The 57,671-nt window shown below is 45.6% G+C and carries 54 protein-coding genes and 1 tRNA gene (1 of these 55 running past the window's edge); 31 read left to right on the forward strand and 24 right to left on the reverse strand.

Features of this window, described 5'->3' with window-relative positions:
* From F0364_RS07630 to F0364_RS07645, 4 genes are all read left to right on the forward strand, one after another.
* The coding region (locus F0364_RS07630) for an ISAs1 family transposase (RefSeq protein WP_207632545.1) at nucleotides 1–345 on the forward strand (345 nt) is incomplete at its 5' end.
* Between the two features lie 100 nt (nucleotides 346–445).
* Nucleotides 446–1,096 (forward strand): VOC family protein, encoded by a 651-nt coding sequence (locus F0364_RS07635; RefSeq protein WP_153797180.1) that lies wholly within the window; start codon nucleotides 446–448, stop codon nucleotides 1,094–1,096.
* A gap of 531 nt (nucleotides 1,097–1,627) precedes the next feature.
* Nucleotides 1,628–3,004, forward strand: a complete 1,377-nt coding sequence (radA, locus tag F0364_RS07640) for a DNA repair protein RadA (protein ID WP_153797181.1) — start codon at nucleotides 1,628–1,630, stop codon at nucleotides 3,002–3,004.
* A gap of 61 nt (nucleotides 3,005–3,065) precedes the next feature.
* The gene (locus F0364_RS07645; protein ID WP_153797182.1) at nucleotides 3,066–3,551 is read left to right on the forward strand and encodes a hypothetical protein; all 486 of its coding nucleotides are present in this window, start codon (nucleotides 3,066–3,068) and stop codon (nucleotides 3,549–3,551) included.
* Between the two features lie 24 nt (nucleotides 3,552–3,575).
* Here the strand turns inward: F0364_RS07645 and F0364_RS07650 are convergent, their stop codons facing one another.
* The 3 genes from F0364_RS07650 to ggt all read right to left on the reverse strand — a co-directional run bounded on the left by F0364_RS07650 (nucleotide 3,576) and on the right by ggt (nucleotide 7,046).
* Nucleotides 3,576–4,559, reverse strand: a complete 984-nt coding sequence (locus F0364_RS07650) for an aminotransferase class I/II-fold pyridoxal phosphate-dependent enzyme (protein ID WP_153797183.1) — start codon at nucleotides 4,557–4,559, stop codon at nucleotides 3,576–3,578.
* Between the two features lie 3 nt (nucleotides 4,560–4,562).
* On the reverse strand, nucleotides 4,563–5,093 hold the full coding sequence (locus F0364_RS07655) for a DUF1572 family protein (RefSeq protein WP_153797184.1): 531 nt from the start codon (nucleotides 5,091–5,093) through the stop codon (nucleotides 4,563–4,565).
* Between the two features lie 240 nt (nucleotides 5,094–5,333).
* Entirely contained in the window at nucleotides 5,334–7,046 is a 1,713-nt protein-coding gene (gene ggt, locus F0364_RS07660) for a gamma-glutamyltransferase (RefSeq protein WP_153797185.1), read from the reverse strand.
* A 331-nt stretch (nucleotides 7,047–7,377) separates the two neighbouring features.
* Between ggt and F0364_RS07665 the strand changes: the two genes are divergently transcribed.
* The 6 genes from F0364_RS07665 (at nucleotide 7,378) to F0364_RS07690 (ending at nucleotide 11,695) form a co-directional block, all read left to right on the forward strand.
* Complete coding sequence (locus F0364_RS07665; protein ID WP_235921030.1) at nucleotides 7,378–7,944, forward strand: Crp/Fnr family transcriptional regulator; 567 nt, start codon at nucleotides 7,378–7,380, stop codon at nucleotides 7,942–7,944.
* A 37-nt stretch (nucleotides 7,945–7,981) separates the two neighbouring features.
* Nucleotides 7,982–8,776, forward strand: a complete 795-nt coding sequence (locus F0364_RS07670; protein ID WP_153797187.1) for an HAD family hydrolase — start codon at nucleotides 7,982–7,984, stop codon at nucleotides 8,774–8,776.
* 483 nt (nucleotides 8,777–9,259) lie between these two features.
* Complete coding sequence (locus tag F0364_RS07675; protein ID WP_153797188.1) at nucleotides 9,260–9,643, forward strand: hypothetical protein; 384 nt, start codon at nucleotides 9,260–9,262, stop codon at nucleotides 9,641–9,643.
* A gap of 2 nt (nucleotides 9,644–9,645) precedes the next feature.
* Nucleotides 9,646–10,317: a hypothetical protein gene (locus F0364_RS07680; RefSeq protein WP_153797189.1), complete on the forward strand. Its 672-nt coding sequence runs from the start codon at nucleotides 9,646–9,648 to the stop codon at nucleotides 10,315–10,317.
* On the forward strand, nucleotides 10,278–11,033 hold the full coding sequence (locus F0364_RS07685; RefSeq protein ID WP_153797190.1) for a sensor histidine kinase: 756 nt from the start codon (nucleotides 10,278–10,280) through the stop codon (nucleotides 11,031–11,033). Before F0364_RS07680 ends, F0364_RS07685 begins: the two co-directional genes overlap by 40 nt.
* A complete protein-coding gene (locus F0364_RS07690) occupies nucleotides 11,030–11,695 on the forward strand; it encodes a response regulator transcription factor (RefSeq protein WP_153797191.1) in 666 nt (221 codons plus the stop codon). Before F0364_RS07685 ends, F0364_RS07690 begins: the two co-directional genes overlap by 4 nt.
* Here F0364_RS07690 and F0364_RS07695 read toward each other — a convergent pair.
* Nucleotides 11,667–11,954 (reverse strand): hypothetical protein, encoded by a 288-nt coding sequence (locus F0364_RS07695; RefSeq protein WP_153797192.1) that lies wholly within the window; start codon nucleotides 11,952–11,954, stop codon nucleotides 11,667–11,669. The genes F0364_RS07690 and F0364_RS07695 overlap by 29 nt on opposite strands.
* 463 nt (nucleotides 11,955–12,417) lie before the next feature.
* Between F0364_RS07695 and F0364_RS07700 the strand changes: the two genes are divergently transcribed.
* The 5 genes from F0364_RS07700 (at nucleotide 12,418) to F0364_RS07720 (ending at nucleotide 17,356) form a co-directional block, all read left to right on the forward strand.
* Nucleotides 12,418–13,101: a succinate dehydrogenase cytochrome b subunit gene (locus F0364_RS07700; RefSeq protein WP_153797193.1), complete on the forward strand. Its 684-nt coding sequence runs from the start codon at nucleotides 12,418–12,420 to the stop codon at nucleotides 13,099–13,101.
* Between the two features lie 134 nt (nucleotides 13,102–13,235).
* A complete protein-coding gene (locus tag F0364_RS07705) occupies nucleotides 13,236–15,206 on the forward strand; it encodes a fumarate reductase/succinate dehydrogenase flavoprotein subunit (RefSeq protein ID WP_153797194.1) in 1,971 nt (656 codons plus the stop codon).
* Between the two features lie 109 nt (nucleotides 15,207–15,315).
* On the forward strand, nucleotides 15,316–16,065 hold the full coding sequence (locus tag F0364_RS07710) for a succinate dehydrogenase/fumarate reductase iron-sulfur subunit (RefSeq protein ID WP_207632561.1): 750 nt from the start codon (nucleotides 15,316–15,318) through the stop codon (nucleotides 16,063–16,065).
* 82 nt (nucleotides 16,066–16,147) lie between these two features.
* A complete protein-coding gene (locus F0364_RS07715) occupies nucleotides 16,148–16,636 on the forward strand; it encodes a VOC family protein (protein WP_153797196.1) in 489 nt (162 codons plus the stop codon).
* Nucleotides 16,637–17,356 (forward strand): tRNA1(Val) (adenine(37)-N6)-methyltransferase, encoded by a 720-nt coding sequence (locus F0364_RS07720; RefSeq protein ID WP_153797197.1) that lies wholly within the window; start codon nucleotides 16,637–16,639, stop codon nucleotides 17,354–17,356.
* 213 nt (nucleotides 17,357–17,569) lie between these two features.
* Here the strand turns inward: F0364_RS07720 and F0364_RS07725 are convergent, their stop codons facing one another.
* Nucleotides 17,570–18,769 (reverse strand): NAD(P)-dependent oxidoreductase, encoded by a 1,200-nt coding sequence (locus F0364_RS07725; protein WP_153797198.1) that lies wholly within the window; start codon nucleotides 18,767–18,769, stop codon nucleotides 17,570–17,572.
* A gap of 370 nt (nucleotides 18,770–19,139) precedes the next feature.
* Between F0364_RS07725 and F0364_RS07730 the strand changes: the two genes are divergently transcribed.
* Nucleotides 19,140–19,826 (forward strand): YggS family pyridoxal phosphate-dependent enzyme, encoded by a 687-nt coding sequence (locus tag F0364_RS07730; RefSeq protein ID WP_153797199.1) that lies wholly within the window; start codon nucleotides 19,140–19,142, stop codon nucleotides 19,824–19,826.
* A 43-nt stretch (nucleotides 19,827–19,869) separates the two neighbouring features.
* Here the strand turns inward: F0364_RS07730 and F0364_RS07735 are convergent, their stop codons facing one another.
* Nucleotides 19,870–20,514, reverse strand: coding sequence for a dioxygenase family protein (locus tag F0364_RS07735; RefSeq protein ID WP_207632562.1), 645 nt, complete (start codon nucleotides 20,512–20,514; stop codon nucleotides 19,870–19,872).
* Between the two features lie 196 nt (nucleotides 20,515–20,710).
* On the opposite strand from F0364_RS07735, the gene F0364_RS07740 reads away from it, so the two are divergent.
* Together F0364_RS07740 and F0364_RS07745 are read left to right on the forward strand one after the other, a co-directional pair.
* The gene (locus F0364_RS07740) at nucleotides 20,711–21,736 is read left to right on the forward strand and encodes a sensor histidine kinase (RefSeq protein ID WP_153797200.1); all 1,026 of its coding nucleotides are present in this window, start codon (nucleotides 20,711–20,713) and stop codon (nucleotides 21,734–21,736) included.
* 229 nt (nucleotides 21,737–21,965) lie between these two features.
* On the forward strand, nucleotides 21,966–22,691 hold the full coding sequence (locus F0364_RS07745; protein ID WP_153797201.1) for a LytR/AlgR family response regulator transcription factor: 726 nt from the start codon (nucleotides 21,966–21,968) through the stop codon (nucleotides 22,689–22,691).
* Nucleotides 22,692–22,723: 32 nt separating this feature from the next.
* On the opposite strand, the gene F0364_RS07750 is transcribed toward F0364_RS07745, so the two are convergent.
* Complete coding sequence (locus tag F0364_RS07750; protein WP_153797202.1) at nucleotides 22,724–24,631, reverse strand: S9 family peptidase; 1,908 nt, start codon at nucleotides 24,629–24,631, stop codon at nucleotides 22,724–22,726.
* A gap of 515 nt (nucleotides 24,632–25,146) precedes the next feature.
* On the opposite strand from F0364_RS07750, the gene F0364_RS07755 reads away from it, so the two are divergent.
* Entirely contained in the window at nucleotides 25,147–25,353 is a 207-nt protein-coding gene (locus tag F0364_RS07755; protein ID WP_153797203.1) for a hypothetical protein, read from the forward strand.
* Between the two features lie 99 nt (nucleotides 25,354–25,452).
* Nucleotides 25,453–26,181: a hypothetical protein gene (locus F0364_RS07760; RefSeq protein WP_153797204.1), complete on the forward strand. Its 729-nt coding sequence runs from the start codon at nucleotides 25,453–25,455 to the stop codon at nucleotides 26,179–26,181.
* 125 nt (nucleotides 26,182–26,306) lie between these two features.
* Here the strand turns inward: F0364_RS07760 and F0364_RS07765 are convergent, their stop codons facing one another.
* Nucleotides 26,307–26,510 (reverse strand): hypothetical protein, encoded by a 204-nt coding sequence (locus tag F0364_RS07765; protein ID WP_153797205.1) that lies wholly within the window; start codon nucleotides 26,508–26,510, stop codon nucleotides 26,307–26,309.
* 172 nt (nucleotides 26,511–26,682) lie between these two features.
* Here F0364_RS07765 and F0364_RS07770 point away from each other — a divergent pair, with 172 nt between their 5' ends.
* Together F0364_RS07770 and F0364_RS07775 are read left to right on the forward strand one after the other, a co-directional pair.
* The gene (locus F0364_RS07770; RefSeq protein WP_153797206.1) at nucleotides 26,683–27,432 is read left to right on the forward strand and encodes a hypothetical protein; all 750 of its coding nucleotides are present in this window, start codon (nucleotides 26,683–26,685) and stop codon (nucleotides 27,430–27,432) included.
* Nucleotides 27,433–27,585: 153 nt separating this feature from the next.
* Complete coding sequence (locus F0364_RS07775) at nucleotides 27,586–29,496, forward strand: S8 family serine peptidase (protein WP_207632563.1); 1,911 nt, start codon at nucleotides 27,586–27,588, stop codon at nucleotides 29,494–29,496.
* A gap of 197 nt (nucleotides 29,497–29,693) precedes the next feature.
* Here the strand turns inward: F0364_RS07775 and F0364_RS29145 are convergent, their stop codons facing one another.
* Nucleotides 29,694–33,110: a leucine--tRNA ligase gene (locus F0364_RS29145; RefSeq protein ID WP_235921031.1), complete on the reverse strand. Its 3,417-nt coding sequence runs from the start codon at nucleotides 33,108–33,110 to the stop codon at nucleotides 29,694–29,696.
* 503 nt (nucleotides 33,111–33,613) lie between these two features.
* Here F0364_RS29145 and F0364_RS07795 point away from each other — a divergent pair.
* The 7 genes from F0364_RS07795 to F0364_RS07825 all read left to right on the forward strand — a co-directional run bounded on the left by F0364_RS07795 (nucleotide 33,614) and on the right by F0364_RS07825 (nucleotide 38,873).
* Nucleotides 33,614–34,489 (forward strand): cell division protein FtsX, encoded by an 876-nt coding sequence (locus F0364_RS07795; protein ID WP_153797208.1) that lies wholly within the window; start codon nucleotides 33,614–33,616, stop codon nucleotides 34,487–34,489.
* A 129-nt stretch (nucleotides 34,490–34,618) separates the two neighbouring features.
* The gene (locus F0364_RS07800) at nucleotides 34,619–34,861 is read left to right on the forward strand and encodes a DUF3098 domain-containing protein (protein WP_153797209.1); all 243 of its coding nucleotides are present in this window, start codon (nucleotides 34,619–34,621) and stop codon (nucleotides 34,859–34,861) included.
* 85 nt (nucleotides 34,862–34,946) lie between these two features.
* Nucleotides 34,947–35,177, forward strand: coding sequence for a DUF8507 family protein (locus F0364_RS07805; protein ID WP_153797210.1), 231 nt, complete (start codon nucleotides 34,947–34,949; stop codon nucleotides 35,175–35,177).
* Between the two features lie 3 nt (nucleotides 35,178–35,180).
* Nucleotides 35,181–35,591 (forward strand): putative toxin-antitoxin system toxin component, PIN family, encoded by a 411-nt coding sequence (locus F0364_RS07810; RefSeq protein ID WP_153797211.1) that lies wholly within the window; start codon nucleotides 35,181–35,183, stop codon nucleotides 35,589–35,591.
* 8 nt (nucleotides 35,592–35,599) lie between these two features.
* Nucleotides 35,600–36,394: an undecaprenyl-diphosphate phosphatase gene (locus tag F0364_RS07815; protein ID WP_153797212.1), complete on the forward strand. Its 795-nt coding sequence runs from the start codon at nucleotides 35,600–35,602 to the stop codon at nucleotides 36,392–36,394.
* Nucleotides 36,395–36,687: 293 nt separating this feature from the next.
* A complete protein-coding gene (locus F0364_RS07820; protein ID WP_153797213.1) occupies nucleotides 36,688–38,007 on the forward strand; it encodes an MFS transporter in 1,320 nt (439 codons plus the stop codon).
* Nucleotides 38,004–38,873, forward strand: a complete 870-nt coding sequence (locus F0364_RS07825; protein WP_153797214.1) for an MBL fold metallo-hydrolase — start codon at nucleotides 38,004–38,006, stop codon at nucleotides 38,871–38,873. The genes F0364_RS07820 and F0364_RS07825 overlap by 4 nt, the downstream gene beginning before the upstream one ends.
* 9 nt (nucleotides 38,874–38,882) lie before the next feature.
* On the opposite strand, the gene F0364_RS07830 is transcribed toward F0364_RS07825, so the two are convergent.
* The 3 genes from F0364_RS07830 to F0364_RS07840 all read right to left on the reverse strand — a co-directional run bounded on the left by F0364_RS07830 (nucleotide 38,883) and on the right by F0364_RS07840 (nucleotide 42,815).
* Nucleotides 38,883–39,620, reverse strand: coding sequence for a DUF2490 domain-containing protein (locus tag F0364_RS07830; RefSeq protein ID WP_207632564.1), 738 nt, complete (start codon nucleotides 39,618–39,620; stop codon nucleotides 38,883–38,885).
* Between the two features lie 328 nt (nucleotides 39,621–39,948).
* The gene (locus tag F0364_RS07835) at nucleotides 39,949–41,343 is read right to left on the reverse strand and encodes a dihydrolipoamide acetyltransferase family protein (RefSeq protein WP_153797216.1); all 1,395 of its coding nucleotides are present in this window, start codon (nucleotides 41,341–41,343) and stop codon (nucleotides 39,949–39,951) included.
* Between the two features lie 197 nt (nucleotides 41,344–41,540).
* Nucleotides 41,541–42,815: a CinA family nicotinamide mononucleotide deamidase-related protein gene (locus tag F0364_RS07840; RefSeq protein WP_153797217.1), complete on the reverse strand. Its 1,275-nt coding sequence runs from the start codon at nucleotides 42,813–42,815 to the stop codon at nucleotides 41,541–41,543.
* A 43-nt stretch (nucleotides 42,816–42,858) separates the two neighbouring features.
* Here F0364_RS07840 and dacB point away from each other — a divergent pair, with 43 nt between their 5' ends.
* Nucleotides 42,859–44,250 carry a D-alanyl-D-alanine carboxypeptidase/D-alanyl-D-alanine endopeptidase gene (gene dacB / locus F0364_RS07845; protein WP_153797218.1) on the forward strand — a complete coding sequence of 464 codons (1,392 nt, stop codon included), beginning with the start codon at nucleotides 42,859–42,861 and terminating at the stop codon, nucleotides 44,248–44,250.
* A gap of 114 nt (nucleotides 44,251–44,364) precedes the next feature.
* On the opposite strand, the gene F0364_RS07850 is transcribed toward dacB, so the two are convergent.
* From F0364_RS07850 to lipB, 6 genes are all read right to left on the reverse strand, one after another.
* Nucleotides 44,365–45,555, reverse strand: coding sequence for a DUF5009 domain-containing protein (locus F0364_RS07850; protein ID WP_153797219.1), 1,191 nt, complete (start codon nucleotides 45,553–45,555; stop codon nucleotides 44,365–44,367).
* A 207-nt stretch (nucleotides 45,556–45,762) separates the two neighbouring features.
* Nucleotides 45,763–46,146: a DUF7009 family protein gene (locus tag F0364_RS07855; RefSeq protein ID WP_153797220.1), complete on the reverse strand. Its 384-nt coding sequence runs from the start codon at nucleotides 46,144–46,146 to the stop codon at nucleotides 45,763–45,765.
* 20 nt (nucleotides 46,147–46,166) lie between these two features.
* The gene (gene fdhD, locus F0364_RS07860; RefSeq protein WP_153797221.1) at nucleotides 46,167–47,024 is read right to left on the reverse strand and encodes a formate dehydrogenase accessory sulfurtransferase FdhD; all 858 of its coding nucleotides are present in this window, start codon (nucleotides 47,022–47,024) and stop codon (nucleotides 46,167–46,169) included.
* 44 nt (nucleotides 47,025–47,068) lie between these two features.
* A complete protein-coding gene (locus F0364_RS07865) occupies nucleotides 47,069–48,190 on the reverse strand; it encodes a vWA domain-containing protein (protein ID WP_153797222.1) in 1,122 nt (373 codons plus the stop codon).
* A gap of 211 nt (nucleotides 48,191–48,401) precedes the next feature.
* Entirely contained in the window at nucleotides 48,402–49,313 is a 912-nt protein-coding gene (locus tag F0364_RS07870; RefSeq protein ID WP_153797223.1) for an AAA family ATPase, read from the reverse strand.
* 12 nt (nucleotides 49,314–49,325) lie between these two features.
* Nucleotides 49,326–50,057 (reverse strand): lipoyl(octanoyl) transferase LipB, encoded by a 732-nt coding sequence (gene lipB / locus F0364_RS07875; protein WP_153797224.1) that lies wholly within the window; start codon nucleotides 50,055–50,057, stop codon nucleotides 49,326–49,328.
* Between the two features lie 643 nt (nucleotides 50,058–50,700).
* On the opposite strand from lipB, the gene F0364_RS07880 reads away from it, so the two are divergent.
* On the forward strand, nucleotides 50,701–51,159 hold the full coding sequence (locus tag F0364_RS07880; protein WP_153797225.1) for a DUF6036 family nucleotidyltransferase: 459 nt from the start codon (nucleotides 50,701–50,703) through the stop codon (nucleotides 51,157–51,159).
* A 147-nt stretch (nucleotides 51,160–51,306) separates the two neighbouring features.
* Here F0364_RS07880 and F0364_RS07885 read toward each other — a convergent pair.
* The 6 genes from F0364_RS07885 to hisG all read right to left on the reverse strand — a co-directional run.
* Nucleotides 51,307–51,391: transfer RNA gene (locus tag F0364_RS07885), tRNA-Ser, on the reverse strand.
* A gap of 140 nt (nucleotides 51,392–51,531) precedes the next feature.
* Nucleotides 51,532–53,592 (reverse strand): putative porin, encoded by a 2,061-nt coding sequence (locus F0364_RS07890; protein ID WP_153797226.1) that lies wholly within the window; start codon nucleotides 53,590–53,592, stop codon nucleotides 51,532–51,534.
* A 416-nt stretch (nucleotides 53,593–54,008) separates the two neighbouring features.
* Nucleotides 54,009–54,830, reverse strand: coding sequence for a purine-nucleoside phosphorylase (locus tag F0364_RS07895; RefSeq protein ID WP_153797227.1), 822 nt, complete (start codon nucleotides 54,828–54,830; stop codon nucleotides 54,009–54,011).
* Nucleotides 54,831–54,953: 123 nt separating this feature from the next.
* The gene (gene hisC, locus F0364_RS07900; protein WP_235921032.1) at nucleotides 54,954–56,051 is read right to left on the reverse strand and encodes a histidinol-phosphate transaminase; all 1,098 of its coding nucleotides are present in this window, start codon (nucleotides 56,049–56,051) and stop codon (nucleotides 54,954–54,956) included.
* Nucleotides 56,052–56,149: 98 nt separating this feature from the next.
* On the reverse strand, nucleotides 56,150–57,421 hold the full coding sequence (hisD, locus tag F0364_RS07905) for a histidinol dehydrogenase (RefSeq protein ID WP_153797228.1): 1,272 nt from the start codon (nucleotides 57,419–57,421) through the stop codon (nucleotides 56,150–56,152).
* Nucleotides 57,422–57,629: 208 nt separating this feature from the next.
* Nucleotides 57,630–57,671 carry the end of an ATP phosphoribosyltransferase gene (hisG, locus tag F0364_RS07910; RefSeq protein WP_153797229.1) on the reverse strand. The gene runs 852 nt beyond the window's last position, so the window shows 42 of its 894 coding nt (coding positions 853–894); its start codon lies beyond the right edge, outside the window — the gene reads right to left on this strand; the stop codon is at nucleotides 57,630–57,632.

The raw sequence follows: 57,671 nt of genomic DNA on the forward strand, positions 1-57,671 counted from the left end.
ATCTGTATTGAATCTAACAGAACAATACTGTCAACCGGTGAAACACAACAGGAAATAAGGTATTATATCTCAAGCCTGCAGGCAACACCCGAAAATTTTTTAAGCATCATCCGCCAGCATTGGGGTATTGAAAACAAGCTGCATTGGGTGCTGGATGTAATTTTTAACGAAGACCTCAGTACAAAACAGGCCGGTAATGCCGCTGAGAACTTTAGCATTATCACTAAAATAGCCCTCAACCTTTTAAAGAATAATACCACTAAAAAATTAAGCATCAAAAAGAAACGGCTCCTCTGTACCCTGGACAACAACTTCCTCGCTAATACTGTTTTCAATAAATTTTAGACGCGTTTGCCCTGGGTACATCTCCCTTCATCCAGTCCTTTACACGCAAATTCATTAACTTGTTATTGTAAAATAATAGCCTTTATTAAACCAAACCGTCATGTCATCTATAACCACACCCACTATTTTTTGCGAGCAGCAGTTTCCCCTGCTGCCTGTAACCAGCATTGCCGATGCACTGGAATTTTACACGCATAAGCTGGGGTTTACAGTGGGTTTTACCTGGGGCGACCCGCCGACAATGGCAGGGGTAAACCTGGATAAAGTATCGCTGCACTTAAGCAGCAACGCAGGCGCCACCAGCAGTGCTTCTGTGTATTTTATAGTGGGGGATGCGGATGAACTGTACGAATTTCACCAAAGCAATGGCGTTGAAATTGCAGTGCCCCCTGGTGACAGGCCTTATGGTTTACGGGACTATAACATAAAAGACCCCTTTGGCAACATATTGGGTTTTGGTCATTATCAATACGGTACCGGCCCGGCCATAGAAATTGAAAGAGTGGATGTACCGGTAAGGCTTGAAAAGCGTTTGGCAGCCCTGCTAAAAGATCTTGCCGAACACAAAGGCATGACCATTGACAGTTGCCTGGAAGAAACCCTGCTGCATACATTTGAACCCTGGGGTGACAGCGTTGCCAGCCCCCACACCAAAAGAACGCTACAGTATATTGAGCAGCTAAAGAAAAAACACGGCATTGATTACGACACCCACGGAAGTTACCGTTTTGTGGAAAAAGAAAAAGAGTAACATAGTAAAGCTGCATCCGTTTGTGTCCTCTTTTAAAATGCCTGACCAAAATATATTGGGTAGCCGATGCCGGGCCATTATCGGATTAGATAACTATTTTGAATGCTCTGGTTGTTAACCAAAGCCTCGTAGAGGCGGCATGTTAGTAGTTGTGAAAAAATAACATTGCCGGGAGCGCCTTAGGTGCGATATGTTCATGGCATGTTTTGTATGAAGCTTATCGTTAACAGCTATAAGTTAGCGCACCGGATGTGGTTAATAAGCTTTACACAGGCTTTCTTTTCCGTTAAAGTATTCAATCTGTTGCCAGCAATGCTTCTGGCGCCAAAGGCGGCAGAAGCATTGCGACCCTCCCCCTGGTGCGTGTCTCCACGCACCAGTCCTATCCGGGTATGAAAAGATGCCATGAAAAAACAACCGTACAAGTGAGTGACACAACAGGCGATGCCATGAAATTCCATAGTCCGTCCACAAAAAAATACAAAAGCCGAAGGCTTTTTTTCCTTCTTGCATATTCTATAGCTTTACCGCATGAGTAAAGTAAAGACAGCCTTTTTTTGCAGCAACTGTGGTTACGAGAGTACAAAATGGCTGGGCAAATGCCCATCGTGCAGCCAGTGGAACAGTTTTGTGGAAGAAGTGATTGATAAAGGCAACGGCAAAGCAACAGCGGATGAATGGAAAAATTACACAGACGATAAAAGAAAAAGCCGCACCGTACACCTGAGCGAGGTACAAAGCAATGAAGAAAAAAGACTGGTTACTACCGATGCTGAACTGAACCGCGTACTGGGCGGCGGCATAGTGTCGGGAAGTATTGTACTGGTAGGCGGAGAGCCGGGCATTGGCAAGAGTACTTTGTTTTTGCAGAATGCGCTTCAACTTAAAAACACGGTTACACTGTATGTTAGCGGCGAAGAAAGTGAACAGCAGATTAAAATGCGTGCAGACAGGCTGAAAACCACCAATGATAATTTTTACCTGCTTACAGAAACCGCCACGAATATTATTTTCCAGGAAATTAAAAAGCTAAAGCCCCAATTGGTTATTATTGACTCTATACAAACACTGCAAAGCAATTTGATAGAATCATCGCCGGGCAGCGTTTCACAAATAAGGGAAAGCGCCTCGGAGCTACAGCGCTTTGCCAAAGAAACCAATACACCGGTTTTTTTGATAGGGCATATAACAAAAGATGGCAATATAGCGGGCCCGAAAATACTGGAACACATGGTAGATACCGTTTTGCAGTTTGAAGGAGACCGCCACTATGCTTACCGTATTTTGCGTACGCTTAAAAACCGCTTTGGCAGCACGTCTGAACTGGGCATTTATGAAATGACCGGAGAAGGTATGCGGCCTGTATCCAACCCATCGGAAATACTGATAACACAAAGGGAAGACCAGTTAAGCGGCAGCGCCATTGCGGCTACCATGGAAGGCCTGCGCCCTTTGCTGATAGAGGTGCAGGCGCTGGTTACACAAAGCGTGTACGGTACGCCACAGAGAACCGTAAACGGCTTTGATTTAAGAAGGCTGCAGTTATTACTGGCAGTGCTGGAAAAAAGGGGCGGCTTTCACTTTGGCGTAAAAGATGTGTTCCTGAATATTGCCGGCGGCCTTAAGGTAGAAGACCCATCCATTGATCTTGCCGTTATCTGCGCATTGCTTTCGTCGTACGATGATGTACCTCTTTCGCAACAAATATGCTTTGCGGGCGAAGTAGGCCTTAACGGAGAGATACGGGCCGTTAACCGTATTGAACAACGTATTGCCGAAGCGGAAAAGCTGGGCTTTGAAAAAATAATCGTGTCGCGGTATAATAAAAAATCGCTGGAAAACAACCGCTTTAAAATTGAAGTGGTAGCCCTTGGCAGGGTTGATGAAGTGTACAAATATTTATTCTGATACACTGCTAACAGGTTGCATTGACTTTGGCACGATAATGTATAACAAAAACGAAAACATTATGGTTACCCGTTACATGCTTATTCTTATTGCCACTACCATTGTAAGCACGGCCTGCGGCGACAGCGACAGCACAACAGATACCGTTGTTGGCAATGACACTGCAACCAAAGAAACCACACTTGCTTATAATGCGGATAGCCTTACCGGCTGCTACCGCATGGTAAAAGACAGGGACACTGCTGACCTGCAGCTTACAGCCGGGAATGGCAAAATAACCGGCTCGCTTACTTACAGCATTTTTGAAAAGGACAGTAACAAAGGAGACCTGCAGGGAGAACTTAAGGATAGCCTGATATGGGCTTTTTATACTTTCCAGTCGGAAGGTGTTACGTCTGTTAGAGAAATTGTTTTTAAAGTAACAGATGGCGGGCTACAGGAAGGTATTGCACCAGTGATGGTAAGGAACGACTCCGCCTTTTTTGCAAAAGATTCCGCTTTTCGTTTTATGGAAGACAGGCCGTATGAAAAGGTAACCTGTAATTAAACATGTTGTTTAATGCTAATACCATTATAGCAACAGTTTGCACAAACTACGGGCTAACCTCTCCATATCTTCTTTGGTATGCAGGGCATTTAATACAATACGTTTAATGGTTGGGCCGGATGCGTTGGGATATGCGAATGATGAGATGATAATACCATCCTCGAGCAATGCCTGCTCATTAACAGATGCCGGTAAAATAAAAACCGGCAGTTGGGGGTGGTAAGTAACGCCGGGCAGTTGCCCTGCCAGCGCAATAAAATAACGGATGTTTTCCCTTAGTTTATTTAGTTGAAGCCGGTAAAGCTGCTGGCCATTAATAAACGCATGCAGCAAAGCAGGTGCGGGTGCCGTGCTGGCCGTATATGCCGGCAAGGCCCTTAATTTATCAGCCACCGCAGCGGGGCAACTGATAGCGCCTGCATTGATATTACAGGCTTTAGACAGTGAATAATTTAACACATATTGCGCAGCATTGTTTTTCGGCAAAATGCAGGCAATACCTTCCCCCTTTTCGCCCAGCAAGCCGAAGCCGTGGGAATCGTCTATTACCAGGTAATCACAACGCTCTGTTATTTGCGCAAAATCTGTGATAGCAGCTTTTAACACATTTACAGAATCGGTTGCCGTAATGTTTAGGCCCCCAGGAGCATAGTTACCGTTATACTGAATAGCAGGGTGGGCAGAAGGATAGTTGTGCACTGGCTGTTTCCAAACATCCACGGCCATGTTACCAGCCTGGTAGCCAGACGCGACCAGCACAGTTTCTTCTGTTCCGGTAATTTCTGAAAGCAAGGCTTCGCACTCTTCATATAAAGACAGCCGCGTATTAGATATACGCGATGAAGGAAAGAGCAATCCATACCTGTTCATACCTTCCCTCACCAGTTGAGCAAACTCCGGCACATGGCCCATGCCCAGGTAAGAATAGCCTGAAAAAAACAGGTATTCTTTGCCATCTTCTGCCAGCGCAGTACGGCCGGGTTGTGCTGTAAGGTTTAATTTTTTCATCGCCTACCTGCCCGTTTGCTTTTTCATCTGCTCGTTGTATTTGTTGCTATCGCCCTTGGCAATACTAAGTGAGTTCCACGAAGCATCTTTGATCATTTTACCAATAAAAACAATTTGCCCTACATGGTAAGGGTAATGTGCCAGTTGCCGCAGCAAGGCATCATAAACTATCAGCGGCTCTGTTCTTATGAAAATTGTCCTGGTTAAGTCTGCCGGGCTAAGGTTGGCAATGGTGCCCAGCACACAATCCCAGCCTTTGTTCCACATTTCCGTAAGCTCCTGGCGGGAAATATTCCGTACATCAAATTCCGTATCCCGGTTGCGCCAGGGCTTTTCGCCGTCTTCAGTTAAAAAATTGGTGAAGCGGCTCATCATGTTGCCATACATGTGCTGTATAATAAGGGCTATGCTGTTGCTTTCGTGCGATGGCTGGTAAAAGAAATCTTTATCTTCCAGTTGTTCAAAGGTTTTGTCGCCAAGGTCTTTGTAAAACAGGAAGCGTTTGTGCACATCCTTTAAGAAACTTGCTTCCATGCATCCAGGTTTTATGATAATACAAATGCTGTTGCAAAATATAGTGTAAGCAAACAGGAGTATGATACCAGCGATATAACGTGTGGAATCGCCTGTTGCGTCGCAATCCGTTCATCGGTTGGTCCATTGGGCGGCTTTTCAGACCCGGGTAGATATTCCCCTAATGACTTATTTACTTATTGCCTTCTTGACTCCTTGCCTTCTTGACTTATTGACTCCTTGTCTTCTTGACTCTCTCTTCTAAAACCCGGCCACGCAATCATCTCCCCTTTTATCAGCAGCAGACTCCAGCTTACCATTGTTCATTTTTATCACCTCAGTACGGCCGATATTTCCCCGGCGGTCAAGCTGGTATCCCATTTTCTCCAGGGCACTGGCTGTAACATCAGGAAAATCCTTTTCCATATAAATCAAATCCGGCAGCCATTGGTGATGAAACTTAGGCTTGTTAACCGCATCTGCCGCACTCATATTAAAATCAACCATATTAACAATGGTTTGAAATACTGATGTAGGTATCGTCGTACCACCCGGCGTACCCATAACTGCGTAAGGCTTATTGTTTTTAAGCAGCAATGTGGGGGCCATGGAGCTAAGCATGCGCTTGCCTGGTGCAATAGCGTTGGCTTCGCCACCGACCGCGCCATACATATTGGGCACGCCGGGTTTTATGCTAAAATCGTCCATCTCATCATTCAGTAAAAAGCCAGCGCCGCCCACAACGGTCTTGCTGCCATAGTGATTATTAAGCGTGGTGGTTACCGCCACCATATTGCCTTGCGCATCCATGATGCTGATATGTGTTGTTTCTTCACTCTCCTTAATTATACCAGCTTTAATCGTTTCACTTTTGCCCGCTTTACCTGGCACAAAATCTTTCATTCGGGCGGTTATATAAGCATCGCTGGTCAGGGTTTTTACAGGCACATTCCAGAAGTCGGGGTCTCCCATATATTCAGCCCTGTCGGCATAAGCACGGCGTTCAGCTTCCGTCATTAGCTGTACCAGCTCTGTTGAATGAAAACCGTACCTGGCCACCGGGAATGGCTCTATCATCTTCAGCATCTGTACCAGCAACAGGCCGCCGCTGCTGGGCGGTGGAAAGCTTATCACCTGGTAACCCCGGTAAGTAAATGTAAGCGGCTCACGCTCCTTTGCCCTGTAGTTCTTTAAATCTTCATGCGTTATACAGCCTTTGCCACGTTGCATTTCAGCAACAATAAGGTCCGCGGTAGTACCCTCATAAAAACCTTTGGCGCCGTTATCACGTATGCGCTTTAATGTTTCGGCAAGATCTTTCTGAACCAGGGTATCGCCCCCCTTCCACGCCACTTGTTTTACAAACGCAAGGGGTTGCGTGTTATATTTTACAAAATCATTTTTATCGGCATTGAAATTGGCAGCTTCTTCTTCTGTAATTACATAGCCAAATTCAGCAAGGTCAATAGCTGGCTGTATCAACTCTGCAAAAGGCAGTTTGGCATAGGGCATGGCAGCGAATAAACCAGCCACGGTACCTGGTACACCCGAAGATAAATGGCCATTTTGGGACAACTCAGTCAACGCATTACCGGCAGAATCCAGGTACATGTCGCGGTGGGCTTTGGCAGGCGCCTGCTCCCGGTAATCAATGGACAGTAACTGCCCATTGGCTTTACGGGCTATCAAAAAACCACCGCCGCCAATATTGCCTGCGCCAGGGTAAACCACGGCCAATGCCAGTTGTGTGGCAATCATGGCATCAAAAGCGTTGCCCCCACGTTTCATAACGGCGGCGCCCACCTGGCTGGCTAACGGGTGTGCCGATACGACGGATGCTTTACTAAACAAGGCGGTTTTAGTAATGCTGTAATGGTAGGGGTCAACTTCCTTACCAGCGCCTACAATGGGCTGGCGGGCAGTACACGAAAAGGTTACGGCTACAAATGATACCAACAGGCAAATTTTCTTCATGCAGGCAAATTAAACATTGTTGAATTTTTGCGCAGGAATTTTTATGGGCGCCGTTTGCAGCAGGCATTAAATTTTCCTCCACTTCATCAGCTAAACAAATTATCAACCTGTTACGCTTCAACGGATAAACCAGCTACCTGCAACCAGCAACCGCCTTTCGGGTGAGGGATTGAAGCGGATACCCCGGTGAAGCCATCGCAGCAGAAGCCTTGTGCCGGAGTATGAGCGGAAAGCCCGACCCCTTGCGTAGCTTGGGGGCACCCCCTGAAAAATATTATCGCATTGATACTTACCTTCATGGGTAATGTTATACAGCGACAGCTTGGAGCTTTTGAGGAAATTTATCAGCAACGTTCACCCACTCAGCAGCGGTGAATGGGACGATTTTTCGGGCATTTGGCAGCCTTTTGAGGCCCGGCGAAAAACAGTGCTTACCGCTACCGGCGAAACGGAAAAATACCTGTACTTTGTTACAGAAGGCGTACAAAGGGCCTTTTATTTAAGCAACGATGATAAAGATGCTACGCTGGTGTTTATGTACCCGCCATCGTTTGCCGGTGTGGCCGATTCTTTTTTGCTGCAACAACCTTCCAGGTATTATTTTGAAACGCTTACCTACAGCAGGTTTATACGCACCACATACCTGCAGGTTAACGAAATGATGCAGCGGTACCCCAATTTTAGAAGCCTTATGCTTACCATGCTAAGCCATGTTTTATCGGGCGTGCTGGAGCGGCAGATAGAGTTGCAGTGTTTTTCAGCCGAACAAAAGTTCAGGGCACTGCTGAAACGCAGTCCACACGTATTGCGGTTGATACCTCACAAATACCTGGCATCGTACCTGGGTATAGACGCCACTACTTTTAGCAAACTGCTGGGCAGTATAAGGATAGATTAATACGGCGCTTTATTTTTCAGCCGTTAAATTTGCGCCTATGAATTTACAGGATGTACGGCTGGTGGCCGTTGATATGGACGGCACACTGCTTAACTCAAAAGGCGAATTAAGCCCCGACTTCTTCCCCATTTTTAACCAGCTTACACAAAAAGGAATACAGTTTGCCGCCGCCAGCGGCAGGCAGTACTATAACCTGCTTAACCGTTTTGAAAGCATTAAGGATAACATGATTTTTATTGCGGAAAATGGCGGCTACATGGCTTACCGCGGCAAGGAACTGCTGGTGCAGGCTATGGACAAGGAGGTAGTTGTTGGTTTGCTGCAAACCATGCGTGATATTCCGCAAACATCTGTAGTACTATGCGGGGCCAAAAGCGCCTACATACATGATACGGAACCGGAATTTGTGGAGCATGTACGGCTTTATTACGACCGTTGTGAAATAGTGGATAACCTGGAAAATGTAACAGGCGACCAGTTTTTAAAAATAGCTATTTACGACTTTGCAGGCTCAGAAAACAACAGCTATCGTTACTTTAGCCATTTGCAAAACCAACTGCAGGTAAAAATATCGGGTACGTATTGGCTGGATATATCTCATAAAGATGCCAGTAAGGGCACGGCTATTGAACAATTGCAACAGCACCTGGGCATTGGCTACAGCCAAACCATGGTTTTTGGCGATTACCTTAACGACCTGGAAATGATGCAGCAGGGTTACTTTAGCTACGCCATGGCCAATGCCCACGATGGTATAAAGGAAGTATCCCGTTTTACTACCAAAAGCAACGACGAAGACGGCGTTGCCCTGGTACTGCGGCAACTGCTTTAGGCTGGCGAACATAAGTAGCAACGGCCTGTTAACCTATTTTTCTAAAAGGCTATTGGATTGCACAAAGAAACCTCTTCAATACCAGGGGCATGAAAAGGCTTCAGGGTTGAAAGAGGGGCTATTTTCCGGCACAATAGAGTAAAAAATCCAACATATATATTAAAAAGGAAACCATTCTTTTTAACAGGGCACGGATAAATTTTCCGGCCAAGGCCGGTTTTAAAAGAATGCTCCCTGGAAAAGGAGCATTGATGTCAGCATATATCATAACCCCCAATGAATAGTACTCTAAATGTACTTGCGAATTGTTCGCTGCTAAGGTAAAACTGTTATTGCGCCGGCGCACTTCCTAAACTACGCAATTTGCATGCGTAGTTTAGGAAGCCCAAAAACGTATTTCTACGCAAAAATTTGCGGAAACTACGTTTGTAACTGGCTTTCTTTTTACAGATATTCACATTTTAATTCAAAATCAGAAAAACCATGAGTTACGAATTGCCTGCCCCGGGCTCTCACGGCATTACCCTTCAGGAAGCAATCGGTATGACAACCCTGTACAGGGCAAACCGGGAAGCCATTTTAAAAGACGAATACCAGGGAATGGATATACTGGTAAAATCGCACACGTTTAATATTCAGGACTTTCAGCCCATTTTCAGCAATCCGTCATGTGCGGGACTGAGAATTTACTATGGCATGAGCGAGGACCTGAAAGTACATGCAATTGTTGTGGGTACAGATAACGAGGGAAATGACATAATTCCACTGCAAGGTGGCGAAACAAGTATTAATACTGGCGGGGTAATACTGGAAGATTCAAAAAGATGTCCTCCGTACTGTCCGCCGCCATGTGATTTAAATCCGTAAATGTGTCAATCCGCATATTATTAGACTGGTTAGCTTACATCGTAGGTATCGCTGCCGTTATTGGAATAATCCGTTACAAAAAAATAATAAAATCGTACCGGCCCTTTGTGTATTTTTTATGCCTGGGTTTTGTAACAGAAATAATCAGCGATTTGCTTATAAGAGTTTTTCAAAAGGATAACAGCCTTCTTTTAAATGTGTATGTGTGGCCGGAAAGCTTGCTGATACTCTGGCAGTTTCGTAACTGGGCCGCTATTGCCCGTGGCAACAGTAAAGACAACAATTACAAAATACTCGCCATTGTACTAAGCGCTTTCTGGCTTATTGATAATCTGTTTGTTCACAACTTGCACAGCAAATTAAACCCGCTGTACAGGATAATTTACGGTTTTGTTACAGTGTATCTTAGTATTGACCAGATAAACAAGCTAATTCTCCAGGAAAGAACGAAGTTACTTACCGATGCCCGTTTTCTTATTTGCGCAGCCTTTGTTTTTTACTACGCTTATAAAGCCACCCTTGAAGTATTTTTTGCAATTAACTTGCCACTTAGCCTTGAATTTTACAAGCAAATCTTTGATATTGTCATCTATGTTAACCTTTTCGCTAATTTGCTTTTTGTATTAGCGACAACATGGATTCCAACGAGACAAAAATTTTCACTGCCATACTGATTGCCGCATCTATTATGGGCGTCATTATCCTGTTTTTTTTTGTAACCATCCTTAAACACCACCGCCAAAACCTGCTGCTGAACAAACAAAAGCTGCTGGCTGAAATAACCACCCTGGAAAAAGAACGCCGCCGCATGGCTGCTGACCTGCATGATGACCTGGGGCCCCTGCTATCCGCGGTTAAACTGCAGGTAAACAGCGTAGAAGCCGCCACAAGAGAAGACCAGGAAATTATCGAAAAATCCGGCAAGCACCTGGATGAAATGATTATGCGTATACGCGAAATAGCCGGCGACCTAATGCCGCAACTGCTTGAAAGAAAAAATTTTATGGCCGCCGTACACGCCTACATAGACCGCATTAACGCTACCGGTGCCTTAAGGATAGAATACAATGAAGACTTTCCCGAACTGCCGCCAGACCGCAACAGGGATATACATCTTTATCGTGTTACACAGGAAATACTCAACAATATATTGCGTCACGCCAAAGCCACACAGGTTAATTTCACCATATCGTTGCCCTCAAACAAGCTTATTATCAGCATTAAAGACAACGGCATTGGCTTCGATACCAATCGTAAAGACTTTGGCGGCCAGGGCCTCCGCAACATGCTTAGCCGCGTGGAATTATTAAATGGCGAATTGTACCTTGACAGTGTTACCGGCCAGGGCACTAACTTTGTAATCGAAATTCCCGTTGCAGCAAAATCATGACTAACAAACTTATAAGGGTTGGCATAGCCGACGACCATGAAATATTCAGGGATGGCCTGCGCATGATAATAAACAAAGCGCCGCTTACAGAAGTTGTTTTTGAAGCCAGGGATGGCAAACAGCTTGTTGAATTCTGCGATAAGTTTTTACCTGATGTAGTACTAACAGACATTGTTATGCCGGTTATGGATGGCATTGAAGCCGTACGGCAAATAACAGCAAAACACCCCACCATAGCCTGCATGGCCCTTTCTATGTTTAACGAAGACAGCCAGGTTATTGACATGATTGAGGCCGGGGCCTCTGGCTACCTGGTAAAAAATGCCGGTAAAGAGGAAATTATTGAGGGCATCAACAGCATACACCAAAACAAGCCTTACTACTGCAAGGCATCCTCGGCCACACTGGCCCGCATGATATCATCGCAAAACCGCAATGCAAGTACCTTTTCTCCCAGGCCCGTGGAGTTAACAGATAACGAAATAATGATTGTACGGTTAATTTGCCAGGAAAAAACAAATAAAGAAATGGCCGATATCATGTCTTTAAGCACCCGCACAATAGAGGGCTACCGTATTAAAATAATGGACAAGTGGCAGGTAAGAAGCACGGCGGGTATAGTGGTATATGCCATCAGGAGTGGGCTCTATAAATTCTCATAGGCGATAATATATCCCGTTTACCATTCCATAGCTGCTCCTCAATAAGCTTTCCAAGGTTGGCAGCCAGGTCTTCATCATTACCGCAGGAAAACACCCAGCGGGCATGCGCCATATCTATAACATAATAGATCAGTTGCCTTATGTCACCATTTTCAAAATGCAACTCGTAATTAAACGGATCCAGTGGCGCTATTTCCACTACAACATGCCCCTCCCCCGGTGCGTCGCCACTAAACGATAGAACACCCGAACTACTCATTTGCTGGTTTTGATAGGCACAAGATATTTAACATCTTTCACAAGTGCAAGCGTAGTTCTACGCATTCTTCTTTCCTAAAATACTTTAACAAAAAGCATTGTGCAACGCACAAAAAGCATTATAAGGGGGTGTCCCTCGTGCCTCGGGCCGGGCTTTCCGCTCATACTCCGGCACATAAGCTCTGCTGCCAAGGCCTCACCGGGGTATCCGCTGCAATCCCTCACCCACCAGTGCATCAGGCCGCCTCTTACGCAGGCAAACAGTACGGGTAACTGTCGTAAAATATAACTGCTTTATATACTGCGTTAACTTGCAGTTTCATAAAATTTATTCCGCGAAATATACTTCAGCAAATAGTTATTGCAGTATATTTCCATTGATATTTTGCAAAAGAATTTTTTTGAGGTTACTGGCGTTCGTGCCCTATTTTTGCAGCGATTTTCTCACACACAATCTTGTCAGTATGACCTGGAAGCAAGTATTTACCTCCTCTGTAGGCAGGAAGTTGACCATGGGCCTAACCGGAATTTTTCTCATTCTTTTTTTAGTGGTGCATGCTGGTTTAAATGCCTGTATATGGGCAAACGATGGCGGCGTTATGTTTAATAAAGCAGCCCATTTTATGGGCGCAACAATTGTAATAAGGATACTTGAAATAGGGTTGTTTGTTTTTATTTTTATACACATTATACAGGGCCTTATCCTGGAAGCTTCTAACCGCAGTAAACGCGGAACGCCTTATGCCGTTAACTATGGCAATCGCGGCAGCAAATGGTATAGCCGCAGCATGGGGTTGCTAGGTACGCTGGTATTGTTGTTCTTAATACTTCACTGGATACATTTTTGGATACCATCCCGCTTTACCGGTACCCCCGAAGTAACTTACGACAACAAAACCTACCATGACTTGTTTACTTTAATGAAGGAAATTTTTGCTGAACTGTGGGTAGTAATAGTATATGTGCTGGGCTGCATTTCCTTGGGCTACCACCTGGCGCATGGGTTTCAAAGCGCATTCAGAAGCCTGGGGGTACACAACAAGAAATATAACAACATGCTTACAAGCCTGGGTTATGGCTTTGCTGTAATTGTACCGCTTGCTTTTGCCATGATGCCGGTAAGCATGTACCTGGGCTGGGTTAGTTAGACTGGTGAATAAAGTTCTGAACGTACAAGTGAGTGACACAACCGGCGATGCCATGAAAAACAAAAGCCGGTAACACAATAATAGTAAACATCTTTCTTCAATGCCTGCCGAAGGCGGCGTTAAAATCAGTGGTTATGGATGCAAGAATTCCTGCCGGACCGTTAGACGATAAATGGACAGATTACAAAGGACATTGTAAGCTTGTTAACCCGGCCAATAAGCGCAAGCTGGAAGTTATTATTATTGGCACCGGTTTGGCCGGCGCTTCGGCGGCGGCATCGCTGGGCGAGCTTGGGTATAAAGTAAAAGCATTCTGCTTCCAGGATTCTCCCCGCCGGGCCCACTCCATAGCAGCCCAGGGCGGCATTAACGCTGCAAAGAACTACCAGAACGATGGCGATAGTGTCTTCCGCCTGTTTTACGACACCATTAAAGGTGGCGATTACCGTGCCCGTGAAGCCAATGTGCACAGGCTTGCCGAAGTAAGCGCCAACATTATTGACCAATGCGTGGCCCAAGGTGTTCCCTTTGCCCGTGAATATGGAGGCCTGTTAAGCAACCGCAGCTTTGGCGGCACACAGGTACAAAGAACATTTTATGCTGCCGGCCAAACCGGCCAGCAATTACTGATAGGCGCTTACCAGGCACTGGAACGCCAGGTGGCTTTGGGTAATGTAAAAATGTACAGCCGCCACGAAATGCTGGAAGTAGTAATTATTGATGGTAAAACCCGCGGTATAATTGCACGCAACCTGGTAACGGGCGAATTGGAAAGGCATTTTGGCCATGCCGTATTATTATGCAGCGGTGGTTATGGCAACGTATTTTATTTAAGCACCAATGCCATGGGCAGCAATGTTACCGCTGCATGGAAAGCACACAAAGCAGGCGCCTATTTTGGCAACCCCTGTTTTACACAAATACACCCTACCTGCATACCTGTTAGCGGAGACCACCAGAGCAAATTAACCCTGATGAGCGAATCGCTGAGAAATGATGGCCGTATATGGGTGCCTAAAAAACAAGGCGATAACCGCAGGCCCAACGAAATACCGGAAGAAGAAAGGGATTATTACCTGGAAAGAAGGTACCCGGCGTTTGGCAACCTGGTGCCCCGGGATGTGGCCAGCCGTGCAGCCAAAGAAAGATGTGATGCCGGTTACGGCGTAGGCAGCAGCAAGCAGGCGGTTTATCTTGACTATGCCGCTGCTATTGAGCGTTACGGAAAAATTGAGGCCGGCAAGCAGGGCAATGACAATGTGGGCAAGGATGAAATTATAAAGATGGGTAAAGAAGTGGTGAAGGAAAAATATGGTAACCTTTTCGATATGTATGAAAAGATTACCGGCGAAAACCCTTACGAAGTACCCATGCGCATATACCCTGCCGTACACTATACCATGGGCGGCCTTTGGGTAGATTACGAACTGATGACAACCGTTCCGGGGCTATACGCTTTGGGTGAAGCCAATTTCAGCGATCACGGCGCTAACAGGCTGGGCGCCAGTGCACTGATGCAGGGCCTTGCGGATGGCTACTTTGTAATACCTTATACCATTGGTAATTACCTGGCCGATGAAATACGTACGGCACCCATACCAACCTCTCACCCGGCTTTTGAAGCAGCAGAAAAAAGCGTAAGCGACAGGTTAAACACTTTGATGAACATAAAAGGCAAGCAAACAGTTGAAAGCCTGCACAAGCGCCTGGGCAAGATTATGTGGGACAAATGCGGCATGGCCCGCAACAAACAGGGCCTGGAAGAAGCCATCAAGGAAATACAGCAACTAAAAAAAGAATTCTGGAGCGATGTAAAAATACCCGGCGGTATTAATGAGCTAAACCCTGAACTGGATAAAGCCGGCCGTGTGGCCGATTTTATTGAGCTGGGCGAACTGATGTGCAAAGATGCCCTGGAAAGGGAAGAAAGCTGCGGCGGCCACTTCCGCGAAGAATCACAGTCTGAAGACGGGGAAGCATTACGCCATGACGACAGGTTTATGTATGTAGCCGCCTGGGAATATAAAGGAGACCATAACTGGCAGTTGCATAAAGAAGAACTTGTTTACGATGTGGTGAAACCAAGTACGAGGAGTTATAAGTAAACTCTATGCATTGACCGTTATGCAGCTTAACTGGTTGATGAATCTTAAATTAATTTATTAACGATAAAGCATCCACCTATCAGGAAGAAGGCTTATGGAACATTACAACATGAACCTCACACTCAAAGTGTGGAGGCAGAAAAATCAAAGCGACAGAGGACAGTTTGAAACTTACAAAGTAAGCAACATATCCAGCGAGATGAGCTTCCTGGAAATGTTTGATGTGCTGAACGAAGAATTGATACAGGAAGGAAAAGACCCTATTGCTTTTGACCACGATTGCCGTGAAGGTATTTGTGGCATGTGCTCTATGTATATTGACGGCAAACCGCACGGCCCGTGGCAGGAAAACACTACCTGCCAGTTGCACATGCGGGCTTTTAAAGATGGCGACACCATAACGGTGGAACCCTGGAGGGCTAATGCCTTCCCGGTGTTGAAAGACCTGGTAACAGACCGTACCGCATTTGACCGCATTATACAGGCGGGCGGTTTTATCTCTGTAAATACGGGCAACGCCGTTGACGCGAATGCTTTGCCGATTGAAAAGGCTAAGGCTGATGATGCTTTTGCCGCTGCTGCCTGCATTGGTTGTGGCGCCTGCGTGGCAGCCTGCAAAAACAGCTCCGCGCTGTTGTTCGTGGGCGCCAAGGTTGCACACCTGGGATTGCTGCCGCAAGGCGAACCCGAACGTAAGGAGCGTGTACTGAACATGGTTGCACAGATGGATAAAGAGGGTTTTGGGGCCTGTACATCCACGGGGGCCTGCGAGGCTACCTGTCCTAAAGGCATTTCTATCAGCAACATCAACAGGTTAAACAAAGAATACCTGGTAGCAAGCCTGGTATCGGAAAAGTAGTATCACTCTTAACGCATAAAACGTTGGCCGTCTTTTAAAAAGGCGGCTTTCTTTTTTACCTTAACAACTCAATATACATTTTATGGATTACACCGTTCCGGCCGGCACCCGTATTGGCCACGTGCATTTAAAGGTTTCGGATATTGAGAGGGCACTGGGCTTTTACAAAGATTTGCTGGGGTTTCAAATAATGGCCCGCTATGGTACGCAGGCCGTATTTATTTCGGCAGGTGACTATCACCATCATATTGGCCTGAATACCTGGTACAGCAAAGGCGCTGGCCCTGCACCTAAAAATGCGGCCGGGCTTTTTCATACGGCTATTCTTTACCCCACGAGAAAAGATTTGGCCGTTGTGCTAAAACGCCTGCTGGATGCCAGTTACCCTTTTACAGGGTTTGCCGATCATGGCGTTTCTGAAGCGCTTTACCTGGATGACCCTGATGGTAACGGTGTAGAACTCTACTGGGATAAACCTAAAGACAAATGGCCTATTGATGCCAATGGAAACCTTAACATGTACACAGAGCACCTTGATATACCTTCTTTACTGGCTGAACTGGAAAAATAAATGCCCAACAGTTATTTTAGTTTTAAACAATTTACCGTACAGCAGGATAAATGCGCTATGAAGGTTTGCACCGATGCCTGCCTTTTCGGTGCATTTATTGCAAGGGGGCAATGGTTGCAGGGCAACCGGGTTCTCGACATAGGCACAGGCACCGGCCTATTATCTCTTTTACTGGCGCAGAAGCATGATCATGCAGAAATTGATGCGGTTGAAATTGATGATACCGCTGCAGTACAGGCTTCTGAGAATTTTGCCGCTTCGCCATGGGCTGACAGGCTGAATATATACCGCCAGCCAATTCAACAGTTCACTGAAAGGGGCGCCGGTTATGACTTCATCATCTCCAACCCCCCTTTTTTTGAGGGCGACTTGAAAAGCAATACCGCTAACCGCAACCTTGCCCTTCACAGCGAAGGTTTAAAACTGGAAGAACTGGTTGGCTGCATTAACAGGCTGTTAAAGAATAATGGAAGTTTCGCCGTTCTGCTGCCTTATCACCGGCTGGATTTTTTTGAAAAACTTGCAGGCAATCAAGGTTTCTTTCTTGCGGAAAAATTACTCGTTCAACAAACCCCCAGCCATCCATTCTTTCGGGGTATTCTTGTGTTTGGGAAAACTGTGGTGCAAACATTGCAGCACCAAATAACCATCAAAACAACTGAAGGCAAATACAGCCCGGAGTTTACAGAATTGCTGAAAGATTATTACCTGCACCTGTAACAAAAATGTTTCTGGCACCTGCGGTGGCAGAAACATTGTCTGCAAGGGTCTGAAAAGATGCCATGAAACACCGAACGATGAACGGATTGCGACGCAACGATGATGCCATGAAAATACTGTCGCTGGTACCATAAATCGTGAGTCGTGAATGGTGAATCGCAAGTGGGATTGTCACCCTTACATCGTACACCCCACACCTAACATCCCCATTAACTAATGCTTGGCATAAGCTGCCAGGTAATCGAAATGCGGGGTTAGCTGGCCATGCTTTAAAATAGTGGCTTTTTCAATGGTATTATTACCCTGTTGCAGCAAGTCGCCCAGCACATGCTTAATTAACTGCTCACCAAAATAACGGCTGGCATCGCGGGGCAGCTCATTGGGCAGGTTGCCAACGGCCATCACATCAATGCTGCCTTCCATATAAGGCGCTGTTATACTGCCGGTTTGTTTGTTAACGCCATATACCGGGTTTTCAATGGTGCCATCGCCAAGGTTGCAGGGCACGCTGCCGCCTTTATCATCCGTAATATCGGCAATGGTTTTAATCCTGAAATCGGGGTGCCGCAATGTGTCCCATTCAAACAGCCGGGGCATATAAGTATCCCAGTAAATGCCATTCATCAGTATGTCCGTCTGCATGCAATACTTTTCAAAAAGGCAGGCGTATTCATCCGCATGTTCATGAAAGTGTTCGCGGTTATATTTACCCGTTTTTTTGTGGCGGTAAAGGTTGCTGCCCTTCAGGTGCACATACACCGGGTAGGCGAATTCTTTTATCAAAAAATCATCGGGCTCAACATCCTGCACATCCATCAGGTTCATAATGTCAAGTATGCCATGCGCCACACGGCCACTGCCTGTTACCGCAATCTTAACATTGGGCAGCTTAAGGCCAAAATAGGTATGGATAAGTTCGCGGTAATCCTTGTGCCTAAACACACGGCCTATATCAAAAGCGCCGGTTCGTTGCCCATAAGCCATCACCCCGTTATGTGCCCCTACCACACCGGCAAAAAACCCAAAACCTATAATCCGTTGGCCATCTTCATGCTCCAGGCATTCATAATCAATAAGCGTAATTTTCTTATCCATCATGGCATGCATTAGCGCCTGGTTGTAGGGTTGCTTTTTTTTGGTATGAGAAAAAAACAGGTAGGTTTTTCCGGGCATCAGCATATCAACAGGCACTTCCTTAATACCCAGCAATATATCGCAGTTGCTAAGGTCGTCACTTAATGATATGCCGGCCTGTTCATACTCTGTATCGCTGAAACACCTGCCGGCACTGCGTTGCACAACAATGGAGCAACCCGGCAAATTCCTGGCAAGCCACCTGCATTGCGATGGTATCAGCGCTACCCGGTTGTCTGCCGGTGTTTTACCTTCACGTATTAACCCTATCACTGGCATTGCTGTAAGTTTTGCCATCTAATGTAAGGATATCCATAAAGCAAGGCAAAGAATTTTATGGGGCGGACTGCGGTATTTCAATTGAACTTCGTTGTGTCACTCACTTGTACGCCAGGTTCTTCGTGGCAACTTTTAAGCGGGTATTAAACTATGCCTTACTGCGTATGAGCATTATACACTTAATGTTGTTTAGTTAAGAATGTCAGCCTTAGTTCCGAAACTTCGGAATCGAAGGCGTATGCGTGAAAAGCAGCATATATAAAACGGTTTCGACAAGCTCAACCTGACATTCGTTTCTTAACTAAACGCCATTGATTATACAATCTTCACCATTTGCAGTACAGCATATACTTTTGTGTAAAACAAATACATGGCGGTTAATACAGCAGCGTATAAAAACATAATGCAGGAACTTGCGGTAAAAAATGCAACCCTGGTAGCCGTTAGCAAAACCAAACCAGCAGAAGATATACAGGCCTTATACGATGCAGGACAACGGGATTTTGGCGAAAACTATGTGCAGGAACTGGTTGATAAACAGGCACAGCTACCCAAAGACATCCGCTGGCATTTTATAGGCCACCTGCAAAGCAACAAGGTAAAATATATTGTTCCTTTTGTGCACCTGATACATGGCGTTGACAGCCTAAAACTGCTGCTGGAAATAAACAAGCAATCCACGAAAATAAACCGCACAACCAATTGCCTGTTGCAGGTACATATAGCGCAGGAAGAAACAAAATTTGGCTTTGACAAAAACGAACTGGATGCGCTGACAGAGCAACTTGTCGCTAAAAGCATTGATACAAGCCACGTACATATACAAGGCTTAATGGGTATGGCTTCATTCACCGAAAACCGGCAGCAGGTAACTAAGGAGTTTAGCTACCTGCAATCACTTTTTGCAGATATGGCCAACAAGCTGCAAAATACCGGTCACCGGTTTAACACATTGTCTATGGGCATGAGTGCTGATTACGCAATTGCATTAGAACATGGCAGCAATATGGTAAGGGTAGGCAGCCTGCTATTTGGAGAGAGAAACTATCATAAGTAACCCGCATTGTACGTCAGGCACTTACAGGAAAATATTGCCCTGGTTATTTTGGATAGCCCGGTATGTTCCTACCCAAATAAATATCCCGCCTGGCCACCAGTATACCGGAGCTGTCTTTTGTAACAAGAATGCCATTACCTGCCCTTCCGGGTTGTTTCCCCCTTTCTTCCTGTGTTAGCAAGGGGTCGTCATCAAACAAATATTCATCAATATAGTATTCATTTAACCCAGGTTCTTTAATGGTGGCATGTATATGTGCCGGCGCCTTTCTGTTGGGATAAGCGGCGGGTTTAAGCGTAATAAATTTGTACTCGCCTTTTTCATTGGTACGCAGCCAGCCACGTATGTGGCCATGCCTTTTGCCCCAGCCTTTATCATTTCCTTTGGTTGAATAATAACCCTGCTGGTCTGTATGGTACAGGTACAATACAACACCCGGCGCGGGGGTTTTACCATCAGCTTTGTACACAACACCGTACACCTGCAGCCTGGGGCCTGCCTCTGCATAGCCAGGCAGGTAAAGAATGTGCGGCAGCTTATTAAAGGGGGTGTCGTTTTCATAAATAGCTTCACAGCCTTCGCAGGGGCCGCCTACCTGTTTGGTAATAGCTTCTTCATTTACAGGCTGGGCGCAGGCTGCGTGTACAATAAACAGTAACGGGCTAAGCAGGTATGGAGGCATTTTCATATCACTTACTTTAAAGCTGTAAATTGGTGATGGTGCCGCGGCAGCCAAAATAATTTACAGCTATGGCACCATCCGCTTGACGAAAAGCATTGCACTGATATGGCTTTGCCTTTTAAATACAAGCGGTACATCAAGCCAATCATACTTTTCATGTAACTGTATTTACCCGGCTGATTTTGTACATTTATTTTGGCTTATGAAGCTGATGAATACCATAACGCGTTACAAACTCCACCACCTTATCTTCTGGCTGGCGTTGCTGGGTCTGTGGTATTTTTTTCGCTACGAGGACTTTCATGACAAAAGCCTGGCTTTTACCATTACACTGCTTAAAGTGGCAGACCTGGCTTTTATGGTGTACCTCACCAACTACCTGCTGATACCTCAACTGCTTTATAAAAAGAGGTATGTGTTGTTTGCCATTAGCTTTATTGTGCTGGTATTCTGTTCCAGTTGGCTTAAGATGTACCTGGAAGGGCAACTGATGCACAACCCGCAATTGTTTAACCTGTTCACCAGGTTTAAGGTGAGGTTTTATGACAATGTGATACCGCATTTTCTGCTGGTAAGCACCGGCGCAGGCTTTAAGCTGCTGATAGATTATGCCAGGGCGCAAAAGAAAATGGGCGAAATGGCAAAGGCCAATGCAGAAGCGGAGCTTAATTTTTTAAAGTCGCAGATTAACCCGCACTTTGTTTTTAACTCACTTAACTCTGTATATTTTCTTATTGACAAAAAGAACAAAGACGCAAGGGATGCGCTGCACAAATTTTCCGGTATGCTGCGCTACCAACTGTATGAATGCAATGGCAATAAAACCTCCATTGAAAAGGAACTGGGATACCTGGAAGATTATATTGCCATGCAGCGGCTGAGAAATGAAAACTGCTCCGTAAATTTTTACTGGGCGCCGGGGTTAAAGGGCGTGACTATCGAACCTCTGCTGCTGATGCCGTTTGTAGAGAACGCGTTTAAACACCTCTCCCATTTTGACAATGGCCAGCCCAATGAAGTAAGTATTGACATGCGCCATACAAACGGAACGCTGCTGTTTACGGTAAACAACACCTGTGAGCCCGATAAAAAACAAACACAGGAGCCTGGCGGTATAGGCCTGAAAAATGTTCAGCGCAGGCTGGAGTTACTATACCCGGGTAAGCACAACCTTACTATTAAAAACGGCGGAAAGCACTTTAATGTAGTGTTACAGTTGCAGGTATAAGTGTCAACGCTTCTGCCACCAGTGGTGGCAGAAGCGTTATCTATATGGGGCTGAAAAGTTGCCCAATGAACCAGACGATGAACGGATTGCGACGCAACAGCCGATGCCATGAAATACTGCCGCTGGTACCATAATGGGGAATGGTCAATGGTGAATGGTGAATCAAGGGGCAGTGAGCATCGATTCTTTTGCCAAAGGCCGATTATATATCCGCATAAATTTTAGCTGCATGAAAATAAACAGCATTATTATAGACGATGAGCCGCTTGCCCGTAAGGGGCTGCGGGAATATATGGAGGATGTGGCTTTTCTGCAGTTTGCCGGTGAATACGATTCTCCGCTGAAGTTGATGGAAAACAACTTTAGCGACATTCAGCTTATGTTTCTTGATATTCAAATGCCCAAACTTACCGGGCTTGACTTTTTAAAGAACCTGCAACATCATCCGTTGGTTATAATAACAACGGCATACCCGCAATATGCGCTGGATGGCTTTGAGCTGGATGTACTGGATTACCTGGTAAAACCCATTTCGTTCAACCGTTTTTTAAAAGCGGCCATGAAAGCCAAAGATTTCCTGGAAACACATGGGAGTAATTCACCATTAGCTACGCTGCCACCTAAAGAGAATGACTACATTTTTATAAAAGCTGATAACCGGCTGGTAAAACTGTTTTACAGCGATATACTTTTTGTGGAGGCGTTGCAGAACTATGTTACCATTTACAGCAAAGACAAAAAATATGTAACCTACCTGACTTTTAAGGGCGTTGAAGAAAACCTGCCGGCGGAAAGCTTTATTAAAGTGCACAAATCTTACATAATACAACTTAACAAAATTGATGGCATAGAAGGCAATGAAATAATTATAGGGCAACACCACATACCCATTAGCCGCACCAGCAAAGACGAGGTACTGCAAAAAATACTGAGCGGACGGTTTTTGAAGAGATAGCCAACCACCTGTAACCAGCTACCTGTAACTTTTTACTTTAACGTTTCATCCAGCCATTTAAAAAACTCATGCTGCCACACCAGTGCGTCCTGCGCTTTTAATATCCAATGGTTTTCATCAGGAAAATACAGGAACCTGCTTTTGATGCCTTTAAGTTGCGCCGCCTGGAAGGCCTGCTGCGCCTGCTCAAAACATACGCGAAAATCTTTACCGCCCTGGATAATCAGTATGGGCGTGTTCCATTTATCAACAAAATTGCTGGGGCTCTGGCTAAAGGAGCGCTGCGCAACTGCATTGGTTTTATCCCAGTAAGGGCCGCCCTTTTCCCAGTTTTCAAAAAATAGTTCCTCGGTAGTGCCATACATGCTCCTGAAATCAAAAATGCCGTCGTGAGCGATAAAAGTCTTAAACCGGTTGTTGTGTTTGCCAGCCAACGCGAATGCCGAGTAACCGCCAAAGCTTGCACCCACGCAGCCCAGGCGGGCCTTATCTACAAAAGGCTCTTTGGCCAGTGCGTCAATAGCGCCCAGGTAATCGTTCAGCACCTGGCCGCCCCAGTCTTTGCTTATCTCCTCATTCCATTTAGTGCCAAAGCCCGGCATGCCACGGCGGCATGGCGCCACCACAATATACCCCTGGGATGCCATCAGGTGAAGGTTCCAGCGGAAAGAATAAAACTGCGTAAGCGGCGATTGAGGCCCGCCTTCGCAATATAGCAGTGTGGGGTATTTTTTTGCGGCATCAAAACCCGGCGGATAAACAACCCACACCAGCATCTTTTTATTATCTGTGGTGGTTACAAAACGGCGCTCTGTTTTGCTGGCGGCAATACTGTTATAACTACTGTCGTTTACATGTGTTAACTGCTGCATGCTGCCATCCTTCAGCAGTACAGTGTATAATTCGGCGGCGTGGTTAAAATCTTCACGGGCCACAACAAGCGTATCGCCGGCCTGGCCAACAATGGCTTTTACGTTATAATCGCCTTTGGTTACCTGCTTTATCACGGGCATCATTTTGGTAAGGCCGGGATAGTTCACCGTGAATAACTGCATCGTGCCATTAACCGGGGCTATAAAGAAAATATCCCGGTCGTTGGTACCCCACTTAAAGCTCTCTACATGTATGTCATCCCTTTGCGCGGTAAGGTTTTGCCTGCTTATGCCATCGTACACAACAATGTCCTGCTTGTCACTCTCATAGCCATCTCTTTTCATCTGAAGCCATGCCAGCTTGCCCTTGCTGTTATAGGCCGGGCTTACATCGTAACCCTTGTTTTCGGCGGTAAGATTTTTGGTAGTGCCGGTAGTAATATCGTACTCATACAAATCTGTATTGGTGCTAACGGCGTAAGCTGTGCCGTACTTTTTCTTGGTAACGTAAAGAATATGTTTACTGTCGGGGTTCCATATAAAATCTTCGTCGCCGCCAAAAGGTTTCTGCGGGCAATCGTAAGGTTCATCCGGCATAATATCTTTTTTAGCAATGCTGCTTCCGCCGGTTGGGGCAAAAAACACATGGTCAAATTTGCCGTCTTCCCATGTATCCCAATGGCGGTAGTTCAACGTTTCATAAATCTGTACATTGCTTTTGGTAAGCGATGGGTAAAAGTCGCTGCCGTAAACATTTTTCAGCTTAACCCCTTCGCTGCTGATGATGTAGTTACCATCCGGTGAAATACGGTCGTTGCCTTTCAGGCTGTCTGCATTGGTTATTTCAACAGCCGGGCCACCGGCAATAGCAATCCTGTAGGTTTTAGTGATGATTTTATTCTGGCCAACATCGGGTACGCCAACGGTAAAAATGGCAAACTGTTTGTCTTTACTAATGCCGCTGCCACTAACCCGGCCCAGGCCCCAGAGCAGTTCGGGCGTCATATTTTGCTGGGCAAACAAGTGGATTGTACAGAGCACGGCTATGGCTGTAAAATACTTTTTCATACCATCGTTATTAAGCGGCTAAGATAATGTTTATTGTTGCTGGTAAAACGCGGTTATGTAAGCTATAAAATGTACGACGATATGTTCTTTCTGCTTGCGACTCACCATTCGATGAGAATATCGAACAAGGAACAAGGAATGTTGAATGAAGAAGAGAAAGCTCCCACTCACCATTCACCATTCACGATGAGAATATCGAACAAGGAACAAGGAATGTTGAATGAAGAATGAAAAGCCCCACTCACCACTCACCATTCACGATGAGAATATCGAACAAGGAACAAGGAATGTTGAATGAAGAAGGGAAAGCCACCACTCACGATTCACCACTCACCATTCACGATGAGAATATCGAACAAGGAACAAGGAATGTTGAATGAAGAAGGGAAAACCCCCACTCACCATTCACTATTCACCACTCACCATAAGCCAACCACAAAAAAAATTAATTCGCCCCAACCCAAGGAATTGCGGTAAAAGAGCGTTAACTTTTACTTCACAAAAAAATGAACGCCATGAAGAAAATAACTTTACTATGCATGGCTGGTTTATTCATCGTTGCTGTGTCTGTAACAGGCGGTTGCAAAAAAGGCGCCTGTGCTCCCAAAAAAGCCAAAACTGAAACAGCCAAAACATCCACCACTACGGCCAGCGGCGAAACCAATAACGGTTCGCACGACCATGGCTGCGGTAATGGAAGCGGTTCCGGCGGAGGCTACTGATCATCGTAATGATGAATGCTGAAAGTTCTCATTGGGCATGGCAGCTTAATGAGAACTTTTATTTTACGCTATTACGTATTATTGTGAAAACAATATTCTATGCAGGATTGGAGGGTGTTTCAAAGATTTTCTGACATGCGTGAAGCAGAAGTATGCGCTGCATTGCTGAAAACCGGTAATATACCCGTAATGATTGAGGACAACACCCGCATTGCGGACAAATTTTTTGTTGGCGAGGATTACGACAAAAACATACAAGTAAAAATCAATTTTCAGGATTTCGAAACAGCGCATCATCTTATGGCGGAAAGCGCTATGAAATCGATAGCGTTACTAGACGAGGATTACTATCTCTATTCTTTTTCTGATACAGAATTGATTGAAGTTGTAGCTAAACCTGATGAGTGGGGCACAATTGATTATGTGTTGGCCCGGCAACTTTTAACCCAAAGGGGCATGCACATTACCGATGAAGCGGTTGATAACTTTAAAGAAAAGAGGTTAGCCAATTTGTCGAGACCGGAAGACGGCCTGAATAGCTGGGCAACATGGGGCTATGGTTTTTTATTGTTTTCGGTATTGATAACGATATGGCGTGTACTTTCCCTATGGGGCTTGATTGCCTGCTCAATGGGTATTTTTGTCGGCTGGTCATTAATGCATGGCAAGAAAACATTGCCCGATGGCAGCATTGTTTTTCTTTATAATGAAAGAAGCCGGAAACATGGCCGCTTTATATTCTGGACAGGAGTAGTATTCACAACAATGTACCTGATTTTTTCCCTTATTAATCTTAAGCGCGGCAGCGACCTGCCCGGTTTCCTCTAATGACCTGTATAGGCGATGTAGCGGCGTTTAAAAATTGCCAGTTCCTAAGCACTGCTGCATTTGTCATTAAAAATTCATTGAGTTTGATAGTGCGCTTAAAATGATGTTTGTGTCAACTACAATTTTCATTTAACAAAGCGACTTTTGTTTTTTGCCCACCAACCTTCTTTAGCCTTTTTAGCCAAAGCGTCAACGTCTGATTGTTTGGCTTTTGATTTGGCAGTCGCTTCTTTATAGGCCAGGCAATCAACTAAACGTTGAAGCCCCTCTATGTCAACGTATGATGGAAGCCTGATAATTATTTCTTTGCTTGTTCTTTCGATTACCATATCACTTAATTTTCTGTGTTGAAGTTACGAAAACACCCTGCCTGTGTAAACCTTTGTTGGGCGCCCGAAAATGGCACACAACAATCTTTCTATGCAGCATTTTACCCTTTCCGCATATCTTTTTATTGGAACTCTTCGTTATGTAAAATAACTTACAGCAATTTCCAGAACAATGAGGCGACTTGAACAATATCTTATTTACGCGGCTTTTTTTATCATCTTCTGTACCGGGTGTTCCAAACAATCCATCACCCTTTCCCTTCCGGATATTAAAGAATATTATCCGGTACAGCCGGGTAAGGTGTTTATTTACCGGCTTGATTCTACCGTAATCCCTCCTTTTGGCACAGCGCTCATCACAAGGTCGTACATGGCCAAAGACAGCATTGAGTCTGAATTCCTGGACAATACCGACAGAACATCTTACCGGGTTTACCGTTATACAACAGACACTTTGTTTCAGCAAGGCTGGCAATATGTTTCCACCTATTTTATTACCATGGCAGAAAACGCTATCGAAGTAAGCGAAGACAACCTGCGGTTCATAAAGCTGAAAGCCCCCGTAAACGCGGAAAGCACCTGGAAAGGCAATACATATATAGAAACCGCTTCGGCCAACTCGCCGGTGCGCTACCTGCATAACTGGGATTATGCTTACCAAAACATCAACGAACCTTATACAGTATTAAACGGTACGCTGAATAATACGTTAACCATTTTACAACAGGATGAAAATTCTCCTGATACGGAATTCGACCCATCAGAATTGTTTCATGAAAGAAATTATTCAGTTGAAGTATATGCAAAAGGCATAGGGTTGGTATATAAGGATTTTTTACATTGGACATGGCAGCTTAACCCAACGCCGGCTTTTTCTGATAACAGCTATGGCATAAGGCTTAACCTTGTTGAGTACAGATGATTGAACAGCCAACAAAAGCACAATATCTGTACGCAATGCTGGTGAATAATGTTCAGAACGTACAAGAGTGCGACGCAACGGAAGCCAAATTCATGTTCCTGCGCCGGGCCCATAAAAATTTTCTTTGTTTATTTTTTACAGCTTAAGCAAACAATGAAAAAATTAATTCTAACGGTAATATTGGTATGGTGCGTAACAGTTACTTTTTCTCAATACGATAAATGGATTGTGAGGTTTACGGATAAGCACAACAGCAGCTTTGATGTAAGCAGCCCGTCGGCTTACCTTTCTGAAAAGGCCATTGCAAGAAGAGGCAAACACAACATACCCATAGACAGCAGCGACCTGCCTGTTAACACAGCTTATGTAACAGGCCTGGCCGCGATTGCCAACGTAAAAGTGCTCAGTACATCCCGCTGGCTAAACCAGGCACTCATTGAATGCAGCGATGAAGCCAGCCTGCAACAAATAAAACAATTGCCTTTTGTGCAATCGGCGCAGGATATCGGCAACCGCAAAGCCGGCAACAAGAAGAAGCCCGAGCCAACTTACCCGTTGCGCAAAACACAGAAACAAACGGGCGCCAATGATTTTTACAGTTACAGCAACTCTTACGCACAGGTACATATACACGAAGGCGAGTTTTTGCACAACAAAGGGTTTCGCGGCCAGGATGTTACCATTGCTATGCTGGATGCGGGCTTTAACAGCTATAAATCAATAGGCGCATTTGACAGCATGCTGATGAAGGGGCACATGCTGGGCGAAAAAGATTTTGTAGCCTTTGACAACAGTGTTAACGAAGATGATTTTCACGGCATGTTTTGCCTTAGTACCATTGCCGCCAACTGGCCCGGGCAAATGGTGGGCACGGCGCCGGAAGCTTTTTTCTGGCTATTGCGCAGCGAAAGAAGTGGCAGCGAATACCCCATTGAGGAACACAACTGGGTGGTAGCCGCCGAATTTGCGGATAGCGCCGGGGCGGACATGATATCTTCTTCGCTGGGCTACTACACTTTTGACGACAGCCGCTTTGACCATAGCTATGCTGATATTTATAAAAACAGCACCATGGTTAGCCAGGGTGCGGCATGGGCCTGCAGAAAAGGCATGATTGTAATGAACAGCGCCGGCAACGAAGGTAACGGCTCGTGGAAGTACATTATTTTTCCCGCCGATGCAGACAGCGTTTGTGCCGTTGGCGCGGTAAACAGCAGCGGGCAAATAGCCTCTTTCAGCAGTTATGGCTATCCCGGTAAAGTTAAGCCCAACGTGGTATCAGTGGGTGCAGGTACGGTAATAGCGGGCCCGCAGGGGCCGGTAACTGGTTCCGGAACTTCTTTCTCTAACCCTAACCTTGCTGGGTTGGTGGCCTGTTTGTGGCAGGCTTTTCCGCAATACAATAACATGGACATACTGGACGCTGTTTACCGCAGTGCAGACAAACATAACAAGCCTGATAACCGCTTTGGCTATGGCATACCCAATATGAAAACCGCCTACCGGCTGTTGAAACACCGCCAAAATACGGAGCAGTATGGCGAAGATTGGTTTTGGGTAACACCGGCGGTTTTTTCCACCACTATTGATGTACGTTTTACAGGCCGGGTGGATAGTACCGCCACTGTTGAACTGTTGAACCCGCAGGGCACCGTGTTGGCCACCCTGCACTTTGCCACCGAGAAAGAAGATGTGTACGATTCCTCTTTCAACAGCCTGCTTAACCTGCCCGGCGGCAATTATACCGTACGTTACACAGATTATACTGGCAGCCGCAGCATTACCGTTAAAAAGAATGGGCCGGTACTTACAGACTGGCTGATGGCGGCGCCTAACCCATTCAACAACAACCTTACCGTTTACGCCAAAGCCCCTGAAACCGGCAAAGCCACGTTCAGGCTGGTAACGGTGTCGGGAAAAATAATAGAAACCGTTGAGCTTAACACCGTGGCGGGTTCGCAATACAGCGTAAGTTTTAACCGCGCCAAATCAGTTGCACGGGGCGTTTATTTTGTGGAATACATTAGTGATAACAACAGGAAAAGCCTAAGGGTGCTGAAGTAAACTTGGATACCAGCGAGGGTACTTCGTAGCAGCATCGTTGCGTCGCAAGCACTTCATCGTTCGGTTATAATGGCGACTTTGGTTTCCAATTCTATCATCACTTTAGCATGCAAAGCGTGTAACAAAGTCTTGTTCACCATATACTAAAAATGCGGAGCGCTTCCGCCCCGCATCCGTTTATTAAAAACTTCATTTACCTACGCCACCACATTAATCATCCTGCCCTTTACATAAATCACTTTTTTATGCGGCTTGCCATCCAGCCATTTCTGAACCACTTCGTTGCCCAGGGCAATTTGCTCTACCTCCTCCTGTGTGGCATCCAGTGCCAGCTTAAGCGTTGTGCGTAGTTTACCATTAACACTTACCGGGTATTCTTTCTCAGATTCTACCAGGTATTTGGCCTCAAACTTAGGGAAGCTTGCATCCAGTATACTGCCGGTATTACCCAAAAGGCCCCACAGTTCTTCCGCAATATGCGGCGCATACGGCGTAAGTAATATCAACAGCGGTTCTAATATTTCGCGTTTGTTGCACTTTATGTCAGCCAGTTCATTGGTACAAACCATAAAGGCGCTCACCGCCGTATTAAAAGAAAAACGCTCCGTGTCGTCCTCAATTTTCTTTATGGTTTTGTGCAGTATTTTCCATTCGGCATCAGTGGCTTTATCATTGGTCCAAACCTGTCCCTTCAATTCATCATAAAACAAACGCCACAGCTTACGCAGAAAACGGTGTACGCCTTCAATACCTTTGGTGTCCCATGGTTTGCTTTGTTCTACCGGGCCAAGGAACATTTCATACATGCGGAAGGTATCTGCGCCGTATTTGATAACGAGGTCGTCCGGGTTTACTGTGTTGAATTTAGACTTGGACATTTTTTCAACTTCAACACCACAGATGTATTTGCCTGAGTTGACATCAGAATCATCCTTTCCAGATATAGGAGTATTGAGACTTCCATCTTCGCAAATAAAAATAGCCTTTTTATCATCCAGCCTCCACTTTCTAAAAGAATTCATATTTAGTTCAACGCCATCTACAATATTCACATCAACATGTATGGCATTGAAAGGAAGTGTTCCTTCATCATGCAAAGAAATCTGCAAATCCAAGTCAAGTTCTTGAATTTTCTTTTTTAAATATTCAACACTTGTGCTATCCCCCTCACTGATTTTATCCGCAAAATTTTTAGAAATATAAATTGGAGCAATTTGTGAGATATCCGTGTCAGGAGGAAATATGCCTGCATTTTGCACCCTATACACAAACCTGCTACTCCCCTGTATCATCCCCTGGTTTACCAATTTCTTATACGGTTCATCATGGCCAATATGCCCCAGGTCAAACAAAGCTTTTGTCCACATGCGGCTATAAAGCAAATGGCCTACCGCATGTTCTGTACCGCCAATGTATAAGTCAACCTGGCCCCAGTAATCACTTACTTTACGGTCGCAGAAAGCGGCATCATTATGCGGGTCCATATAGCGCAGAAAATACCAGCTACTACCGGCATAACCGGGCATGGTGTTCGTTTCCCTCACCCCCTGCCCCCTCTCCACAAGTGGAGATGGGGTAGGCTTTGTAAGCTCCGACTTAATCTTATCCCTTACTGCAAAAACATTTTCCAATACTTCATCATTAGAAAACCTGATTACCCTGAAGCCAATCTCTTCCAGCACTTTTGTCCTGTTATCGTCGTATAATTTTTGTTCCTCATTTTCATGATAACCACCATCAACCTCAACAATTAGCTTTTGTTGCAGGGCGACAAAGTCAGCTATATAAGCATCAATAGGATGCTGCCGTCTGAACTTCACACCCAGTTTGCTATCACGCAATACTTCCCACAAAGCATGTTCAGCTTCCGTATGACCCTTCCTGTTTGCTTTGGCGTTTTCATACTGGACAGGTGAAGCAACTCTGTATTTTGGCACGTTGGCTGCACCAACGGCTCCCTTCTCCACTTGTGGAGAAGGGTCGGGGATGAGGACCCAATCTTTAATGTTGGCCAATGGCCCCTCTCCTTCCGGTCCGGGGGAATAAGAATCTACCTTTGGTAATTCCAGTGGCAGTTCGCTTTCATCCAATGGATAGGCAATTCCATTCTTCCACGCAATCGGAAATGGCTCTCCCCAATAGCGTTGGCGACTAAATGCCGCGTCACGCATACGGTAGTTAACCTTCGCCTTACCGATGCCCAGTTCTTCAATCTTTTTGTTAACTATACTAATTGCATCACGCATTACAATGCCATCCAAAAAGTCGCTGTTGGTAAGCTTTGCATCCTTGGTAGGGTTAGCTTCCTCACCGTTGAAGTAGTCGCCAATAATATTCGTGATGGGTATATTAAAATGCTTCGCAAACTTAAAATCACGTTCATCACCGCAGGGCACGGCCATGATAGCACCAGTGCCATAACCGGCCAATACATATTCACTTATCCAGATAGGTATTTCCCGGCCATTGAAAGGATTGATGGCATAAGCGCCGGTAAAACAACCGGTGATCTTTTTTTCCGCCATACGCTCCCGCTCACTGCGGCTTTTAACGTAGGCAATGTATTCGTCAACAGCGGCAGATTGGGCTGCAGATTTTATTCGGTTAATCAAATCCAATTCCGGTGCCACTACCATAAAGTCAACTCCAAATATGGTATCGGGCCTTGTGGTATAAACAACCAGTCTAGAGCTGGCATCTTTGATTTCAAAGCTTACTTCTGCACCTGTTGATTTCCCAATCCAGTTCGTCTGCATTTCCTTCATCGCCTCACTAAACTCAATACGTTCAAGACCTTCCAGCAATCTGTCTGCATATTCAGTGATGCGCAGGTACCATTGACGCAGTTTCTTTTTAACAACAGGATACCCCCCACGTTCACTAACACCATTCACTACTTCATCATTAGCCAATACAGTACCCAATGCTTCACACCAGTTTACTTCGCCATAGCCGCAGTAAGCCAGGCGGTATTCCATTAAAACAGACTGTTGGGTAAATTCATCAAAGGCATTCCATTCCTCAGCGGAAAACAGGTTACTGGTGGCAGGTTGCAGGTTGCCCGTTACCGGTAGCTGAAATTTATCATTGGGAACCGGATGGTTGGTATTTCCTTCTTTCTCAAAAGCGGCAACCAATGCATCAATAGATTCTGCCTTATTTGTTTGCCTGTTGTAGAAGCTTTTAAACAGTTGCAGGAATATCCATTGCGTCCATTTGTAGTATTTAGGGTCGCTGGTACGCACTTCACGGCTCCAGTCGAAGCAAAAGCCGATATTATCTAACTGCTTGCGAAAGTTGGCAATATTCTGTTCGGTACTCACGGCAGGGTGAACACCATGGTCAATCGCATATTGCTCAGCAGGCAGGCCAAACGCATCATAACCCATCGGGTGAAGCACGTTAAAGCCCTTCAGCCTTTTAAAGCGGGCATAAATATCGCTGGCTATATAACCCAGCGGATGGCCCACATGCAACCCGGCGCCGCTGGGGTAAGGAAACATATCCAGCACATAAAACTTTGGCTTGTCACTCTCATTTGGCACTTTATACGCATCTGTATCTTTCCAGCGCTGCTGCCATTTCTGTTCTATCTCACGAAAATTGTATTCCATCAAACTGTTTATTGCTTGTTTTTTGTTCAAAGTTTAAGGTTCAAGGTTCTGTCGTCTCCTGATTAAACATGGAACATCTGAACATTGAACATTTTTTAGATACCAGCTAAGTACTTCGTGGCATCGTCCCTTGCGTCGCAAGCACTTCATCGTTCTGTTCAATGGGCATCTTTTCAGCCCGGATCAGGGCCGTTGCAAGCCACCTAATAACGCTGCACAACAGCCACCAACATTGAACTTTGAACAAAACAACATTGAGCAACTGAAACCTGTTACCCAATGCCGCGTAGCGAACAGAACGTACAAGTGAGTGACACAACGGAAGCCTCATAGCAGTCCCGAAGGTTCGGGACAGTCCGTCCACAAAAAATCCACACCTCATACTAAGCCTGCGAAACTAACGTTAAGAATGCGTGCAAATGTAAGCGAATCCACTAAATTTGCCCCACCTCATCCCCCGCCCTTCTCTACGCGGTGGAGAAGGGGGTTAAAAAAATTATCGAATGGCTGAAATTGGAAAATCTTCTCTGCGCCGCAGCAAACCCAGTTATATCTATAGTATCATCGGTGTGGCCATTGTGCTGTTGATTATGGGCATTATGGGCTGGTTCTTTTTAAACTTCAGGCAGGTAGGCAATTCTCTTAAGGAGGACATCCGCATAAGCGCCTACCTGCGCACCATGAACAAAGACACCATTAACCAGATACAGCAGTACATAACCGCCCAACCCTGGGCCAAAAATGTAACCTACATCAATAAGGAAAGCGCCAAAGAAATCTGGAACAAAGAAAACAACGAAGACTGGAGCAAGATACTGGACTATAACCCGCTTCCGGAAAGTATAGACTTTTATGCACGCAACGAATACGTGGACAAAGACAGCCTGCAAAAAATAAGCGCCAGGCTAATGGCTGCCTACAAAGACCAGATTACAGACATTACATACCCGCAAACACTGGTTACCACTTTAAATGAAAAATCAAGGGTATACGGTGTGGCGTTTTTGGTAATATCAGTACTGCTGGGCATTATTGTTATTATCAGCATTGACAATACGATACGGCTGGCTATGTTCAGCAACCGCTTTTTAATTAAAACCATGCAAATGGTGGGCGCTACCCGCAATTTTATTGCCAAGCCGATGGATTTAAGGGCTGTTGTAAACGGCCTCATCAGCGCATTGATTGCCATTGCCATATTATTCGGGCTGATACAATGGGCCGAAAGCTGGATACCTCAGCTTAAAGCCATCCGGGATATTAAGCTGAACCTGGTACTTTTTGGCGGTATGATACTGGTTGGTGTTGGTATCTCCGTTTTCAGTACCCACCGCAGCGTAATGAAGTACCTGAAGATGAAGCTGGACGATTTGTATTAAAGGCAAGTGGCAAGTGAGGTTGGCTGGTAGTGGGGGATTACAAACAGTTAAATAATCTTTCGCACACCCCCACTCGTCATTTACCACTAACCAATTTTTCCTATATTGCACCCCTACAAACCAATAACAATGGCTGAACAGAAAAAACAAACAATTGCACCTTTGTTTACAAGGGACAACTATAAATGGATGGGTATTGGCGCCGCCGTAATTGCGCTGGGCATGTTTTTAATGAGCGGTGGAAAAAACCAGGACCCCAACACTTTTGATTATAACGTGGTGTACAGCTTTACCAGGATTACCGTTGCGCCCATTTTAATTGTAGGCGGCCTGCTGATTGAGGTGTACGGTATTTTCAAGAAACAGAAGTAACATAAAAATACATTGAAACAGTGGTGGAGACAGGATGCGTCCTGTCTCTTTTTTTGTGTAATTTTAAAGGGTAAAAGAGGTTTATATGAGCAACATTTTAGAACAAATGCCGCCGCCTACCAGGTTTACGCCGCTGCAGCACGAGATGTTGAGGCTGTTTAACAGGAATACTTCAGAAGAAGATTTACTCGCCATCAAGGATTTGATTGCTAATTATTTTTTGGAAAAATTGCGGGATAAAATTGACAAAGCGGTGGAAGAACATGGTTATACCCAGGAAGACTTTGATGCGTGGCTAAATGACCCCAACCAGTAAAATATGCTTGTTGTAATAGATACGAACGTACTCATCGCTATCGTGCCCTCAAAATCCAGGTATCATTCTGTTTACCAGGCAATACAACAGAAAAAAATCTTAATGGCTATTACCAGCGAGATTCTGCTGGAATATGAAGAACAATTAAAACTGAGGTACAAAAACTATTCGGTTGATGAAGAACTTGAAGGCCTCGTTAACAGCCGAAATGTATTTTTGTATAGCCCTGATTTCAACTGGAACCTCATCGCCGCCGATCCCGAAGACAACAAATTTGTTGACTGCGCCGTGGCCGCCAATGCCGATTTTATTGTAACCAACGACGCTCATTTTAATATTCTGAAAACCATATCTTTTCCTAAGGTAAATACCATTTCTTTGCAGGAATTTATTTCTTTACTGCAAACCCCGTAGAACGTTTTATGAGCATTATACAGGCAATCATCATCGCTATCGTTGAGGGTATTACCGAATTTTTGCCCATCTCTTCCACCGGCCACATGATCATCACCAGCTCTTTAATGGGCATTGAAAAAGATGAATTCACCAAACTGTTTGAAGTAGCGATACAGTTGGGCGCCATTCTTTCAGTTGTAGTGCTGTACTGGAAAAAGTTCTTCGACTTCAGCCGCTGGCAGTTTTACATAAAGCTCATCATCGCCGTAATACCGGCCCTTGTACTGGGTAAACTGTTCTCCGATAAAATTGACGCCCTGCTGGAAAGCCCCACAACGGTAGCTGTCTCTATGCTGGTGGGCGGCATTATACTGTTGTTTATTGACAACATCTTTAAACGCCCCACCATTAAGGAAGAAAGCAGGATAAGCTATGGCAAAGGCTTTGTTATCGGCATCTGGCAATGCCTTGCCATGATACCGGGCGTTAGCCGCAGCGCAGCCAGCATAATTGGCGGTATGCAGCAAAAACTTACCCGCAGCCTGGCAGCGGAGTTTTCATTTTTCCTTGCAGTACCAACCATGGCTGCCGCTACCGGTTATAAATTATTGAAAGCTTTCCAGGAAACACCGGAAATGCTGAAGGACAAAAACAACTTAATTGCTTTGGGCATTGGTAATGTTGTAGCGTTCGTCGTAGCCATGCTGGCCATCAAATTCTTCATCAGCTTTCTGCAGCGCTTTGGCTTTAAATTGTTTGGATGGTACAGGATTATTGCAGGCATTGTGCTGTTGATACTTATCTGGCAAGGGGTGTTGTAGAGAGGCTTTGAGTGGTGAGCCATGAGCTTTGAGCCGGGAGCCGTAAGTTGTGCCCCTCATTCACCATTTACTGCTCACCATTCACTGTTATGATACCAGCGATATATTTCTATGGCATCGCCTGTTGCGTCGCAAGCACTTCATCCTCCGGTTTTTTATGGCGGCTGTAGCCTTGCAGTTCAATGCTTCATTCTTTTTACGCAGTGATTATTCGGCAAAACATTCGCAAACAAGCCCATAAATCATCACTTTTCACCTTTTCTCCATTCTAAATATTCCCTTACATTTAACCCATGCAAACAGCTCCTAAACGCGTTATCAACGGCTGGGCCATGTACGATTGGGCCAATAGTGTGTATAACCTGGTTATCACCACTACTTTTTTTCCCATTTATTTTACTGCATCCACAAAAGACGCATTCGGGGGAGATAACATTCCCTTCCTGGGCAGAACTTTTGTCAACTCTTCCCTATACGACTATACTCTTTCTGTAGCTTATTTGCTGGTGGCTTTATCTTACCCCATCCTCACCTCCATTGCTGATACAAGGGGCAACAAGAAAAGTTTCATGCAATTCTTTTGCTACTTCGGCGCGGTGGGCTGCAGCCTCATATATTTTTTTGAAGGGCCAAACCTTTGGATGGGCATCCTGTCCTTTATGATGGCTGCAATGGGTTATGTAGGCAGCCTTGTTTTTTACAATGCTTACCTGCCAGAAATAGCTGCCCCCGAAGACAGGGACAGGGTTAGTGCCAAAGGGTACTCCTACGGGTATATTGGCAGTGTGCTAATGCAGGTTATCGGTTTTGCGCTGGTAGTAATATTTGCTGATCATCCTACCATATCCGGCCCCAGGATTACCTTTTTGCTGGTAGGTATTTGGTGGATTGGTTTTGCCCAAATAACCTTTGCAAGGCTGCCCAAAACAACTAAGGTTGAAAAAGCCAAAGGCAACGTACTTACGGATGGCTTTAAAGAAGTAAAGAAAGTGTACAACGAAGTAAAAAAGATGCCGGTTCTCAAGCGTTTTTTGAGGGGTTTTTTCTGTTACAGCATGGGCGTGCAAACGGTTATGCTTGCAGCCACACTTTTTGGCAGTAAGTTATTGGGCCTTAGCGATACCAAACTCATCATTACTGTTGTAATTATTCAGTTAGTGGCAATTGTAGGAGCTATCTTAATGAGCCGGCTTTCCGCTAAATATGGCAACCTGCAGGTACTGATGGGCGTAGTGGTTTTCTGGATACTGGTTTGCGTAGCGGCCTACTTTACAGCTTGGTACAAAGAACAGGGAGGTAACCCTGAGTTTCATTTTTACGGCCTGGCCACCGCTGTGGGGCTGGTGATGGGTGGCATACAATCCCTCAGCCGGTCCACCTACAGTAAGCTGATGCCGGAAACAAAAGATACCGCTTCTTACTTCAGCTATTATGATTTGACGGAGAAAATAGCCATTGTTATCGGCATCTTCAGCTTTGGGTTTATAGAAGAACTTACGGCACATCGCGGCGGCATGAAGAATTCCGTTTTATCCCTCATCGTATTTTTTGTAGCCGGGTTAGTGCTGCTATATACCGCCCTGCGCAAACAAAAACAACTGCAACTCTCATGAAGCTTTACACAATAGACACGGAACTGTTTAAACTGGATGGCGGCGCCATGTTTGGTGTAGTGCCCAAAAGCATCTGGAACAAGCTAAACCCGGCAGATGAAAACAACATGTGCACCTGGGCCATGCGCCTGCTGCTGATTGAAGACGGCAACCGGCTGATACTGGTTGATACCGGCATCGGCAATAAACAGGAAACTAAATTCTTCAGCCATTATTACCTGCACGGGACTGCAACACTGGAGAACTCACTAAAGAAACATGGCTTTACTAAAGATGACATCACCGACGTTCTTCTTACACACCTGCACTTTGACCATTGCGGCGGCGCCATTGAAAGGAGCCATGACCAGTTAATCCCCGCTTTTAAAAACGCCATTTACTGGAGCAACGAACGGCATTGGCTATGGGCTACCCAACCCAACGAAAGAGAAAAAGCTTCTTTTTTAAAAGACAATATCCTGCCCATACAGAAAAGCGGCCAGTTACAATTTATTCATACCCCTGCCGGCTCAATAGAGGAAACTGGCAGCCTTGGCAGCACTGCCTTCAGCGAAAATATATCTCTGCGATTTGTAAATGGCCACACCGATATGATGATGCTGCCGCAAATACGATACAAAGGCAAAACCATTGTTTATATGGCTGACCTGCTGCCCTCTACAGGCCATATACCCCTGCCTTATGTAATGGCTTACGATATGTTTCCGCTTACTACCTTACAGGAAAAGAAAGTCTTCCTGAAAGAAGCCCTGGAAAATGAATACATCCTTTTCTTTGAACACGACCGTGAAACAGAGTGCTGCACCTTGCAGCAAACAGAAAGGGGCGCCAGGCTAAAAGATATTTTTAAACTGGAAGATTGGTAACACACCTGGCTAATCTATATTCCCCGGGTGCCATTCTCTTGCTTCATTGCTACGGTCTAAACTAAAGAAGAGTGTTGTCTGAAAGAAATTCTTGCCGCTGCCGTCATCGGCTTTACGGTAGTCGTACTGCCTTATCCAGCCGGATTGCACCGAAAAACTTTTGCTGAATACATAACCGAGCCCCATAAAGAAACGGTTTCTTTCAAAATAAGGCGCCAGGTTTCCAAAGAATACTTCATCAAACACAGAAACAAACACCGCGTTAGTTTCTATTTTCTTTTTATTAACAGGAATCAGCGGGTTAAGGCGATACCTGAAACGGCTGCGAAAATCACCGTTTAACCAACGCTGTTCAATGCGGTAGCGGTGATCAATTTTAACACGGTCAATATTGTTGTTTATGGTAAGCTGCTGCCATATCCTGAACTCTTTTGCCAGCATAGGTGTTTTATAATTTCCGGTGGAGCTATAGGTTTTGTAATCCCCAAAACCAAGCAACAACTGGTGTTTTTTGAGAATGTTGTAAGCTATACCTCCTTTAAACTCGTGATAAAAGAAAACATCTGTAACGTTTTGTGACCTGGTTTGTGTTTCAAAGAAGAAGTTCCAGCTACTGTCTGGTTTGTACATAAGGTTAGCCACATACCAGCCACCGGTAGCCTTTGTATTCTGCGCGTTTGCAATTATTGCTGTTAAGAGTGTAAATAACAATATTAAAACAGTCTTGCCCGGAAAGGTTTTCTTCATGCCCATGTTGTAAAAGCCCGCAAAAATAGGTGGTTTGGGAGAATGGGTAAGGCTATGCAGGTAAAATATTATTCTGCAAAGCAGGCCGCTTTGCAATCAATTCCGTGTTTCCATGGCAATTGGGCCTTTTGTACGCAGCACCGCGGAACTGCAAGTTCCGCAGCGCATTCTTCGTTTTGCCAAAGAGAATTATCAATCGGTATTCACAATGATGAGGGCTGCCGTTTTTGCTGCTCAATAAAGCGTTGGAGTACAAGTGAGTGACACAACAGGCGCTTAATTCTTGTTCCTCAGTTCGTCCCAAAAAACTCATTTAAAGCCGTAGGCTTTACCAGTTACGGTTTATATCCCACTGCTCAAACTCCCTGGCAACAGCGGTAAGAAAGGATGCGCCCAGGCTGCCGTCTATAATGCGGTGGTCGTAACTTAAAGACAGGTACATCATGTGCCTTATGCCAATGGTATCGCCCTGTTCGGTTTCAATTACAACGGGGCGTTTTTTAATAGCGCCTACGGCCAGTATGGCCACCTGCGGCTGGTTAATGATGGGCGTTCCCATCAGGCTGCCGAAAGTGCCCACATTGGTAAGCGTAAAAGTACCGCCCTGCGTATCATCGGGCTTAAGCCTGTTGTTACGGGCATTGTCAGCAAGCGTATTTACTGACTTGCTAAGGCCTACCAGGTTAAGGTAATCGGCATTGCGGATAACAGGCACGATGAGGTTACCGTTTTGCAGCGCCGTGGCCATACCGATATTGATGTCTTTTTTTACGATGATGCGTTCGCCATCAACCGAGCTATTGATGAGCGGATAACGCTTCATTACACGCACCAGGCAATCTATAAAGAGCGGGGTAAATGTTATTTTCGTATTCTCCCTTTTCTCAAAATCTTTCTTCACTTTTTCACGCCAGAGCACCATATTGGTAACGTCGGCTTCGGCAAAGCTGGTTACATGGGCGCTGGTATGTTTGCTGTCAACCATGTGGCGGGCAATCATTTTACGCATGCGGTCCATCTCAATTACTTCCACATTACTTTCAGCACTACCGGCTTTAGGCACGGTAGCCACTTCTGTAGAAACCACAGCCGGTTGCGCCGGTTCAGGTTGCTTGGCTGGTTGAGCTTTTGGCTGGGTTAATATGTCTGTAGTAATGGCGGGTGCATCTGCTGCTGCCTGCGGGCTTACCTTTTCGGCAACTTTGTTTGCACTGCCGTTTTTGCGGCTTTCCACGTACTCCAGTATATCTTTTTTGGTAACCCGGCCTTCATTGCCCGAGCCCGGAATTTTCTCCAGTTCGCTTAACGCAATACCCTCACTGTTGGCTATATTCAATACCAGCGGCGAGTAAAAACGGTTACTTCCGGCAGGCACATGTACCGTGGGCGTAGGCTGGTAGGGAACAGCCATGGTAATTTCTTCCAGGTCTTCTATACCAGCATCTTCATCAGGCAGGAGCGCCGGTTGGGCAGCTACAGACACTTCGGTTTCAATACGTGCAATTACAGAACCTATGGGCACCACATCGTTAACATTGAACAAAATTTCGCTAATGGTACCCGCAACCGTGCTTGGCACTTCACTATCCACCTTATCCGTGGCAATTTCCAGCACGGTTTCATCCTGCTGTACGCTATCGCCAGGTTTCTTCAGCCATTTTAAAATCGTGGCTTCCACTATGCTTTCACCCAGTTTGGGCATCACCAAATCAACTAATGCCATATATGGTTTGCAATTTTTAGTATTATGCCTTACAGCAAGCTGTAAGTGAAATTCATTTATGGGCCCGGCTTCATTACTGCTATGAAGCTTCCGTTGCGTCGCACTCTTTTGCGCCTTATCCGCTATGCAGCAATGTGCATCCTGCCTCTAAGCGGCTATCCGGCTCAAAAGTAACGGTTCTGCATTAATTTACCTTATCAGGCGTTTTCCAGCACAAAGGCACGCAGAAAGTTAAGTGCATTGGTAGCCGTTAACTGAATGTTCCGCTGGCGGTCAAAACGCAGGCTAAGCTTTTTGGTAGCAGTCTTGCCCTGGCAGGCGGCGGCTATCCAAACAGTGCCCACGGGTTTCTCCGCACTGCCACCGTCCGGCCCCATAATACCGCTTACTGCAACGGAAAAATCGGTGCCGGTAACGGCCAGTGCGCCGGTGGCCATTTCCACAACAGTTTCCTCGCTTACGGCGCCGTTATTTTGCAGGGTTGTTGTTTTTACGCCAAGTACATTCTGTTTTATGCTGTTATCATAACTAACAATGCTGCCCCAAAAATACCGCGAAGCACCAGCGACAGAAGTAATAAGGTGGGCAATATAACCACCCGTACAGCTTTCTGCCGTGCACATGGTTTTACCTTTTTGCAACAGCACTTTGCCAATCACCTGTTCCATGGGCAGGTCTTCATTGGTTACCAGGTATTCCTTCACAAGCACCTGCAGTTTTGCAAACTCTGCATCAAGGGTCGTATTTACTTCGTCTTTTTCACCACTGGCGGTAAGGCGCAGGCGCACCATGCCGTAGCTGGGCAGGTAAGCCAGTTTTACAAATGCTGGTAATGCTTCCTCCCATTGTTTTATTATTTCCGCAAGGTTAGATTCGCCAATACCTGCCGTAAGCAGGGTACGATGGCCAATGAACGGCAGCATAAAACGTTCTTTTACCAGGCCCAGCACATGCTCCTGCATAATGCCCTTCATTTCATGCGGCACACCCGGCATGCTGATAAATATCTTTCCTTCTTTTTCAAACAGCATACCCGGCGCAGTGCCGTTGGTATTTTTTAGTACGGTACATACATCCGGCACTTCGGCCTGCTTGCGGTTGCGTTCCAGCAGCGGCATCGGCCGGCGGAACACATGCTCAAACAGGTAGGTTACATGCGCCAGTGTTTCCTGGTGCATTATCATTTTACCGCCGAAGTATTCGCACAGCAGCGGTTTGGTAATATCATCGGCGGTGGGGCCCAGCCCGCCGGTAATCAGTATAATATCGCTCCTGCGGCCCTCTTCATCCAGTGCCTGCCAAATATCATCCCATCCGTCGCCTACAGCCACCCGGTGTTTTACCCAAACGCCAATTTTATTCAACTCCTGCGCCATCCAGGCGCTGTTGGTATCAATAACCTGTCCTATCAGCAGTTCATCTCCTATCGTAATAATGGAGGCGTATACTCTTTTGATATAGTTCCTTTCCATATAATTCGTTGTCTGTCTTTAATTTTAGCGCAAGGTAAAGTATATGAGAACATTTAACATGGTAATTGGTTTACTGCTGCTGGCAAATAACCTGGCGGCGCAAACCACAGACAAAGGACTGGCCAAAGCCATGCAAACCTTGCTGAAAGATGAGCAGCTAAAACATGCTTCGGTAAGCCTGTATGTGGCAGAAACCAAAACAGGCAAACCTGTTTACGGCTACAACGAAGAAATTGGACTGGCGCCTGCCAGCACACAAAAGATTTTTACCGCCATAGCCGCGCTGGAAACGTTGGGTGAACAATACAGGTATAAAACGGAGATTGGCTATACCGGTAATATTTCCAACAACCTTCTTAGCGGCAACCTTACAATTACCGGTTATGGCGACCCTACACTGGGTTCATGGCGTTTTAAAGGACGGAAGGAAACCTGCTTTGCCGATTCTGCTATCAATATGCTGAAAAAGGCCGGCATTGAACAGATTACTGGCAACATAAGCGGGGAAGGCACAAAATTTGAAAGCCAAACCATTCCCGGCGGTTGGATATGGGATGACATCGGCAACTATTATGGCGCCGGAGCATGCGCCCTTAACTGGCACGAAAATCAATATGATTTATTTCTAAAGCCCGGCGCAAGGGTAGACGATAAAGTGAGCATCATTAAAACCGAACCTGAATTATATGGCGTCTCACTGGTAAGTGAAGTTACAACTGGCCCTGCCGGTAGCGGGGATAATGGATATATTTACCTGGCGCCTTATACACATTTTGGTTATGTAAGGGGCACTGTTCCGGCAGGCCCGGCAAGCTTTGTTATATCCGGCTCCATACCCAACCCGGCTCATCAGCTTATCTTATTTATGGAAGAAGAAATGGATAAGCAAGGCATACCAATTAAAAGGCAAGCTTTGGAAAACAAAGAAAAAACAACAACGCCGGTAAATATTTATACCCATTACTCCCCCACTCTCGATTCCATCATTTATTGGTTTTTACAAAAAAGCATTAACCTGTACGGAGAAGCCCTGCTGAAAACAGTGGCTTACGAAAAGACCGGGTTTGGTTCTACCCAAAAAGGCATCGAATTCTTGAACAAATTCTGGAAAGAACGGGGCATAGAAGAAAGCGCCTTAAATATTATGGATGGCAGCGGCCTTTCACCGCAAAACAGGGTTACCACAAAAGCTATGGTTACCGCTTTGCAATATGCCAAAAGCAAAAGCTGGTTTAAAAGTTTCTATGCCGGCCTGCCCACCTACAATGGCATGCGCATGAAGAGTGGCTCTATCGGTGGCGCAAGGGCGTATACGGGGTACCACACTTCCGCAGCGGGTGTACAATACAGCTTTGCCATTATGGTAAATAATTACAGCGGCAGCGCGGGGGCGGTAGTGCAAAAAATGTATAAGGTGTTGAATGAACTGAAGTAACACCAGTTTCTACGCGGGTGAAAAGCCGCCCAAAGAACAAGGCGTACAAGTGAGTGACACAACCAAAGCCTCATAGCAGTCCCGAAGGTTCGGGACAGCCTGCCCCATAAAAAACTATAGTTTAAGCCGTACATCCATCCTGCTTAACAAGCCCGTTAACACAACCATAAGCAAAGCAAACGCCAGCGATTTTAAAAGCCCTACGCCGCCTGTAAGCAGCGCATCCGGCAGGTGCAAACCCAATAATACAACAACAGCATACGCATAGTAAGGCAGCAGGTAACAAAGCAGCGTATCTGTACCGGCTGGTTTTATTAATGTAAACCAACGCGACTTACCCTGCACATCTGCAATGGCATAAACAGGTATAAACACCAGTATGGCTATGGCGCTGCAGATTAATACCCAGGATGGCGTTGCACCCAATTTGGCAATACCTCCAATAGGGCGCAGGGCAAAACCCGCACCCATAAAAACTATAGCCATCACAAAAAGCGTTACCATTAATTTTACTGGCTGGTTGCGCTGTACAAAACCCCTGAACACCTGCGATGTAACAACACCTCCCATTACCAGTGCGGTTAAACCTCCTTGGCCCAGGGGCCCAATGATGGTATGCATCAATTTACTTTCAGGAAGTTGGTGCGCATGGTGGAGTACTGATAACAGCAGCAGTAAAAGCCATGCGATAATGTTGATATAAAGCTTGTTATTTGAAAACGCGTATATCAAAGCGCCCAACAGGTAACTCCACCCGATAAGGCCGAGAATACCCCACCATTGCGGTGCAAAACGGGTAACATTGCCATCATCTCCACCGCGGTACACCCATGCCAGTATAAGTAATACAATTATAGCCACTGCCTTAGCCACATTTACATTAATGGCCCTTACCGTTTTGGGGTACGCGTTCCAGATAATAACAAAGCAGGTGCAGCATATAACATTCCATACCACGCGCCGCATACCTGTTGCCGCCTCATTAATGCCTTCTCCATTAACAAGGTACAGCCCCATTACCAGCAGCGCTATGGAGCGCATCACAATATGCCATACCACCTGCGCCTTATTATCGCCCTTGCTTATACGGTTACTGACGGCATACGGTATAGACAGCCCTACAATAAACAAAAACGCTGGAAACACAGCGTCAGCAAGGCCCATGCCATCAACGCCATGCTCCACATGCTCCAGCCAGGCGGGTATGTCTTTTAACGACCACAAGTCGTTCACAAAAATCATCAACAGCATGGTAAGGGCACGAAGGATATCAATAGAAGCGATGCGTTGTTTTGTATTAGTCATGAAACATATTATACTGAAATATAGAAAGATACGAACGCACTGTAAAATACTGTGCAGGTTTTTTATTAGCCCGGCGGCAGAAAAGCCTCCATCGTCTGAAGGAGAGCATTATGAGCCCAACGGCAGGAACATCTATTAAGCGTCCCTTGCGTCGCACTCTTGTACGCATTGTTCTTTGGGCGACATTTAAGCAAAGGCCTGTACAGGCTAACAAACTTTACCCGCAGTGCCTGTATCAACTAATTCTGTAAAAGTGTCGCTCTTGTCTTCTCCCGGCCTGTCTTTACAGGGAAAATCTTTTTCGATAACTATATCAAGTGCCTCCCTGCCCTTTATCGGTAATGAATGATAAATGCCCACTTCGTCTGTCTCCATCCAACTGATGGCTACAGGCGAGGGTATGTGGATACAGATATTGTTGTTGCTTATTTCGGCTAGCAAGGCGGGTACATCGGCAATGCGCAGCTCGTAGGTAAGTGTAGCGGCAGGAAAAGCAACCTCATCTTTCACAAAGCCATTTTCTTTAAGCAAGAGTAACTCTGATTTTTTGATGCGGTAGCGTATGGAGTTTTTCTCAAACCTTAGTTTCATGCCGGTTAATTTGCTGCAAGTTACGAACCAATGATTTTTTCCGCCCCGCAATAAATATTGAAGCTGTTGTTCTTAACAAAGCCAATTACGGTAAGGCCATAGTCGCCGGCCAGTTCAATGGCCAGGCTTGTGGGCGCCCCAATGGAACAAAGCATGGGCGCCCCGGCCATTAAAGATTTTTGCACCAGTTCGTAGCTTAACCTTCCGCTAAACAATAACAGGTTATTATGCAGGGGCAGCATCTGCTGTTTTAATAAATAGCCTGCCAGTTTATCCATGGCATTATGCCTGCCCACATCTTCAGCCACCTGCAATATTTGGCCGGTATTGTTTACCAGCGCAACAGCATGGGCGCCGCCGGTATTACTAAACAACCCCTGCGATGATTGCAGCAAGGCGGGCAAAGCCCCTATAACAGAAGCGTTAATTTGAAAACCTGTGCCCACAGGTTTAAATACCGCCTTTTGCTTTACCAGGTCATCCGTGGTTTTGCCGCAAAAGCCACATGCGGAACTGGCTATAAAATTCCTTTTCCGCTCAACCGCGTTAAACAGAACATGAGGGGCAAGGCTTACTTCTATGGTGTTTTCCTGCAGGTCTTCATCACCGGGGTTACCAACGAACCTGGCGGATAAAATATCTGTGGCCTGCTGAATGATGCCTTCGCAAAAGAGGAAGCCTGTAACCAGGTTAAAATCTTCACCCGGCGTACGCATGGTTACAGAAAGTAATTCTTTTTGCCGGTTTAAAGCCGGGCCATGAACAAGGATTATCTGCAATGGAGATTCAGCTATGATGTTATCATGCTGCTTTAGCCTTTCACCATTTCTAATGGAATGAACAATTGCCTGCTTAATGCCTTTGTTGTTTTTTGACATACCTATAAAACTATTTCTCCACAGCGAAATTTAATGACTGCCCTCTACAACCACTGCCCCAGCCTTCTAAGGCTTTCCGCATTGTGCGCCGGGGCAAAAACATGCACATAAGGCAACGCTGCCTTCATGCCTGCCACGCCGGGGCTGTATGCGTGGTAACCAGCCAGCGGGTTTAGCCAAATTATTTTGCGGCATTTGTTACGGATGGTTTCCATACTATGCTGCAATACCGGTATATCGCCCGTATCCCATCCATCGCTCATGATAATTACAATGGTCCTCTTATCCAGCAGTTGCCCCGCATAATCTTCTGTAAACCTGTGAAGGCTCTCCCCTATTTTGGTGCCGCCCCCCCAGCCCTGGTTTTGCCCTTGCACCCATTGCATGGCAGTGGCAAAGTCCCGCTGTTTAAGCAAAGTTGTTATCCGTTGCAAACCGGTGCTGAAGGCAAAGGTTTCTACCCGTTTATATACCTGCTGAAAAGCGTACATAAACTGCAGCAGGAAGGCAGCATATAAATCCATAGATTTGCTTACATCGCAAAGTATTACCAGTTTAGTACGGTTGCGTTTAGGTTGATGAAAAACGATATCCAGCAACTCACCACCGCGGCGCATATTTTTTCTTAACGTCCTGCGCAGGTCTGGAATGTTTGCATGATTATCTCGCTGGTAGCGGCGGTTAATATGTGCGGCCAGCCTTTTAGACAGTGCTTTTATGTTCCGCATCAACTCGTCCACCTCATCATCTGGCACGGCACTAAAATCTTTTTTCGTGAGGCTTTCCTGCACGCTGTACACGGCCATTTCTTCTGTTTCCTGGTTGCGGTGGCCATTCAGCCAGCTTTTCAGCGATGTAAAGGAAGCATCCTTACCATTGGTTTGTATTTTCTTTTCCGGCCCTGTTTTCACTTTTGCGTCAACCGCTTTGCCAAGCTCTTGCCAGTAATCATTAAACAAAGCATCAAACTCATGCAACTGCTTTTGCGATTTGCAGCAAATAGCTTTTAACGCCAGCTTTAATACCTGCCGGCTGCTGTAATCAATACATTCCAGGGCTTTAAGGGCGGTTATTTCTTCATCAACGCCCAGCGTAAACCCTTTGCCCCGCAGGTAGCGGCAAAAGTGTATGATGTTTTGCGAAAGTGATGTATGGCGTTGAAGCATAAATGAGGTTAAGTTGAATGCAGTGGCAGGCTTTTTATCCGGGGGCTGAACAACTGCTCCTGTTTCTGCTACCGCAGGTGCCAGAAACATTATCTATCCGGGTCTGAAAAGATGCCATGAAAAACCAGGCGATGAAGTGCTTGCGACGCAACGATGATGCCATGAAAGGCCACAGCCCATATCATAAATTATCGCTGCCCTCATGCTTTACCTATAATTCAATTTTAGAAATAATGCCCGTTTTTTCCATCAGTTCGCTTAACGATAATTGCGCCTGCCGGGTATCTCTCCAATCTTTCAGTATTACACCGAGTGTTTGTTCAATAACAGACCTGTCCAGGTAATCAATATGCAGCGCCGCCAAGGCCATGGCCCAATCGAGTGTTTCCGCAACGCCGGGGGTTTTCTCCAGTTTCATTTGCCGCAAGGCCTGCATAAAACGGGTAATTTGTTCAGCCAGCTTTGTATCTATTTCCGGCACTTTGCTTTTTACCACCAGCCACTCTTTTTCAAAATCCGGGTAATCAATATACAGGTAAAGGCATCGCCTTCTTAACGCTTCGCTTAGCTCACGGGTGCGGTTGCCGGTTAAAATAACCTGGGGAATATTTGTTGCTTTGATGGTGCCCGTTTCAGGAATAGTTATCTGCCAGTCGCTGAGTACTTCCAGCAAAAAACTTTCAAACTCTTCATCAGAGCGGTCTATTTCGTCAATCAGCAATACCGGCTTTTTGTGGTGTGTAATAGCCTGCAGCAAAGGCCGCTTCATTAAAAATTCATCGCTGAAAATGGTTTTCTCTTTCTCGGTAACGGATTGGCCGTCATGCTCCGTCATTTTAAGGTGCAGCAACTGGCGCTGGTAGTTCCATTCGTATAAGGCATGGGTTGCATCCAGCCCCTCGTAACATTGCAGGCGTATTAAGTCTGTTTGCAAAGCCCTGGCCATTACCTTGGCAATTTCTGTTTTGCCAACGCCTGCTGGGCCTTCAACCAGCAAAGGCTTGTTTAACTGCAACGACAAAAACACAGACATAGCAACGGCATCGTCCGTAATATAGCCCTGCCTACGCAGCATTTGTTCAATATCCGTAAGGTTCAATTGCGGCTGGTGCGTATTTGCCATTGGTTGGTTTAATTAATGAGATAACAGAAGCTCGCCGCCTGCAGGGCTGTAAACCGGTTCATCCAGCATTTGCACATTAAATACCCGGCAAAAATTACGCTTCAGCTTTTCTTTTGCTTCGGCAACATTTACATCATGCCCCAATTCCTTTGCCAGGGATGTAACCTGTTTATTTTGAATGCCACAGGGAACAATATAATTAAAGAAGTTTAAATCTGTATTTACGTTAAAAGCAAAACCGTGCATGGTAACCCAGCGGCTGCAGCGAATGCCCATGGCGCAAATTTTACGTTCCCTGCCCGGCACAGAGGGCTCCAGCCAAACGCCGGTTTCACCTTTGCTGCGCTCACCATAAAGGCCATATTCAGCCATGGTGAGTATGATCACTTCCTCCAGGCTGCGCAGGTACCAGCCCAGGTCAGTTTTAAATTGCTCAAGGTCAAAAATGGGGTAACCAACCACCTGTCCCGGGCCATGAAAAGTAATATCGCCGCCACGGTTAATGTGAAAATATTCAATGTTTTTTTCCAGCCTTTCGGTTTCAGATATCAATACATGCTCTGCCTTGCCGTTTTTGCCCAGGGTATATACCGGAGCATGCTCCACAAAAAGCAGGTGCTGCGCAGGCTTTTCGCCGCCGGATTTTTGTTTAACCTTCTGCTGCAACAAGCCTTCCTGAAAATTCCATACCTGCGCATAAGCAGGCTGCCGGCCCATATCTGTAAACAATACCTGGTTCATCATTCTGTAAAAATAACCAATTGCGGCAGTAATTATTTCAGGTTGAGTAGTTAACCCAAAGCGGAGTTTTTATGTTACCGGCAGGAGGACAAGCATGAAGCTTCGTTGTGTCACTCCCTTGTACGGCTGGATTCGCTATGCAGCTTTTCCCGCAGGGTAGGTTATTTAGCCGCCCGGGCGGCTGGAGATTTTAAGATCATTACTGGTTAGACGGCTATAAAATGCAGTTTGTTTTCAACAATTAATATATTTTTTTTGGTATTAAACAACAAAAAAGTGCAATCAAAGAAACAAATCCTGCTTCCAAAATTTCAACAGATATTGGAAAAGATGGCGGGAAACACGCAGCAATTTTATACGATATTGATTATTTATTGGGAGTTCATAATTTAAGCCGTATTAATTAATTCTATGGTTAACAGAAATATGTAATTTTGGATATGTCTGCATTTCGGTTAAACCGCTTTGCTTTTAAGGCGCAAACAGCGCAAGAAGCAGCAAACCATTCCACGTACTACAGGAGTTTGAGTTGGCAGGAGAGGCTTAAAATTGCTGGTTACCTTAACAGCATTGCCTTCAACTATCCGGAAAACAAACCTCCAAAATTAGATAGAACAGTATTCAAAGCAGTTACAAGAAATCATTAATGGCTAACATTTTTAATGATGACTTTATAGATTTTCTGGCTGCGCTGAATAAGCAGGAAGTGAGATATATTCTTGTAGGCGGTTTTTCTGTAATCCTGCACGGTTACGCAAGAACAACAGGCGATATGGATATTTGGGTTGAACGCACTGCAGGCAATTATCAAAAACTGAAAAAGGCTTTTGATCAATTTGGGATGCCAGTTTTTGATATGACAGAAAATAACTTCCTGTTTCATCCAAACTGGGATGTATTTACTTTTGGCGTTCCTCCGGTAGCTATTGATATTATGGTTAAAGTAAAAGGGCTGGATTTTCAGGAGTGTTTTGGCAAAGCTGTCATTTTTGAAGATGAAGACCTAAAGATCAGGACTATTCATAAAAATAATTTGATAGAGGCTAAAAAATCGTCAGGAAGGGCTAAAGATTTAAATGATCTGGAAAACCTAACTTCCGAATAGTTATTCGTTCATTTTATCGCTATCTGCAAATGCAAATAATGTATTTTATTATCAGGCGGATTAATTGCCCCCTCATCATCATGCCCTTACGACATCAGGATTTCTCCAAAAAAAAATGCTCAAGCTTTTACACCATGAGCATTTCAGCGGAAGGAGAGGGATTCGAACCCCCGGACCTGTGACAGTCTTCGGTTTTCAAGACCGACGCAATCGACCACTCTGCCATCCTTCCGGGTGCAAAATAAGGGTGTGGAGTTTTATCTTCCAAAAAATAATAATGTTTTAAAAAATAAGCGCTCAAGTTGGCATGCACCCATTAGCTGTAACAACAGCACATGCTATATGGCAAATGGTAATGGCATACAAACGCCGTTAGTTTACAAACCCCCACCAAAAGCCAAACCTTAGCCACATGGCCCGGCCGGGATAATGCTGCACAGTAAAGTTGGGCTTATTAAACCCAGCCCCTGATGTGCCGCTGCCCAGGCTGAAGGAATTTACATTTTCCAGCCGTACAAACGACTTAAAGCTTTTGATGCGGAAATGAAAGAACAGGTCAACATCCGGCCGGTTGGAAACAGAATAAGTATCCTGGTAAAAAAACTGGCCGGTAAATGGTGAATAATTATAGGGCTTAAAAGACGTATAATACCTTATTTCAACGCCGGTGGAAAGAAACAAATTGGTGAAAAAATTGCCTTCAAAAGCAAGGCGGTTGCGGGTTAATACAGAGGGAAAAGCTACAGGCGGGTTGCCGGTTGCCTGCTGTACATGCAACTGCGCATACCAGTTAAAAAACCTGCTTAGCCTGAATTTCTTCTCGCCGCTAAGCTGCAGCATATTAAACAGGGCGCCTTCCTGCTGCGGGTTAAAAAAATTGTCGAAATAAGTATAGTTGCTTACCAGGTAATAATTGCCGGATAGTTGCAGCTTTAACGCGGCCAGGTACAGGTTGGCAAAAATGCGGGTGGTGTTTTCCTTCTTTAAATCCTGCTGCAGCGTTACGGGAAAAGACGTCCTGTTTTCAAATAGGTAAGATGGTGTGCGGTTTACGTTTTGAAAGCCTACTTCCAGCGAGCCTATCTTTTTGCCCAGTATACGTTTAAGGCTAATGTAAGCAGCATAATCACCTACATAACTGCCCGTTATATAAAAGCGCCCATTGGCCTCTATATCCCATTTTTGGTTGCGGGTGCGGTTACGGTACTCCCCTACCAGGTAAGTATTACTAAACTGGCTTCTTGCCGATGTATCAAACTGTCCTTTCAAAAACTGGAAAGCCGCCCCCAGTTTTAAAAACTGGTTCAGGTTCTTTTTCTCCGGAAAGGTGAGCAGGCTGAACTCGTTGGTAAAATCCTGCCAAACATCTTTAAACAACACCGTATCCAACGGGTTGTAGTAATTAAAGTAGGCGCTGTAGTTAGAAGAGGTAGGTACATAGTCCCTAAAGCTGTACTGGTACTTGGTAAAGCTAAAGGTATGCTGCAGCCTAAGCCTGGGATAGAATAGTTTATAAGTTACCGAGTCTGTAACCAGGGAATCTTTACTGCCAAGGTCGTAATAGTGCCGGAAAAAAATAGTGCTGGTATTGTACTGGTTGCCGGTAGCCACGTTTGTATTAAAAAAGTTACGGGATATACCGGCTGCCCTGTTGCCCAGCCTGGACAATAACTCAAACGGGTCGCCGCGGGTAAGGCTGTCCAGTCGCTTTTCATCAATTAACCCGCCGTTTTCTGACGACTTTATACTGTTTAGAATGTAAATAAGGTAAGCACCGTAGCGTTTGTTGTTAGACTGGTAGAATGCATTAACCCTTATGTTGCTGTGGCTGGTATTTTGGTTACGGTAAGTACCGGGAGAATTGATAAACCGGTAGTCAAACGTAAAATTAAAGTTACTGCCCCGGTTTTGCGTGTGGGTAAGGTTAATCATTTGTTCGGCCTTGCTGCCTATCATGTAGGCAAGGTCAGTATAAGGCCGGGTGGTGGTATAAAACTTTGTTTCTTCCAGTTTGTACATGTAGGGGTCAAAGGCGTGAAAGCCGGCATCCCAGCCGGGCTTCATGTTGGGCGTAAAAAGCAGCGGATAGGTTGCCGTGCCAAAATTGCCCAGGTCGTTATAAGTATAAGGTACGGGGTAACGCCGCCTGAAATCGTTGATGGAAGAATCCAGGAAATTTATCCTGGAAGAATCAAAATACTTAAAGCTGATGGTAATGGAATCTTCATTGGCATCACGGTGTTTAAGCGACAGTGAATCGGTGCTTTTTTTAATCGGCCTGCCCTGGCTATCATAACCAACCCCTGTTTGACTGTTGGGAAGGTTTGGCCTTACCTGGCCATGTACCGCATTAGCCCAAAACAAAACAAAACCGATGATATATAAATAAATACGCTTGCTTTTGTACATGCGGTTGAACGATAAATTGTTCACAAACTAAATATAAATACCTATGAACCGTGTTTAAGATGCTGTTAATATGATGTAGTGCCTACATTGTTTAAATGCAAGATGCAAAGCAGAGCCACCCATTTACACCTCATATTGCACCTGTACAGCTTACGGGTTATTAGCCATTTGAACCACCTGCACTTAACCCGGCCTGCAAATACGCAGCGGGTTTCACTTTTGGGTGAGGGATTGCAGCGGATACCCCGGTGAAGCCATCGCAGCAGGGCTTTTGTGCCGGAGTATGAGCGGAAAGCCCGACCCCTTGCGATAGCTTGGGGGCACCCCCAAAAAACAAGTACGAAATTATAATCACGAAGTACTTTGGCACTTATGCGATGTTAGGTATGAAAATGCACGATGCATTGCCACACATTAACAGTAAAGCCGTACCTGTTACATCAACTCACCATTTCCTTAAACAACGCCGTTAGTTTGGGCTCGGCATCTTTGGCCGCGGCCAGCACTTCTTCATGGGTAATAATGCTGGTATCATCGTCACGTATGCCAAGGTCTGTAATTACGCTTACCGCGAATACTTTCATACCGGCATGTATAGCCACAATTACTTCCTGCACCGTACTCATGCCCACCGCATCTCCGCCAATGGCTTTTATCAGGCGGTATTCCGCATGGGTTTCAAAAGTTGGGCCTGTAACGCCGGTATAAACGCCTTCCTTTAAATTGTAGCCTAATCTTTGGCCCACTTCCCTGGCTTTGGCTATAAGCGCCTTGTTGTAAGGTTCGCTCATATCAGGAAAGCGGGTACCCAATTCCTCTTCGTTAGGGCCGAGCAACGGGTTAATAGTAAACAAGCTGATATGGTCTTTAATAATCATCAGGTCGCCCACCTTAAAACCGGCCTGCACACCACCTGCGGCATTGGAAAGCAGCAAGGTTTCTACACCCAGCATTTTCATTACCCGCACCGGGTATGATACCTGCAGCGGGCTATAACCTTCATAAAAATGAAAACGGCCTGCCATAACCACTACTTTGGCGCCGTTCAATTCTCCCAATATCAGCTTACCGGAATGGCCAACTACTGTACTTACCGGAAAATGCGGCAAATCAGTATAAGGTATTTCTTTTTCGATGTTTATTTCGCTGGTAAAATTGCCCAGGCCGCTGCCCAGTATAATACCCGTTTTAGGCGTATGTGGGTATTGAGCTTGTATATATTCCGCAGTTTCCTTCAACTGCTGCATTAATGCTGATGGCATGAAGATTTGTTTTTACTTTAATGAGCAGGCTGCCCAAGGCCCGTCAAGGCCACGGGCAACACGACGGCGGCAAATATAATGAATGGCAGTGAGCGTTAGGAAGGGATTAACCGCTTAGATTCACTACTTACCATTCACCCACTCCGCCAGTGCATCCACCAGGTCGGTGTTTTCTTTTTCTGTGCCGATGGTAATACGCAGGCAGTCATTGCAGAGTTTTACATTGCTCCTGTCACGCACTACGATACCCTTGGTTAGCAGGAACTCATACACTTTACGGGCATCCTTTATTTTTACGAGGATGAAATTGGCATCGGAGGGATATACTTTCTCAACCGTAGGGATGCTTTCAAACACCTCGGTCAATGCATTGCGCATGTTTACCAGTTCACGTATCATGTCATTTACCTGGCCCACTTCTTCAAGCGCTTTTAACGCCAGCTCCTGCGTAGCCTGGTTAATGTTATAAGGCGGCTTAACGCGGTTGAGTATCTCCATTATGTCAACGGAGGCGAAGGCCATGCCCAGCCTTAAACCTGCCAAACCCCAGGCCTTGCTGAATGTTTGCATCACAACCAGGTTTGGGTATTCGGCCAGTTCTTTTATAAAAGACTGTTGGCGGGAGAAATTGATGTATGCCTCATCAATAACCACCAGCCCGTTGAAGTTGTTAAGTACAGTTTCTATATCCTGCCGGTAAAACGAGTTACCGGTAGGGTTATTGGGAGAACAAATCCAGATTATTTTGGTGTTCTCATCGGCCAGGTTTTCCAGGTGTACCAGGTCAAGCTGAAAATCATCCAGCAAAGGCGCTTTGCGCACTTCAATGTCGTTAATGTTGGCGCTTACTTCGTACATGCCATAGGTTGGCGGACAAATAATTACGTTGTCTTTACCGGGGTTACAAAAGCAACGGTACAAAAGGTCTATGCATTCGTCGCTGCCATTGCCCAGGAAAATATGCTGTGCAGCTATGCTTTTTATTTTACTGATGGACTGTTTTACTTTGTTCTGGTGTGGGTCTGGGTAGCGGTTGTACCATTTAGGCAATGGTGAGCCGAGGCTGTTTTCGTTAGCATCCAGGAATACTTTTGCTTCGCCGCTAAACTCATCCCTTGCCGATGAATATGGTACCAGCTTTTGAATGTTGGGGCGGGTTAACTTGTTTACATCAAATTGCATAGCGCCGTTATTTTCCGGTGCCTCTTTTGTTTCCTGCATATCCTGCCAGGTTTAATATTGAATAAATAGTTTTATGCTAAATCTTACTCTACTACTCACTACTCACCACTGACCACTCACCACTCACCATTCACCACTCACAGCCTCACCCTAACCGCATTTGCATGTGCCTCTAACCCTTCAGCGTCCGCCATGGTGATGACTGTTTGCCCGATGTTCTGCAAACCTTGCGCAGACAATCGCTGAAAGGTTATTTTTTTTACAAAGCTGTCTACACTAACTCCGCTATACATTCTTGCATAGCCATTGGTGGGCAGGGTGTGGTTGGTACCGCTGGCATAATCCCCTACGCTTTCGGGGGAATAGTTGCCCAGAAAAACGGAACCGGCATTGGTAATTGTGTCTGATATTTCAACGTTGTTGCGGCAGCAGAGTATCAGGTGCTCAGCCGCGTATGCGTTTACAAGGTCCACCGCCTCTCCCATATCGCTAACCAGTATGGCCTTGCTGTTATTCAATGCCTGCAGGGCAATATCCCTTCTGGGCAATAAGGCCAGTTGCTTATCCAGCTCTTTCTCCACTTCGCGTATAACAGAAGCAGACGTGCTTACCAGCAGTACCTGGCTATCCGGGCCATGCTCTGCTTGTGATAACAGGTCTGCCGCTATAAAGGCAGGCTCGGCAGTGTCATCGGCCAAAATACAAACCTCGCTGGGGCCGGCCGGCATGTCTATCGCTATGCCCTCCTGTTGTATCAATTGCTTGGCGCAGGTAACATATTGGTTGCCCGGGCCAAAAATCTTATACACTTGCGGAATGGTTTCGGTACCATAAGCCATAGCCGCTATAGCCTGCACACCGCCTACTTTAAAAATTTTTGTAACCCCGGTTATACGGGCCGCCACTAAAATAGCGGGGTGCAGCTTACCTTCCTTATTGGGAGGTGAGCAAAGAATTATTTCTTTACAGCCTGCCAGCATAGCAGGTGTTACCAGCATTAAAATGGTGGAAAATAAGGGTGCTGAACCGCCGGGTATGTACAAGCCCACTTTTTCAATACCTACACTGCGGCGCCAGCATTGAACACCAGGCATGGTTTCAATAATTTCGGGCGGCGATAATTGTTTTTCGTGAAAGCTGATAATATTATCAGCAGCGGTTTTAATAGCCAGCTTTAGTTCGTCGCTTACCAGCGATATGGCTTCGTCAATTTCCCTGTTGGTTACATAAGCGTTTTGCAGTTCCACGCCATCAAACTGCTGTGTATATTTTTTAACGGCGGCATCGCCATTTTGTTTTACATCATGCAGCACAGCTTTTACTTTTTCCTGTAGCGACGATGTATCCATCACCGGTCTTTGCAGCAAAGCTGGCCATTCTTTTTGTTGGGGAAATTGTATCAACTGCATGTGAAGTATCTTAAGTTTAAATAATAACAAACAATAAACCTGCTTATACGAATACAGCGTGTTACACCTGAGGGTGAGGGATTGAAGCGGTTACCCCGGTGAAGCCTTCGCAGCCAGGCTTTTGTGCCGGAGTAATAGCGGAAAGCCCGACCCCTTGCGTAGCTTGGGGGCACCCCCTACTGCCAATGCCAATCCCGTTCAGGAAGATTTAAATAATCATCTTTTCAATGGGCACCACCAGTATGCCCTG

The sequence above is a fragment of the Foetidibacter luteolus genome (genome assembly GCF_009650435.1).
GTDB lineage: Bacteria > Bacteroidota > Bacteroidia > Chitinophagales > Chitinophagaceae > Foetidibacter > Foetidibacter luteolus.

Bases quoted from the DNA above. Each gene is read 5' to 3' on its own strand.
- F0364_RS07755 (WP_153797203.1), top strand. From the start codon at position 25,147: ATGAAGAAAATAACTTTACTATGCATGGCTGGTTTATTCATCGTTGCT.
- F0364_RS07810 (WP_153797211.1), top strand. From the start codon at position 35,181: ATGCTTGTTGTAATAGATACGAACGTACTCATCGCTATCGTGCCCTCA.
- lipB (WP_153797224.1), bottom strand. From the start codon at position 50,057: ATGATGAACCAGGTATTGTTTACAGATATGGGCCGGCAGCCTGCTTAT.
- F0364_RS07730 (WP_153797199.1), top strand. From the start codon at position 19,140: ATGGCGGTTAATACAGCAGCGTATAAAAACATAATGCAGGAACTTGCG.
- F0364_RS07745 (WP_153797201.1), top strand. From the start codon at position 21,966: ATGAAAATAAACAGCATTATTATAGACGATGAGCCGCTTGCCCGTAAG.
- ggt (WP_153797185.1), bottom strand. From the start codon at position 7,046: ATGAAGAAAATTTGCCTGTTGGTATCATTTGTAGCCGTAACCTTTTCG.
- F0364_RS07775 (WP_207632563.1), top strand. From the start codon at position 27,586: ATGAAAAAATTAATTCTAACGGTAATATTGGTATGGTGCGTAACAGTT.
- F0364_RS29145 (WP_235921031.1), bottom strand. From the start codon at position 33,110: ATGGAATACAATTTTCGTGAGATAGAACAGAAATGGCAGCAGCGCTGG.
- F0364_RS07830 (WP_207632564.1), bottom strand. From the start codon at position 39,620: ATGAAGAAAACCTTTCCGGGCAAGACTGTTTTAATATTGTTATTTACA.
- dacB (WP_153797218.1), top strand. From the start codon at position 42,859: ATGAGAACATTTAACATGGTAATTGGTTTACTGCTGCTGGCAAATAAC.
- F0364_RS07880 (WP_153797225.1), top strand. From the start codon at position 50,701: ATGGCTAACATTTTTAATGATGACTTTATAGATTTTCTGGCTGCGCTG.
- F0364_RS07765 (WP_153797205.1), bottom strand. From the start codon at position 26,510: ATGGTAATCGAAAGAACAAGCAAAGAAATAATTATCAGGCTTCCATCA.
- F0364_RS07840 (WP_153797217.1), bottom strand. From the start codon at position 42,815: ATGGAAAGGAACTATATCAAAAGAGTATACGCCTCCATTATTACGATA.
- F0364_RS07650 (WP_153797183.1), bottom strand. From the start codon at position 4,559: ATGAAAAAATTAAACCTTACAGCACAACCCGGCCGTACTGCGCTGGCA.
- F0364_RS07815 (WP_153797212.1), top strand. From the start codon at position 35,600: ATGAGCATTATACAGGCAATCATCATCGCTATCGTTGAGGGTATTACC.
- hisC (WP_235921032.1), bottom strand. From the start codon at position 56,051: ATGCAGGAAACAAAAGAGGCACCGGAAAATAACGGCGCTATGCAATTT.
- F0364_RS07690 (WP_153797191.1), top strand. From the start codon at position 11,030: ATGACTAACAAACTTATAAGGGTTGGCATAGCCGACGACCATGAAATA.
- F0364_RS07725 (WP_153797198.1), bottom strand. From the start codon at position 18,769: ATGCCAGTGATAGGGTTAATACGTGAAGGTAAAACACCGGCAGACAAC.
- F0364_RS07720 (WP_153797197.1), top strand. From the start codon at position 16,637: ATGCCCAACAGTTATTTTAGTTTTAAACAATTTACCGTACAGCAGGAT.
- F0364_RS07835 (WP_153797216.1), bottom strand. From the start codon at position 41,343: ATGGCATTAGTTGATTTGGTGATGCCCAAACTGGGTGAAAGCATAGTG.
- F0364_RS07750 (WP_153797202.1), bottom strand. From the start codon at position 24,631: ATGAAAAAGTATTTTACAGCCATAGCCGTGCTCTGTACAATCCACTTG.
- radA (WP_153797181.1), top strand. From the start codon at position 1,628: ATGAGTAAAGTAAAGACAGCCTTTTTTTGCAGCAACTGTGGTTACGAG.
- hisD (WP_153797228.1), bottom strand. From the start codon at position 57,421: ATGCAGTTGATACAATTTCCCCAACAAAAAGAATGGCCAGCTTTGCTG.
- F0364_RS07820 (WP_153797213.1), top strand. From the start codon at position 36,688: ATGCAAACAGCTCCTAAACGCGTTATCAACGGCTGGGCCATGTACGAT.
- F0364_RS07740 (WP_153797200.1), top strand. From the start codon at position 20,711: ATGAAGCTGATGAATACCATAACGCGTTACAAACTCCACCACCTTATC.
- F0364_RS07705 (WP_153797194.1), top strand. From the start codon at position 13,236: ATGGATGCAAGAATTCCTGCCGGACCGTTAGACGATAAATGGACAGAT.
- F0364_RS07670 (WP_153797187.1), top strand. From the start codon at position 7,982: ATGAATTTACAGGATGTACGGCTGGTGGCCGTTGATATGGACGGCACA.
- fdhD (WP_153797221.1), bottom strand. From the start codon at position 47,024: ATGTCAAAAAACAACAAAGGCATTAAGCAGGCAATTGTTCATTCCATT.
- F0364_RS07735 (WP_207632562.1), bottom strand. From the start codon at position 20,514: ATGAAAATGCCTCCATACCTGCTTAGCCCGTTACTGTTTATTGTACAC.
- F0364_RS07805 (WP_153797210.1), top strand. From the start codon at position 34,947: ATGAGCAACATTTTAGAACAAATGCCGCCGCCTACCAGGTTTACGCCG.
- F0364_RS07715 (WP_153797196.1), top strand. From the start codon at position 16,148: ATGGATTACACCGTTCCGGCCGGCACCCGTATTGGCCACGTGCATTTA.
- F0364_RS07700 (WP_153797193.1), top strand. From the start codon at position 12,418: ATGACCTGGAAGCAAGTATTTACCTCCTCTGTAGGCAGGAAGTTGACC.
- F0364_RS07825 (WP_153797214.1), top strand. From the start codon at position 38,004: ATGAAGCTTTACACAATAGACACGGAACTGTTTAAACTGGATGGCGGC.
- F0364_RS07795 (WP_153797208.1), top strand. From the start codon at position 33,614: ATGGCTGAAATTGGAAAATCTTCTCTGCGCCGCAGCAAACCCAGTTAT.
- F0364_RS07895 (WP_153797227.1), bottom strand. From the start codon at position 54,830: ATGCCATCAGCATTAATGCAGCAGTTGAAGGAAACTGCGGAATATATA.
- F0364_RS07760 (WP_153797204.1), top strand. From the start codon at position 25,453: ATGCAGGATTGGAGGGTGTTTCAAAGATTTTCTGACATGCGTGAAGCA.
- F0364_RS07800 (WP_153797209.1), top strand. From the start codon at position 34,619: ATGGCTGAACAGAAAAAACAAACAATTGCACCTTTGTTTACAAGGGAC.
- F0364_RS07770 (WP_153797206.1), top strand. From the start codon at position 26,683: ATGAGGCGACTTGAACAATATCTTATTTACGCGGCTTTTTTTATCATC.
- F0364_RS07865 (WP_153797222.1), bottom strand. From the start codon at position 48,190: ATGCTTCAACGCCATACATCACTTTCGCAAAACATCATACACTTTTGC.
- F0364_RS07855 (WP_153797220.1), bottom strand. From the start codon at position 46,146: ATGAAACTAAGGTTTGAGAAAAACTCCATACGCTACCGCATCAAAAAA.
- F0364_RS07645 (WP_153797182.1), top strand. From the start codon at position 3,066: ATGGTTACCCGTTACATGCTTATTCTTATTGCCACTACCATTGTAAGC.
- F0364_RS07685 (WP_153797190.1), top strand. From the start codon at position 10,278: ATGGATTCCAACGAGACAAAAATTTTCACTGCCATACTGATTGCCGCA.
- F0364_RS07695 (WP_153797192.1), bottom strand. From the start codon at position 11,954: ATGAGTAGTTCGGGTGTTCTATCGTTTAGTGGCGACGCACCGGGGGAG.
- F0364_RS07850 (WP_153797219.1), bottom strand. From the start codon at position 45,555: ATGACTAATACAAAACAACGCATCGCTTCTATTGATATCCTTCGTGCC.
- F0364_RS07710 (WP_207632561.1), top strand. From the start codon at position 15,316: ATGAACCTCACACTCAAAGTGTGGAGGCAGAAAAATCAAAGCGACAGA.
- F0364_RS07870 (WP_153797223.1), bottom strand. From the start codon at position 49,313: ATGGCAAATACGCACCAGCCGCAATTGAACCTTACGGATATTGAACAA.
- F0364_RS07675 (WP_153797188.1), top strand. From the start codon at position 9,260: ATGAGTTACGAATTGCCTGCCCCGGGCTCTCACGGCATTACCCTTCAG.
- F0364_RS07635 (WP_153797180.1), top strand. From the start codon at position 446: ATGTCATCTATAACCACACCCACTATTTTTTGCGAGCAGCAGTTTCCC.
- F0364_RS07655 (WP_153797184.1), bottom strand. From the start codon at position 5,093: ATGGAAGCAAGTTTCTTAAAGGATGTGCACAAACGCTTCCTGTTTTAC.